Genomic DNA, 57,671 nt, shown 5'->3' on the forward strand with positions numbered 1-57,671 from the left:
TCACCCAGCAGATTTCCGAGATTGTGGGCGGCGCTGACGCGCTGTCCTAGAGCAAGTACGAAGAGAGAGAAACATGACCGATCAGGCCACCACGAAGGTCGCCGGGCGCATCGCTCGAGTTACCGGCCCCGTCGTCGACATTGAGTTTCCGCACGACGCGATTCCCGGTGTTTACAACGCGCTCGAGACGACCGTAAACATGGGTGAGGGCTCAGAACCCTTCACCCTCGTGCTCGAGGTTGCACAGCACCTCGGCGACAACCTTGTTCGCGCCATCGCACTGAAGCCAACTGACGGCCTCGTGCGTGGCCAGGAAGTTATCGACACCGGTGACTCAATCACCGTTCCCGTCGGTGACGTCACCAAGGGCAAGGTATTCGACGTTACCGGTAACGTCCTCAACCTCCCAGAAGGCGAAACCCTCGAGGTTTCAGAGCGTTGGAGCATCCACCGCGAGCCACCAGCATTCGACCAGCTCGAGTCGAAGACTCAGCTCTTCGAGACCGGCATCAAGTCGATCGACCTCCTCACGCCGTACGTGCAGGGTGGAAAGATTGGCCTCTTCGGTGGTGCTGGAGTTGGTAAGACCGTCCTCATCCAGGAAATGATTCAGCGTGTTGCGCAGGACCACGGTGGTGTGTCTGTGTTCGCTGGTGTCGGCGAGCGTACCCGTGAGGGTAACGATCTCATCCACGAAATGGACGAGGCTGGCGTCTTCGACAAGACCGCACTCGTGTTCGGCCAGATGGATGAGCCACCCGGGACCCGTCTCCGCGTTGCACTGTCGGCACTCACCATGGCTGAGTACTTCCGTGACGTGCAGAAGCAAGACGTGCTGCTCTTCATCGACAACATCTTCCGCTTTACCCAGGCAGGTTCTGAGGTCTCGACGCTGCTCGGCCGCATGCCTTCAGCTGTGGGCTACCAGCCGAACCTTGCCGACGAGATGGGCATCCTTCAGGAGCGCATTACCTCGACTCGCGGTCACTCGATTACGTCGCTTCAGGCAATTTACGTTCCTGCTGACGACTACACCGACCCGGCTCCGGCAACCACGTTCGCTCACCTCGATGCAACGACCGAGCTTTCGCGTGAGATCGCTTCGCAGGGTCTGTACCCAGCAATTGATCCGCTCACCTCGTCTTCGCGCATCATGGATCCACGCTACTTGGGCGCTGACCACTACCGCGTCGCAACCACGGTGAAGCAGATTCTCCAGAAGAACAAGGAACTCCAGGAGATCATCGCGATCCTCGGTGTTGACGAGCTCTCTGAAGAAGACAAGATCACCGTATCGCGCGCACGTCGCATCCAGCAGTTCCTCTCGCAGAACACCTACATGGCGAAGAAGTTCACCGGTGTCGAGGGTTCGACGGTTCCGCTCAAGGAGACCATCGAGTCGTTCGACGCAATTGCACGCGGCGACTTCGACCACGTCGCAGAGCAGGCATTCTTCAACGTCGGTGGAATCTCTGATGTTGAAGAGAAGTGGGCTCAGATGCAGAAGGATATGGCCTAAATCATGGCGCTCAACGTCAAGGTTGTTTCGGCAACGAGCGAGATCTGGTCTGGCGAAGCCACCCAGGTCATCGCGAACACGCTCGAGGGACAGATCGGTATTCTCGCCGGTCACCAGCCAGTACTCGCGATCCTCGCCCAGGGCGAGGTTCGCGTGACCACTGCGAACGGCGAGAAGGTCACCGTTAACGCGGAAGACGGATTCCTCTCCGTCGACCACGATGCGGTCACGATTGTCGCTGGCGAAGCGGTTCTCGTTTCCTAACCCGACACTGTTCTGAACCGCGCAATGCTCGTTCTGCTGCCGCCCTCTGAAACCAAACGTTTCGGAGGGCGGCAGCTTTTTTCGTTATCGAACCTTTCGTATGCAACCAGGCTTGAGGCCACCCGTGAGCGTGTGCGAGATGCGCTCATAGCAGTCAGTAGAGACGAGCAATCGGCAGTTAAAGCGCTGAAGCTCGGAGTGAAGAATCGAGACCTGCGCGAGCACAACCTGCAACTCGAAACGAGTGGGGCTTCTGCCGCCATCGAACGCTACACAGGTGTGTTGTATGACGCGCTCGATGTGGAGAGTCTCACTGACTTGGAACGCGAATGGGTACATCAGCACGTCGCGATACAGTCTGCTCTTTTCGGGCTGTGCAGTGCGAGTGATGAGATTCCGGCATATCGACTTTCAGCATCATCGCGACTGCCAGAAATCGGATCAGCACTTGCAAAGTTGTGGGCGCCAGCTCACGCAGGTCTGCTCGACGGCCGCCCGTATGTACTCGACCTCAGGTCAAAGGACTATGCTGCGCTTGCGCCAGTTAAAGATCTCGGCGCAAGCTCAAACGACTTTCTCGAGGTTGTTACTCGAGATGGGAGTGGTGCTGTGAGGGCACTGAACCATTTCAACAAAGCCGCCAAGGGGGACCTTGTGCGCAGGCTTGCACTGTCTTCCCCGTCTATCGGTAACCGCGAGCAACTACTCGATTGGGCGCTCGAGCATGATCTCGAACTCACGATTGGCGATGATCCACACACCCTTCGGCTGACCACGACGCAGGGCGCACCTGCCGTAAGCCGATAGGATATGTGGGTGCAGGAGACGAAAAGGTGACCGTTCACGGCGAGAATGCCTCGCGTCGGCGCTTGGCGTTTGCTGAAGGTGGCGAGCCCGAGATCGAGTTGTCTTGGTACGGCATCACTGTTGTCGGCAATCGTCGCGACGCGAACCAAGACAGCTTTCTCACCGTGCCCCCAGTTTTTGCAGTGGCAGACGGAATGGGCGGGCACTCAGCCGGCGAGGTCGCATCTGCTGCTGTCGTGCGTCGCTTGAACGAATTGGCGGGCGACCTGAAGGTCACCGACGACGATATTCTCGAGCTTCTCACCCAGGCTGTCGACGACATCGAGATCGATGCGGGCGACACAGAACTGGGCGCCGGAACGACAGTGACCGGTGTCGTTATTAGCGCAGAAGACGACGCGCCTGTATGGAAGGTTTTCAATATTGGTGACTCTCGGGTATATCAGTATTTCAAGGGCGCACTGAGTCAGATCACAGTGGATCACTCGGTCGTGCAGCACCTCATCGATACCGGTGCGATCACCGAAGAAGAAGCCGAAGTGCACCCGCACGCGAACGTAATTACGCGTGCCGTTGGGCTGGGGGAGACCCCGGTCCCAGATCACACGACACTTGCGTTGATTCCCGGCCAGCGTCTGCTCATTTGCTCAGACGGCCTCACCAAAGAACTCACAGACATCGGGATCCAGTATTTTCTTTCGACGCAACCGACCGCTGAGCGCGCAGCGCGAACACTCGTGGAGCAAGCACTCGGCAATGCGGGGCGCGATAATGTCACGGTGATTGTGATCGACGTACACGCTGTGGGCGACGTGATCGATACTGGCAGCCTTGTGCAATCAGGCATCGCGCTCGATCTCGCGGAAGCGGGTGACGCCGCAGAGGAAGAAGAAGAAGATATTTCGGTGGTCTCAGTGCCCAGCGAGTCTCCGGCCACTGAGGCGTCCGCCACTTCGGATCCCGGCGTGACGCCGGAACCCGAAGCAACTTCAAACTAGGCCGTCGCCGCAAACGCCTCGCGAAGCACGCTGAGCACGTCTTCAATGAGCGCGTCTGTCATCTTGAGTGACGGCAAGAAGCGGATCACCTGATTGTAGAGACCCGCCGCCAGCAGAATCACGCCGTTCTTGCCCGCGTAGTCGATGATTGCCTGCACTCGATCCGCATCTGGCTCGAGCGTACCGGGCTTCGTGATCTCGATCGCGAGCATCGCACCCTTGCCGCGAACCTCGGCGATCGCATCGAACTCAGACTGCAGTTGGCACAGCCCGTCACCGAACACACGCTCGATGCGCTTTGCTTCGTCGAGCAGGTTCAGCGAGTCGATCTGTTCGAACACGGCGATTGCAGCGGCGCACGAGACCGGGTTACCACTGAAGGTGCCGCCGAGCCCGCCCGGGAGTGACTTGTCCATGATCTCGGCGCGGCCGGTGACACCGGATAGCGGGAATCCGCCAGCGATGCCCTTCGCGCTCAGCACCAAGTCTGGCTTTACACCGAACTGTTCGATCGAGAACATGGTTCCGGTGCGAGCCATACCGGCCTGAACCTCGTCTGCAATGAAAACAATGCCGTTCTCCTTGCACCAGGTGTAAAGCGCGGGTAAGTAACCCTCGGCGGGAACGACGAAGCCGCCCTCGCCCTGGATCGGTTCGACAATGAGGCAAGCGAGGTCGCCCGCGCCCGCCGTCTTCTCGAGGCGGGCAATCGTGCGCTTCGCCGCTTCTTCGCCCGAGAGCCCGTCGTGCAGTGGGTACGAGTTAGGGGCGCGGTAGATATCTCCGGCGCGCGGGCCGTAGCCGTAGGCGTATGGGGCGCCCTTGTGGTTCATGCTGCTCGTGAGCATTGTGCGACCGTGGTAGGCGCACTCGAGCACGGCGACGCCTGGGCGGCCAGTGTACTTGCGCGCGATCTTCACGCCATTCTCAACCGCTTCAGCGCCCGAGTTCATGAGGAGAGTCTTGTATGTCTCGTCGCTCGGCACTGCCTCTGCGAGTAGTTCGGCCACGCGCACGTACGGCTCGTAGGCGTTCATGGTGAACAGCGTGTGGGTTACTTTGCCCATCTGTTCGCGCGCAGCATCGAGTACGGCCTCATCAGTGTGGCCGATCGTCATGACTCCGATGCCACCGCACACGTCGATGAGCTGGTTGCCGTCGACATCGACGACGATAGAGTCGTGCGCCCGATCCACATAGATGGGAAATACTGTGCCGACACCTGGGGGAATGACCGCCTTGCGTCGCTCGTGGATCTCCCGTGACTTCGGGCCAGGGATCTCCGTGACGACCTTACGTTCCTGCGTAATAACTGCTTCCAGCGTGTCTGCACTCATACGCCCAGCCTACTCCTGTGGGGCGCAAGCATAGACTGCAGGTATGAAAGACGAGCACGAATACCGGGTCGAGGTCGAGTGGGTCGGAAACCGGGGCACCGGCACGAGCGGGTACCGGGAGTACGGGCGCGAGTTGCTCATTCGGGCCGAAGGAAAGGCAGAGCTTGAGGGGTCCGCAGATCCAACATTTCATGGTGATCGCGACCGATGGAACCCCGAAGAATTGCTCGTAACCGCGCTCGCTCAGTGCCACATGCTGTCGTACCTGCACATGGCGGTGAAGGCGGGTGTCGTCGTGACCGCTTATCGTGACGAAGCGACCGGCACGATGAAACAGGAGGGACTCGGTGGGGCATTCACCGAGGTGACGCTGCACCCGGTGGTCACGGTGCAAGACGCAAGTATGGTCGATGCCGCGATGGCCGCGCACGCCGAGGCCTACAAGGTGTGCTTTATCGCGAGATCGGTGAATTTTCCGGTGCATCACGAGCCCGTGATTGAGGTCGCTGGGTAACACGACAGATTGGCGGTCGTGCGGGCAATAGAATGGGAGCCATGGCACAGCCCTCTTCGTTCTTTATTACCACGCCGATTTTCTATGTGAATGACGCGCCCCATATTGGCCACGCATACACCGAGGTAGCCGCCGACGTGCTCGCGCGCTGGCATCGCCAGTCAGGCGACGACACCTGGTTCCTCACCGGCACCGATGAGCACGGCCAGAAGATTTTGCGCACGGCGACCGCGAACGGCGTCGCGCCCAAGGAGTGGGCGGATCGGCTGGTGGAGACGGCATGGAAGCCGTTGCTGAACACGATCAACATTTCGAACGACGACTTTATTCGCACGACTGACCAGCGCCACGAAGAGGGCGTCGCAAAGTTCTTGCAGAAGCTCTACGACGACGGCCACGTGTACGCCGGCGAGTTCGAGGCGCTTTACTGCGTCGGGTGCGAAGAGTTTAAGCCGAAGAGCGAGATCGTCGACGGCACTGGCGCGTTCGAGGGTGAAAAGGTTTGTGCGATCCACTCGAAGCCGCTCGAGCTACTGCAAGAGAAGAATTACTTCTTCCGTATGAGCGCGTTCCAGGAGCGACTGCTGAAGCTTTACGAAGAGCGACCCGACTTTGTGCAGCCCGCAAGCGCGCGCAACGAGGTCGTCGCGTTTGTGCAGCAGGGACTCGAAGACCTGTCGATTTCGCGCACCTCGTTTGACTGGGGCATTCCCATTCCGTGGGATTCGTCGCATGTCACGTACGTGTGGTTTGACGCGCTGCTCAACTATGTCACCGCGACCGGCTACGGCGCCGACGAGGCCGAGTTCGAGCGTCGCTGGCCCGGCGTGCACATTGTCGGCAAAGACATTCTGCGCTTTCACGCGGTTATCTGGCCTGCAATGCTCATGGCCGCTGGCCTTGATGTGCCAGAGAGCGTGTATGCGCACGGCTGGCTGCTTGTTGGTGGCGAGAAGATGTCGAAGTCGAAGCTCACGGGTATCGCTCCCAACGAGATCACCGATACCTTTGGTGCAGATGCGTTCCGCTACTACTTCATGCGTGCCATCTCATTCGGTCACGACGGTTCGTTCAGCTGGGAAGACCTCGCGGCTAGGTACCAGGCTGAACTCGCAAACGGCTTTGGTAACCTCGCAAGCCGCGTGCTCGCGATGAACGCGAAGTACTTCGAGGGCAAGGTGCCTAAGTCAGGCACAGAAGAACCCGCTGACGCAGAGATCCGTGAACTCGCGGCGCGGGCGGCCGCGACCGCTGACAAGAAGATGAGTGCGTTCGCGATCCACGACGCCATCGCGGCGGTGTGGGAACTGGTCGACGAGCTGAACGGCTACATCACCGATCAGGAGCCCTGGGTGCTTGCGAAGGACGAGGCGAAGCGTGCGCGTTTGGGAACCGTGCTCTACACGGCGACTGAGGGGCTGCGTGCGCTCGCAGAGCTGCTGCATCCGATCATTCCCGAGGCAACCGCGAAGCTGTGGACTGCGCTTGGCGCCGAAGAGACGCTCGGTGCGCTTGCGGAGCAACCGCTGCGCGAGGCTGGCACCTGGGGCAGGCTCGCAGCTGGCACCGAGCTGCAGCCGCTCGCCGTTCTGTTTCCACGCATCGAAAATGAGGGCGATACGAAGTGAGTGCAGCGCCCGCGGGCGGTCTACGCAAACGCAGTACGGTCGACGGGACTCCCGCCGAGAAGAAGCGCGACCTTACGAGGCCGCAGGCCCCCGATCCACTGCCAATTGCGGTGTACGACAACCACACGCACCTCGAGTTCGAAGACGGGGTGGATCAGCTAGACCCTGACGAGTCTCTCGACCGTGCAGAGGCGGTCGGCGTGCGCGGGGTCGTGCAGGTGGGCACAGACCTTGAAACGAGCAGGTGGGGAGCGCAGCTTGCAGCACACGACTCGCGCGTGCTCGCCGCGGTTGCTTTGCACCCGAACGAGGCCCCCAAGCTGTTTGCCGAGGGAAAGCTGAGCGCGCACCTGTCGGAGATTTCGCGACTCGCGGCAGAGCCACGGGTTCGCGCGGTGGGGGAGACGGGCCTCGACTTTTTCCGCACTGGCGAAGATGGTCGCGACGCGCAGATCGAATCCTTCGAGACGCACATCGAGATCGCCAAGGCGAACAACATCGCCCTGCAGATTCACGACCGCGACGCGCATGACGAGGTTGTTGCGACGCTGCTTCGTGTTGGCGCCCCAGCGCGCACGGTGTTCCACTGCTTCTCCGGAGACGCGGGTCTCGCGCGCATCTGCAACGAGCGCGGCTGGTATATGTCGTTTTCTGGCACGATGACGTTCAAGAATGCGCCGGCGTTGCGCGAGGCGCTCGCCGTCGCGCGACCCGAGCTTGTGCTTGTGGAGACCGACGCACCCTTCCTCACTCCAGAACCACTTCGCGGGCGCCCGAACGCCCCGTACCTCATGCCGCACACGGTGCGCAGAATCGCAGAGACGCTCGACGAGTCACTTGAAGACACGTGCGCGCGGCTTGCTGCCAACACCGAGCGCGTATACGGCAGTTGGGCTGATGCCGAAGAGGCCGCAGCGTGACCGAGGCGCTGCTCGGGCCGGTCGAGGTTCGTGAGCTTGCAGAGCGTCTCGGAGTCTCGCCGACGAAGAAGCTGGGTCAAAACTTCGTCATTGACCCAAACACTGTGCGCAAGATCGTGAGGCTTGCAGGGGTTGAGCAGGGTGACAGCGTCATCGAGATCGGTCCGGGGCTCGGGTCCCTCACCCTTGGAATCACCGAAGTCGGCGCTGATGTCACCGCGATCGAGATTGACGCGCGCCTCGCGGCAGAGCTTCCGAACACGGTGCGAGCAATGCAGCCGAACGCCAGCGACCGCTTTCGGGTGATCCACACCGATGCGCTCGACCTCGCAGACCACCATCTCGCGACGCTCGACGCGAACCCGACAGCGCTTGTCGCGAATTTGCCATACAACGTGTCGGTGCCGATTCTCATGCACTTGCTTGAGCTCATTCCTGAGCTCGAACGCGGGCTCGTGATGGTGCAGGCCGAAGTTGGCTACCGAATTGCTGCGGGCCCAGGCTCGAAGGAGTACGGCTCGCCGAGCGCAAAGGCAGCTTGGTACGGCGACTGGTCGATCGCTGGCAACGTGAGCAGGCGGATTTTCTGGCCGGTTCCCGGGGTGGACTCGGTGCTGGTGAAGTTCGCGAAGCGATCCACCCCGCTCGGCTCTGAGACTGAGCGCGCACGCACATTCGAGCTGGTCAACGCGGCGTTTGCGCAGCGTCGCAAGATGCTTCGGCAGGCGCTGCTGCCGGTGCTCGGGCAAGCGCGCACCGTAGAAACCATCGAGTCTGCGGGCGTTGCGCCGACCGCGCGAGCGGAGCAATTGTCGATTGATGATTTCCTTGCAATCGCTCGGTGTGAGAAGTAATGCGCAATTGCGCTAGCGTTGAGTCATGAATAGGGGTCAGCGGAGATCGGTGACGGTGCGTGCACCGGGCAAGATCAACGTGTATTTTCGCGTCGGTGCGCTGCAGCACGACGGGTACCACGACGTGGCTTCGCTCTACCAAGCGGTTTCGCTGTATGAAGAGGTCACGGCTACTGCGTCAGACGAGTTCAGCGTTCGTTTTGGCGGCCCCATCGACACTAGCGGGCTCGCCACCGATGATTCCAACCTCGCTATACGCGCTGCGAAACTGCTCGCCAAGCACACTGGGTACGGCGGCGGCGTCGATCTCACGGTGCTGAAGCGCGTACCTATCGCGGGTGGCATGGGCGGTGGATCGGCGGATGCCGCGGCGACTCTCGTCGCCTGCGATGAACTCTGGGGTACAGATGTGGGCCGAACGAAGCTTTCTGAGCTCGCCGCCGAGCTCGGGGCCGACGTACCCTTCGCACTCGAAGGTGGCACTGCTGTCGGAACCGGCCGTGGAGACGAGCTGAGCCCCGCACTCGCGAAGGGCTCATTTCACTGGGTGCTCGCACTCTCGAACGCGGGCCTAAGCACGCCTGAGGTGTACAGCATGCTCGATCAGCATCGCGACGATCACCTGAATGAGCTCGGTGAACAACCCGAGTACGTGAAGGTCGAGACCGCGGTGCTGCAGGCGGTGCGTACTGGCGATGCCGAGTCGCTCGCAGATTCCATGCACAATGACTTGCAGGCGGCGGCACTGAGGCTCGCCCCCGAACTCACTGAGCTACTTGAACTCGGAGAATCTCGTGGCGCGCTCGCGGGAATTGTGTCTGGCTCGGGGCCCACTGTCGCCTTTCTCGTGAGCAACCCGCAGGAGGCCTCGGAACTCAAATCGCTGCTCACTCGCTCAGGGGTGAGTGCTCTCGTGGTGACCGGGCCGGTGCATGGAGCAAGGGTCATTGAAGGGTAATAGCCGAGGGCTATTACCCCGAGCCTTGCTCCCGGCGCCACTGCGCCGGAGGGTCATTGAAGGGTAATAGCCGAGGGCTATTACCCCGAGCCTTGCTCCCGGCGCCACTGCGCCGGAGGGCCATTGAGGGGTAAGGCACCTTGCCCGGAATAAACGGGCGGGCGTGGGCGTTGTAACCCACATGGTCGAGTCGGCTACACAAGAACCGGCGATCAACATTAGCGTCTGGTTCGACGTACGTTGCCCGTGGTGCTACCTCGGGAAGCGAAGACTTGAGCGCGCAATTGAACAGTTCGAGCAGCGGATTCCCGGTGTTCCTGTCAATGTGCAGCACCACAGTTTCGAACTCGCTCCCGGCATTGCCGAGCGTTTTGAGGGTGGCGAGGCCGAGTATCTATTGCAGTACGAGGGAGTTCCGCTCGAGCAGTCGGCACGCACGCTCCCAGCGCTAGAGCAACTTGCCGCAGTCGAAGACGTTGACATTCGCTTCGATACTGTGAAGAACGGGAACACCCGCAAGGCCCACCGCGTATATCAGTACGCGCAAAATCAGGGTCTCGGCGAGGAATTTCTTGAGCGCATGTTCGCGGCGTATTTCAGTGAGTCGGCGGATCTCTCGTTGACGAATGTGCTTGGTACGCTGGCGGCTGACGTGGGGCTCGATGGCGAGGCCGCAGAGGCCGCTGCGGAGTCCGAGGAGTGGGATCCACTCGTCAAAAAGGATCACGTGCGTGCGCAAATGCTTGGCTCAGGTGGCGTGCCCTTCGCGCTCGTGAATGCGAAGTACTCAATTTCTGGCGCGCAGGAGGCAGAGATCGTTGCTGCGGCGCTCGTGACTGTGGCAGAGCGCGACCTCGGGATCACCGCCAAGGGGCAGAGTGAGGAACACTCCGGCGAATAGTCGGAATACATTCCCGCCGTCTGCGGTTGGGGGGAGTGTGAATGAAACGATCCGCATAGATATTTGGTCTGATATTGCTTGCCCCTGGTGCTACATCGGCACGAAGCGCTTTCAAGCAGGGGTACGAGAATTTCAGAAGAAATTTCCGGACGTCGAGTTTGAAATTGAGGGCCACAGCTACGAGCTCGCCCCCGATACACCGACCCATTTCGAGGGCAGCGAGATCGACTTTCTCACGAAGCACAAAGGGATGCCACGCGAGCAGGTCGAGCAAATGCTTGAGCAGATGACGGGCATGGCGAAGGCCGAGGGGATCACCTTCGACTTTGACAAGCTCAAGCACTCAAATACCGCGGCGGCACACCGTGTGCTGCACCTCGCAAAGCAGCAGGGCGCGTACCCCGAGGTGCTCGATCGCCTGTTCCGCGCCTACTTCGAAGAGGGCGTGAACATGAGTGACCCTGACGCGATCGCTGAGGTCCTCGATGAGGTCGGTCTCGACCCCGAAGAAGTGCGTGACGCATTCGAAGACGAGGACCTGGGTGAAGCCGTAGAGCAAGATATCACCCGCGCACGCATGCTCGGCGTGCAAGGAGTTCCGTTCTACCTCATTAACGAGAAGTACGGGGTCTCGGGCGCTCAGCAGCCCGAGATGTTTGCGAGCGCGTTCGAGCAGGTGCTCACGCTTGAGGCCGAAGGGCAACCCGAAGACTGAGTTGCTCGCATCGGAGCGGCGTAGAATTCGTACACGAGGAGAGGATCCACAATGACTGACACCACCCAAAAGGCAGCCGAGGCCACCGAGGCGACCGAGCAGGTCGCCGAACTCAACCCGCTTGCTGGCATCGCAAGCTTCGCTGGTGCTGAGAGCGCCGAGATTCTCAACTTGCTCGGCGACCAGGAATCGGGCGGCAGCTGCTGCGGCGGAAGCTGCTGCTCCTAGTCAGCAGTTCGGGGTCGGGGCATCGCCGGACCAGCGCGCGAGTGTCCAGTCGATGAGTTCGGGCGTGAGCGGAGAGTCTTTCGAGACGACGCTCACGTGGTCGAACCCGGCGTAGGTGCGATAGTCGATCGCCTCTTCTTCCGCACAACGCGCTTCGACCCATCGATCTTGCAATTGTGGTTTTACGAGTGGATCGTCTAGGCCCTGTGCGACGAGCACCGGTGCCGGGAATGGGCCCACGGGTGTTTGTGCCTTGAGCATGTCGCCGAACTCGCCAGCGAGGGTGCTGTCTGGAAAAACCTGGTTCGTGACTTGAGTACCGCGAATGATTGCGGCAAGCACGTCTTTGCCGTTGAAGCACAGTTGCGAGATGCGCTCGACACCGACTGCTGAACCGGCGGTGAGGTGCTCGTCGAGATCGAGTTCTGGGTACAGGTCGTTCCAGGTTGCCGCAATATACGCTGACACAGTCTTGCCAGCAGCGTCGTTCTTATCTGCATCGGCAAGACCATACAGGTCTGCTGCAGGAGCGAAGGCGGCGATGCCTTCAATCGTGATCTCCGGAGCGTATGCGTCGGCGATCTGCCCGGTCCAGAGTGCTCCTTGGCCGCCCTGCGAGTGACCCCACACGACAGTGCGGTCGGCGAGAGTTACGTCAGCGAGTTCGTGTGCAGCGCGGGTAGCGTCAAGCACGTTTCTCGCTTCGGCATCTCCTACGAGATATGGGTGGGGGCCTTCTGTGCCGAGGCCGATGTAGTCAGAGGTCACGGCCGCCCACCCGTGCTCGACCACCATTTGTTCAAGCGCAGCAGCGGCCCCGTCAGAAAATGGGGTGGCGCTCAATGAGGGCGCACATTTTGGGTCGACCCCGGTTGTGCCGTGCGCGACCGAGATGAGCGGCAGTGGATCGGTGCCGCGACGCGCCGGTAGCAGCACTGTGCCGCTTGAGATCGCAGGTGAGCCATCGGCATGTGTCGTGGTGTAGAGAATTCGGTAGCCTTCCGCCTCTGCTGGGACACCGGAATCTAGCGGTTCAACGCGAATGAGCGTGCCCGGCGTGTCAGACACGTCGGCGGGAGGGGTATAGAACGCTCCCGGCGCTGCGAGCGGAGCGCCACCGAAAATCCAAGCGCTTCCCAATGCAAATCCGCACGCGAGAACGAGCGCAAGTGAGGCTGCGGCCGTGCGGATCCACCCACGAGTGGGCGGGCGACGACGCGTTGACCTGCGCGCGAAGATCAGTTGGAGCAAGGCTTGGGCGCCAATAAATACCAGCCAACCACCGAACCCGACGCGGAAGACCGACAGGGTGAGCACCGGCCACGAGAACGCAACCACGCCGATGAGAATCGCCGCGAATGCCGAGATGAGTGAAGCGACGCTCTGGTCAGTCCGTTGGCGAATGGCCCGGGTCGCTGTGTGAATGCCGAACACGATGATGGCAACGGCTACTAGGAGCGCGAGCCACGGGGCGCCAGCATCTGGCCAGAGCGCAACGACGGCGCCGAGCACCATGCACATCACCCCGGCCACAAGCGGGAGAACTGATCGTGTGGTTTGGTTCTGTGTGCTCGGAGCGACGATGAGCAAGATGCCGCTGCACGCGATTCCGATGCCGACGGCGACTGCGACGCCCTGTGGCGAGAGCGGGGTCATGATGACGATGAGCCCAAGACCAATGGCCGCAGCGGCCAAAACGACGCGCGCTGGACCTCTGAACTTCTGCTGCTCCGTCTGCATATGTTCCTCCCAGCCCAGCTTACGGGCAGGCCCCGACAGGGCGGGTGAACTACGATTGCAGACGATGGCACATTTACTTGGAGCTGAAGCTCTGCACCTCAAAGTGCCCACGAAAACAGTGTTTGACTCGGTGACGCTCGGCGTCGATGAGGGTGATCGCATTGGAATCGTTGGGCGAAACGGCGACGGCAAGTCGTCGCTGCTTATGATGCTCGCGAAACGGCGCGAACCCGACTCTGGGCGTGTCACCTACCGCGGCGGCACCACCGTCGGTGTGCTCGATCAAGAAGATCGGTTCGATGTCGGCGAGACCGTGGGCCACGCGGTGGTCGGTGATCTGGCAGAGCACGAGTGGGCGGGCGAGGTGCGGATCCGCGATGTCATTGCCGGTCTCGTCGCCGATCTCGACTGGGATGCTCCGATCGAGTCGCTGTCGGGTGGTCAGCGCCGCAGAGTGGCTCTCGCGCGGTTGCTTGTCGGCGAATGGGACGTGCTGTTTCTCGACGAGCCGACGAACCACCTCGATGTCGAAGCGATCGCCTGGCTTGCGGATCACCTGAAGCGGCGCTGGCCCGCGAATCAGGGTGCACTCCTAGTAGTGACGCACGACCGATGGTTCCTCGATGAGGTGTGTACCGCAACTTGGGAGGTGCACGACCGCATTGTCGAACCGTTTGAGGGCGGTTACGCCGCGTACATTTTGCAGCGCGTCGAGCGCGATCGTCAGGCTGCCGTCGTCGAGCAGAAGCGGCAGAACCTCGCACGCAAGGAGCTCGCCTGGCTGAGACGCGGCGCCCCGGCGCGTACCTCCAAACCCCGATTCCGCATTGATGCCGCGAACGAACTTATCGCTGATGTGCCCGAGATCCGCGACAATGTGTCGCTGCAAGCGATGGCGGTGGCTCGTCTCGGCAAAGAGGTCGTGAATATTCTCGAAGCAGGTGTGGCCTTTCGTGATGCAGCGAGTGGCGAAGACCGAGAGGTGCTTCGGGACATTGAATGGCGTCTGGCGCCCGGAGAGCGCACCGGCATACTCGGGGTCAACGGGGCAGGAAAGTCAACGCTTCTCGGCCTGATCTCTGGTGCCGTCGAGCCAACGAGTGGGCGGGTGAAGCACGGGAAAACCGTGAAGATCGCGCAGCTCACGCAGCAGCTCTCTGAGCTCGAGGAGCACTGGAACGAGCCTGTACGCGTCGTCATCGGGCAGCTTCGCACGAGCTTTACTGTCGGCTCAGGTTCGAAGGCGCAGGAACTCACTCCGGGCCAGCTTCTTGAGCGCATGGGGTTCACTAGCGCGCAACTTTCCACTCCCGTCAAGGATCTTTCGGGCGGCCAGAAGCGTCGTTTGCAACTTTTGCTTATCTTGCTGGACCAACCGAACGTACTCATCCTTGACGAGCCGACCAACGACCTTGACACTGACATGCTCGCGGCGATGGAGGATCTGCTCGATTCGTGGCCGGGTACTCTGATCGTCGTGTCGCACGACCGGTACTTCCTTGAGCGCGTGACCGACCAACAGTACGCGATTTTCGGAGGTGGGCTTAGGCACCTTCCGAGAGGCGTTGACGAGTACCTTGAGCTGCGAAAAGCTGAGGAGCGAAACAAGGCGTCTCAGGGGTCAGCGCAAGCCTCAGTGGCCCCGCAAGCGAGCGCGAGTACGCTTTCGGGTGCCGAGCTGCGTGCCGCAGAGAAAGAACTCTCGTCGGTTGAGCGCAAGATGGATCGCCTCCAGAAAGACATCGTGAAGGCGCGCGACGGCCTCGCCTTGCTTGATCAGTCCGATTACACGCTGCTGAACTCAGAGATGGCAAAGATTACCGCTATGGAAGCCGAGGTGGCCTCGCTCGAGGACCAGTGGCTCGAACTCTCGGAGCGACTCGGCTAGATTCTGTACGGACGCTCAGTCTTTGGGGTTACTTTCGGAACACGATGGTTTCCCAGAGAGGCGGATCGAATGTGCCGATGGCTTGCCTATCTCGGTTCATCGATTGCGCTCGAAGACGTACTCGTCCGCCCCAATCACTCACTGATTGACCAGAGCCTTCGAGCACGGCAGCTATTTCTGCCGGGTGATCCACTCGCTTCGGTATTTCTGAATAGTGCGTTCCCCACGAATGGAGACGGTTTTGGTATTGCTTGGTCTGGGCGTGGGGGAGCACTCGGCCAATATCGTCAGATAGGACCCGCGTGGGACAGTCTGAACCTCAGGCACATCGCCGCTCAGATTGAATCAGGGTGCTTCCTCTCACACGTACGTGCTGCTCCCGGTCGCACCATTTCTGAACAGAACTGTCACCCATTCGTGCATGACGAGTGGATGTTTCAGCACAACGGTGAAATTCCGAGGTTTCCCGAGGTTAAACGGGAACTCACGATGGATGTTGATCCACAGCTTTACCCCTCAATACTCGGTAACGCCGATACCGAGGTCTGCTTCTACCTCGCAATGACGTATGGACTCCCGGAGGATCCTGTTGCGGGCATGACGAGAATGGTTGAGCGCGTAGAGCGTGCCCGACAAAAGCACCAGATCGATGCGCCATTTCGGGCAACCATTTGTGCGTCAGATGGCAATCAACTCGTCGTGCTTCGATGGGTCAGCCCCGACGCTGCTGGAGCGTCGGCCCCTTCGCTCTACCACTCAGCAGGCGCGACCATATTGCACACTGTGGACGGCGACACGGAGAGCCTGCCTGATGACGCGCAGCTCGTTGTTTCGGAACCGCTCGAGCTTGAGTGCAGCAGTCAGATCTGGGCCGAGGTTCCTCATGCCTCAATCGGGATTTTTCAGAGAGGATCCGCACCAGAATTCGCGCCGCTTAGCGTGAACTTCGAGTGAGCAGCTAACGGAAAGGAACTGACAATGACGTCGAAGAAACGGATAGCCCGTGGATCTATCGGGACCGCAGTAGGAGTGGTTGCGCTGGGCGCGGTCGCGACATACGACCTCGTGCAGAAGAAGAAAGCTGTACTTCGGAATTATCCCGTCATTGGTCACGCCAGGTACCTGCTTAACAAGATCCGCCCACAGATTCAGCAGTACTTTATTGAACGCGACTGGGACGGGAGACCGTTTAGTCGCACAACTCGCGACGTGATTTACGCTCGCTCGAAGGGTGAGAAAGGTGAGGAAGCCTTTGGCACGCTCACCAATGTGAGCCGTGAAGGCGGTGAATGGCTCATGCATTCGATGGTTCCGCTCGAACCTCCCGTCGAACCTCCTCGTGTCACTGTTGGAGGCCCAGACTGTACACAACCGTACGATATGGCGATGCTGAGTGTTTCGGCGATGAGCTTTGGCTCACTGTCGGGCAGCGCGATTCGTGCGCTGAATTCGGGGGCAGCGAAGGGTGGCTTCGCGCACGACACAGGAGAAGGTGGGCTCACCGACTATCACCGCGGGGGCGGCGGTGATCTCATTTGGGAAATCGGAACCGGGTATTTCGGAACCCGCACGGCTTACGGAGATTTTGATCCGGATCAGTTCGCTGGCAAGGCCAGCGATCCGCAAATCAAATGCGTTTCGCTGAAGCTCAGCCAGGGCGCAAAGCCGGGACTTGGTGGAGTGCTTCCGGGGCCAAAGGTTACCGAGGAGATCGCGCAAATCCGCGGCGTTCCTGATGCTCCGTCGAAATCTGGGCGAAGATCGTAGCGGATCGTATGCCCAGATTTATCGGTGGCTTCAGCCGGGTGAATTGCTTTCTGATCCACCCGAGGAGTGGGCTCACGACTGGGAGCACTCGAGCGCGGATCGTTTCGGCCTACTCGCGCCGCGCGCAACCTGACCCGTAGAGATTGTGGAGCAGGACCTATTCGGCGAGCGAAGATCGCAAGGACCCGGTGGAGATAACACACAAATCTGTTGACTTATCTTTGTGGGATCCGGCATTCTCAGAGTATGTCCGAGAAGTCAGCGCCACAACCCGTTGGCACCGTTGAACCCGAGTACGAGCTGTGGGAACCGATTGACGTTGATGTCGCGGGAGTTTTCAAGAATCTCCCGGCTGACGATGTCGCTTACCGCGATCGTGCGCGCGAGTTCGTGCAAACCGAAGTTCGCCCGGTTATCAACGATTTTTGGGAGCGCGCCGACTATCCGCTCGACCTCGCGAAACGACTTGGCAACCTCGATTTACTCCGTGACGGCATCGACGTTCCCGGCTTCCCGAAGCAAAGTCTGCTCGCCGCCTGCCTCACCACAATGGAGCTTGCGCGAGGCGACGGCTCAGTCGCAACCATCGTTGCGGTGCAGGGGGCGCTCGCACTGCGATCCATTGCAATGTGCGGATCGGAAGCGCAGAAAGACCGCTGGCTCGAACCCCTCGCCCGCGGCACCGAGCTCGGCGCATTCGCACTCACTGAACCCACTCACGGTTCCGACTCGGTGAGCCTCGAAACCCGCGCAGAATCTGACGGCGACGAGTTTGTGATCAACGGCCACAAGAAGTGGATCGGGTCTGGCAATGTCGGCGCGATCTCGGTCGTGTGGGCACGTGGCGACGACGGGCAGGTGCAAGGATTCCTCGTACCGCAAGATGCCCCGGGATACCGTGCGAGCACAATCGAAGGCAAGGGTGCGATGCGCGCCATCTGGCAGGCACACATCGAACTCGACGGTGTGCGGGTCGGACAGGACGCGCGCATGCCGCTCGCGCGAAGTTTCAAAGATACCTCGCGTGTGCTTCAGGCCACACGACTCGGAGTCGCATGGGCCGCGCTCGGCCACGCACACGCTGTGTACGAGAGCGCCGTGCACTACGCAAAGCAGCGCTTGCAGTTCGGTCGCCCACTCGCGGCATCGCAGATCGTGCAGAACCGCCTTGCCGAGATGCTCAGCGAACTCACCTCTCTCCAGGCCCTGCTCATGAGCCTCACGCAGGCTGAGGAGCGAGGCGAACTCACGGGGCCAGGTGCCTCGCTCGGTAAGTACACCGCGACACGAACCGCACGCGACCTTGCTCGCAATGCCCGCGATCTTCTCGGAGGCAATGGAATCCTCATTGAGAACCGAGTGTTTAGGCACTTCACCGACGTGGAGGCGATCCACACATACGAGGGCACCGAAACCGTGCAGGCGCTCATTATTGGCCGCGAGATCACCGGCATTGGTGCCTTCGCTTAACCTCAGAACTCGAGTACATTGAACAGCACACCAAGCGCACTCAAGCGAAGGGAATAACCGCCATGCAACGCAATATTTACGAAGACATTCACGACGACTTCCGCGAAATGGTGAAGGAATTCATCAAGCGGTACGCAACCGCTGAGAAGGCTCGTGAGTGGGAAGAAGCTGGCGAGGTGGATCGCGACACAATGAAGGCCGCGGCAGAACACGGCATCATTGGCCTCTCGATTCCCGAAGAGTTCGGCGGCGCTGGCATGCTGCAGGATTACCGGTTCCGGGCGATCGTCAATGAAGAGGTGATCGGTGCCGGCCTCGGGTCGCTCGCGGGCGCGTTCGGCATTCAAGATGATCTCGCGGCACCGTACCTCGTGCACATGGGTACCCAGGAACAGAAAGAGAAGTGGTTGCCGCGGATGGCGACCGGCGAGATTCTTGGCGCGCTCGGCATGACCGACCCCGGCGCGGGCAGTGATCTGCGCGGCGTCACCACTAACGCGAAGAAGGTCGACGGCGGCTACATTCTCAATGGTGCGAAGACCTTTATTTCGTCCGGTAAGACTGCCGATATCGTGGTGACCTTCGTGAAGACCGGCGAAGGCAATCGCCCTGACGCGTTCAGCCTGCTGATCGTAGAAGACGGCATGGATGGGTTCGAGCACAGCAAAACACTCAACAAGATGGGGTTCCACGGATGGGACACCGCAGAGATGTCATTCTCTGATGTCTTTGTTCCCGAGGAGAACCTCATCGGTGGCGTCGAAGGGCAGGGCTTCCTTCAGCTGATGATGAACCTGCCACTCGAGCGGCTTTCAATCGGTGTTGCTGCTGCGGCGGCTGCCGAGGCTGCCCTGAACTGGACACTCGAATACACGAAGAGCCGCGAGGCATTTGGGCAGCCAATCGCTGATTTCCAGAACACTCGCTTCCGCCTTGCCGACATGGCGACAACGGTTGACGTGCTGTGGGCCTATGTGGATCGAGCAATGGATCTTTACAGTCAGGGCAAGCTCAGCGCTGACGAGGCAGCCAAGGTGAAATTCTGGTGCACCGAGCGCGAGTGGGAAGTGCTCGATCAGGGCGTGCAGTTGCACGGTGGATACGGATACATCACCGAGTACCCGATCGCGAAGGCGTTCCTCGACGCACGTGTGCACCGCATCTACGGCGGCACCAACGAGATCATGCGTGAGATCGTCGCGCGGGCTGTTACAGGCCGCAAGTAGCGCTCCCTGTGCCCGAGAGCGAGAGGTGTTAAGGCTGCTCGCTCTCGGTTGCGGGTATCTCTGAGACGGGCTCAAAGCGATCCACACTGAGTGAGAGCTTGCGCAAAAGCGTCGCGAGGCGCTCACGCTCGGCGCGGGTCACGGCCCCGAGCATGCGCTCTTCTGCGTCGGTGAGCCTCGTCATCGCCGCGTCGACGAGAGTCTGACCCTGCTCAGTCATCTCGACGAGCACACCCCGGCCGTCGTTTGGGTCTGTGAGCCTACGCACTAGGCCTCGCTCGACGAGTCGATCGATGCGGTTCGTCATTGTGCCGCTCGACACCATGGTCTGGCGTACCAAAAACTTCGGGCTCTGTCGATACGGGCTTTCGGAACGCCGAAGCACGGCAAGCACGTCAAATTCCCAATATGCGAGCCCCGAGCGCTCAAACGCGTGTGCGCGCGCACGATCGAGGTGTTTTGCGATGCGAGAGAGCCTCGAAAAGACAGCGAGTGGCCCGAGATCAAGGTCAGGTCGCGCGGTTCCCCAAGCGGCAATTATGGAATCAACCTCGTCAGTGGACCCCGATTTATGAATCTCCATATGCGTCATTATTCCCGGTAGGCGGTGAAATTGTGAACAGTCTGGCCGAACGTGTCCACAAGAGGCTCCGGAGTCTGGCAGACTATATCCGTGCCGTTTTCGGCGCGGTCCGCCTTGGTGTAATGGCAGCACGACAGCCTTTGGAGCTGTTAAGTCTAGGTTCGAATCCTAGGGGCGGAGCGAGCAACGGCGAAGCATTGCTTCGTCGACTCGCTCCGAATGCGGTGCCCACGGCGCCGAAAATTGGCAGGCGAAAGCCTCTCCATGTGTTGGGAGCGAGCAACGGCGGCCGGGGAAGGAATCACGCACATGGCAGATCGCTCACTCGCGGTAGTTATCTTGGCCGCTGGCCAGGGCACGCGAATGAAGTCGGCACTTCCGAAGGTGCTGCATCGAATCGGTGGGCGCTCGTTGATTGCGCACGTGCTCGACACTGCTGCTGGGCTGAACCCTGAATATGTGATTGCAGTAGTGCGACACGAGCGTGAACAGGTTTCGGCTGCAATTCTTGACCACGCTCCAGATACGACAATCGTCGACCAAGACGACGTTCCGGGAACCGGGCGTGCGGTCGAGCAAGCGCTGTCGGCACTTCCTCGCGATTTTGATGGATCGGTAGTGGTGCTCTCTGGCGACGTGCCGCTCATTGACGCGCCAACTATTGATGGCTTGCTCACGACCCATCTCGAGCAGCGCCGCGCGATGACGATTCTGTCCACGAAACTCACGAACCCGACTGGACTGGGCCGAATCCTGCGCGACGCAAGCGGTGCGATGACGGGCATCGTTGAAGAAAAAGACGCAGACGACGCGCAGCGTCAGATCACTGAGATTAACGGTGGCGTGTACGTATTTGGGTTCGAGCCTCTCGTGCGCGCGCTCGCCGACATTGACACGAACAACGCCCAGGGCGAGAAATACCTCACCGATGCTGCGACAAGAATTCTCGCAAGCGGTGGCGGCGTCGAAGCGGTAGCTACCGATGATCCCTGGGTGATTGCAGGCGTGAACGACCGTGCGCAACTGGCCGAGGCGGGCCGCGAGCTCAACGCGCGAATCGTGCGAGAGCACCAGCGCAACGGTGTGACGATTCAAGATCCGACCACCACTTGGATTGATGCCGATGTGTCGATCGAGGCAGACGTCGAGGTACGCCCGGGCACCTATTTGCACGGTGCAACCTCGATTGCGACGGGCGCAATTATTGGTCCAGACACGACGCTCATCGACTGCGAGGTCGGAGAGGGCGCGCACATCCGTCGCTCAGAAGCCACACTTGCGGCATTCCAGGCCGGCGCCGACGTGGGGCCGTTCTCCTTCATTCGCCCAGGCACAGAGTTGGGCGCGAACGGCAAGATCGGCGCATTTGTTGAAGCGAAGAACGCGAAGATTGGCGATGGATCGAAGGTGCCTCACCTGAGCTACGTCGGTGATGTCACGATTGGCAAAGAGTCGAATATCGGTGCAGGCACGATCGTCGCCAACTATGACGGTGTGCAGAAGCACCAAACCGTCGTTGGCGATGCGGTGCGCATCGGATCGAAGAATGTGCTTATTGCTCCGGTTACCATTGAAGATGGAACGTACACTGCGGCGGGAACAATTGTCCGAAAGAATGTTCCGGCTGGATCGCTCTCGATGACCGTTGCGCCACAGCGCAACATCGAGGGGTGGGTTGCCGAGCACCGACCCGGCACCAACAGCGCAGAGGCTGCGCAACAGGCCCAGGCTAACAAGCCAAAGTCTGCACCAGACAATTAAATCACTCACCACAGGCAGTTTTGGCGAAGGGCAAACAGGGAAACTACTGATGAGCAAGATCGAAATGACGGGCCAAAAGAAGCTCGTTTTGATTTCTGGGCGGGCCTACCCTGAGCTCGCCGAGCAGGTCGCCGAAGAACTGGGGGCAGAACTCGTTCCCACCGACGCGCGTACCTTTGCCAACGGCGAACTGTACGCACGCTTCGACGAGAGCGTTCGTGGTTCAGACGCATTCGTCATTCAGTCGCACACCAACCCGATCAATGAGTGGGTGATGGAGCAGCTCATCATGGTTGACGCGCTCAAGCGCGCGTCGGCGAAGCGCATTACCGTGGTTGCCCCGTTCTACCCTTACTCACGACAGGACAAGAAGGGCCGCGGTCGCGAGCCAATCTCGGCGCGACTCATCGCAGACCTTTTCAAGACTGCGGGTGCCGACCGCATCATGTCGGTAGATCTTCACGCACCACAGATTCAGGGCTTCTTTGATGGGCCCCTCGATCACCTGTTCGCTATGCCTGTGTTGATCGATCACTTTGAGAAGCACCTCAACCGAGATGACCTCACCGTTGTGTCTCCCGACATGGGGCGTGTCCGTGTCGCCGACGTGTGGAGTGACCGGCTCGGTGCACCACTCGCGATTATTCACAAGCGCCGCGACCCGTCTGTTGCGAACCAGGCATCGGTACACGGCATTGTCGGCGACGTGAAAGACCGCTGGTGCCTCATGGTCGATGACATGATTGACACAGGTGGCACGATTACCAAGGCGGCCGGCGCACTCAAGGCGGCTGGCGCGAAGGGTGTGACCATTGCTGCAACCCACGCCATCTTCTCCGGAAAGGCGCCCGAGTACCTGTCGCAGGAATTCATCGACCAGGTTGTCGTAACCGACACACTGCCGGTGCCGCCCGAGAAGCGTTTTGAAAAGCTGACCGTGCTGTCGATCGCGCCGCTTATTGCGAAGGCGATCCACGAAGTCTTCGAAGACGGCTCCGTTACGAGCATGTTTGAGGGCGCAGCGTAAAGAAACGCATCGCGTTTCTTTACGCTGCGGTGCTGCTACAGCGGCAGACCGACGGAGCGAAGCGCGCGGTGGCTGCCTAGCACGAAACGCATCGCGTTTCGGGGTTGGCAGCGGTGCCGCTACTGCGGCAGCCCAGGGAGAACGGAGTGAAGCGACGTTCCGGGTGGCTGCGAAATTGGTGTAAAGTAGGTAGCTGTACTTCGGCGAGGGGCGCGAGAGCGCCCGTTATCGACGCGGAACGAACTGCCTCTGGGCATCGCTGCGTCGCACGTACAGGTGCGAGAAACCATTCTGACGGCTTCGGCCGCGAGACACGGGGCGAGAGCCCATAAGGAGACAATATGAGCGAGAACAACAAGCTCCAGGCAGTCGTTCGCGAGAACTTTGGTAAGGGTGCAGCCCGCAAGCTTCGCGCTGTCGGCCAGACCCCCGCAGTTATTTACGGTCACGGCACCGATCCCAAGCACATTGCGGTCGAGACTCACCCGCTGAGCCTCATCATTCGTCACGCAAACGCACTTATCGAGCTTGACCTTGACGGCAAGAAGGAGCTCGTGCTGGTGAAGGACGTGCAGAAGGATCCGGTACGCCAGATCATCGAGCACGTTGACCTCATCATCATCAAGAAGGGCGAGACCGTTGAGGTTGAGGTTCCCATCGTGATCGTTGGCGAGCCATTCTCTGGCACGAACGCGCTTCAGGAGCTCAACACCCTGCGTCTCAGTGTTCCTGCGACGAACATTCCTGAGCACATTGAGGTCAGCGTTGAGGGCCTCGAGGCAGGCACCCACATCCTCGCTGGCGACCTCAAGCTTGCAAGCGACGAGACGCTGCTTGACACTCCTGATCACCTCGTCGTGCAGGTCGTACTGCCGCGCGGCGCTGACGAAGCTGAAGAGGGCGAAGAAGCAGCAGAGGCTGCAGAGCCCGCAGCCGAGTAATACTTACTCTTACGGGACCCGTCGGGAGGTGTTGATCACCCGACGGGTTTCGTGTTTCCTTCAGTCCTGACGAATAGGCTGGAGGTGTGTTTTGGCGAAGAGCAAAGAAAGACGAAGGCAACGTGGCGAGTGACAGCTGGTTGATTGTCGGACTCGGAAACCCGGGACCGAAATATGAGACAACCAGGCACAATGTCGGTCAGATGGCGCTCGACGTGCTTGCTGACAGGATGAGTGCCAAGTTCTCTCTGCACAAAACAAACTCTCGTGTGGCAGAAGGGCGTATCATGCCTGGCGGGCCAAAGCTCATTCTTGCGAAGTCAAATGGTTACATGAACACCTCCGGCGGGCCAGTGTCAGCACTCGCGAAATACTTTGGCGTCAGCCCAGATCGCATCATCGTGCTGCATGATGAGCTTGATCTTCCGTTTGACTCTTTGAAGCTAAAGGTTGGGGGAGGCCACGGTGGGCACAACGGTCTGAGAGATATCGCGAAGGCGCTCGCGACGCCAGATTTTTTCAGAGTGCGGATCGGGATTGGCCGCCCACCGGGTCAACAGGATGCGGCAGATTACGTATTGAGGCCATTCGCCTCAAACGAACGCGAAGCCCTTGCCGTTTTGCTTGAAGACGCCGCAGACGCGAGCGAGTTGCTCGTCACCGACGGACTTCTCGCTGCACAGCAACGATTCCACGGAGCATCCCGATGAGCCTCAGCGGGCTGGAGCACCTGCTCGAGCAGGCTCCGTCGTTTGCGCGCGCACTTGACGCAGCTGCTGAGGATGCGGAATTCTCCGTTGCGGATGGCCTGCGTGCCCCGCTCATCGCTGGCCTCATACGCAAGCGCCGAGCAGCGGGTGATCGAGGCGCAACACTCATCATCGCGGCGACGAGTCGCGAAGCTGATGCGATCCGCCAATCAATCGCATCGATTTTGCCCGACGCAATCACGACAGAATTCCCGGCATGGGAAACGCTGCCGCACGAACGCCTGAGCCCGAGCGCCGAAACAGTGGGTCGTCGCGCGCAGGCGCTGCGAGCGCTTCGCGACTACGGAGCAGACGAAGCTGTAGCCAAGGAGCACCCGTTTGTGATGGTCGCGTCGGTGCGAGCGGCATTGCAGCCGGTGTCACCGCACGCGGCGCATGCCACTCCCGTGATCTTGCAAACTGGCAAGAATGTCGTGCTCGACTCGGGTGAGCTCGGGCTCGAAGCGCTGTCGCGCACACTCGTCGAATTCGCGTACACCCGAGTTGACATGGTGACTCGACGCGGCGAGTTCGCCGTTCGCGGCGGCATTCTTGACGTGTTTCCTCCGACCGCAGAGCAGGCCGTGCGCGTTGATTTCTTTGGCGATGAGGTAGATCTCATCAAGCGGTTCGCGGTATCAGACCAGCGAAGCGCGGGAGATCCACTCGACTCACTCGAGCTGTGGCCCGCGCGAGAGCTTCTGCTCACAGCAGAGGTGCGGGAGAAGGCTGCGGAGCTGCTGCCGAGGTTCCCCGCGTTGTCGAGCATGCTTGAACGCATGAGTGCCGGCATTGCAGTCGAGGGGATGGAGAGTCTGCTTCCGCAGCTCGTGCCGGGCCTTTCTCCGCTGACGGAACTGTTGACCGACGGGGGAGCAGTGCTCGTCGTCTCGCCCGAGCGTGTGGCGGGGCGAGCTGTGAGCCTCGCCGAAACCAACCGTGAGTTCCGCGAAGCTGCCTGGTACGCGGCGACCGCGGGCGCAGATTCGCCAGTTCCCACAGATAACAGCGGAATGCTCACGATGAATGAGCTGCGTCGCGCGGCGGTGGGTAGGCCCTGGTGGAGCGTCACCGGGTTCGTGCGTGACGCGGAGGACGACGAGGCAGCGGGCATCGATGACCTCGGCGATTCGACGATCACAGTTCTCGGTGGTGCTGCTCGGCGCGCCCAGAGTGGTGCAGAGCCGACGACCCAGGCGATCCAGCATCTGAGTCAGCGGCTGAGCGAGGGCTGGCACGCAATCGTCGCGGCGCAGGGAGTCGGGCTTGTTGAACGCGCCCGTGATCTGCTGGCCGAAGCGGGTGCCGCAGCTCGCATGGTCGACGAACTGCCGACTGAACTTGAGACCGGGGTGATTTACCTCGTCACCGGAACCGCGTGGCAGGGCTTCGAAAGCGAAGAGGCAAAGCTGCTGCTTGAGACCGAGGTCGAGTTCTTCGGGCGTGCGGTCACTTCCCAGGTCGCGAGCGGGCAGAAGCTCGCAAGGCGGCGTGGCAAGAATGTTGTGGATCCGCTGAAGCTCGTCGCTGGTGACTACGTGGTGCACGAGACGCACGGAATCGGAAGGTTTGTCGAGCTCACTCAGCGCATGGTGCCGACCGGCGCTGGACTGCGTGCAGAGAAGGCGCTGCGCGAGTACCTGGTGCTCGAATACGCGTCAACGAAGCGCGGCATGCCGCGCGACAAGCTCTATGTACCGACTGATCAGCTTGATCAGCTCTCACGATATGTGGGCGGTGAGGCGCCCGCGCTATCGAAGATGGGTGGTAGCGACTGGGAAGGTGCGAAGAAGAAAGCGCGCAAGGCCGTGCGCGATATCGCGGTCGAACTGGTGAAGCTCTATTCCGAGCGCATGGCTTCTCCTGGGCACGCGTTCACCGAGGATACGCCGTGGCAGCGAGAGCTCGAAGAGGCTTTCCCATACGCGGAGACGCTCGATCAGCTCACCACGATCGACGAGGTGAAGCGCGACATGGAGCGACCCGTACCGATGGATCGGCTGCTCGCGGGCGACGTCGGCTTCGGTAAGACGGAGGTTGCGATCCGTGCAGCGTTTAAGGCGGTGCAAGACGGAAAACAGGTCGCGATGCTCGTACCGACTACCTTGCTCGTGAACCAGCACATTGAGACATTCCAGAACAGGTTTGCTGGGTTCCCGGTGCAGTTGCGCCCGCTGAGCCGGTTCCAAACTGAGAAGGAGTCGAAAGAGACGATCGAGGGGCTCGCCGCGGGTACGGTCGATGTCGTCATCGGCACCCATCGACTGCTCTCCGAAAGCGTGATCTACAAGGATCTCGGATTGCTGATCATTGACGAGGAGCAGCGGTTCGGCGTCGAGCACAAAGACGCACTCAAGAAACTCAAGGCAGGCGTCGACATCCTTGCGATGAGCGCGACGCCGATCCCACGAACACTCGAAATGGCGGTCACCGGCATTCGTGAGATGTCGACGCTCGCGACACCGCCCGAAGATCGGCACCCAATTCTCACGTTTGTCGGCCCACGCAGCGATAAGCAGATGACCGCCGCGATCCGCCGCGAATTACTGCGCGAGGGGCAGGTGTTCTTCGTACACAATCGCGTGAGTTCGATTCAGCGGATCGCGTCGCACATTTCTGAACTCGTTCCCGAGGCGCGCGTCGCGGTTGCACACGGCCGGCTGTCTGAATCGCAGCTTGAAAAGGTGGTGCAGGACTTCTGGGAGCGGAAGTACGACGTGCTCGTCTCGACAACGATCATTGAGACGGGTCTCGATATTGCGAACGCGAACACCATCATTATTGACCAGGCCGATAAGTACGGTCTGAGTCAGTTGCACCAGCTTCGCGGCCGCGTCGGGCGCAGTCGCGAGCGCGCGTATGCGTACTTCTTGTATGACCCCGAAAAGCCGCTCACTGAACACGCGAACGAGCGCCTCGAAACGCTCGCCGCAAATAACGAGCTCGGTGCAGGTATGCAGGTCGCGCTCAAGGATCTCGAGTTGCGTGGAGCCGGCAATTTGCTTGGTGGCGAGCAGTCGGGGCATATTGCTGGTGTCGGCTTTGACCTGTACCTGCGCATGATCGGTGAGGCAGTGAACACGTTTAAGGGTGTCGAGTCGGCAGTTAATACAGAACTGATTCTTGAGCTGCCGGTCGACGCGCGTATTCCTGAGGAATACGTCGAAAGCGAGCGGCTGCGCCTTGAGGCGTATCAGAAGTTCTCGGCCGCCTCGCATCCGCAGGCACCGGAGGAGAACGTATCGCTCGTGCTCGAGGAGCTCACCGATCGCTACGGCAAGCCGCCGGAGGAAGTTGAGCGACTCGCGGCGGTCTCGTCGCTCAGGCGCAGAGCCGCGAAGCTCGGCCTCTCGAAGCTCATTGCTGCAGGGCCAATGTTGCGGATCGAGCCGGTGCAACTGCTCGATTCACGGCGCATGCGCATGAACCGCATGTACCCGGGCGCGAAGTACCAGGAATCGACGAAGGTGCTGCAGGTGCCGCTACCCGGCGGCACAGTGACCGCCCGGAGTCCGCTCGCGGGTGTCGGCCAGCGATCCACTGCGGAAGACGGAGACGTTGTCGCGTGGGCCACGAAGGTTGTCGCGAACCTGCTCGAACCCGAGGCTCCGCCCGCGGCGGCTGGAGAAGTGCCGCAAAACGGATAAACGCACGGTGAATTCTGGTCGGTACCGAGCGTGATCTAACTTGCGTTCAGGAGCCTGGCGTAGGCTAATCGTATGGATGCCGGTGCTGACAGACCTAGCCAGACTTTGCTCAGCGACCCCCTGCGGGCCGCCTTCGACACCGTGCGACGCATGGTGAACGAGGGAGGATGCGCCTGGCACGCGGTGCAGACGCACGAAAGCCTCACCAAATATCTCGTCGAGGAAACATCCGAACTCATTGATGCGATCGAGCGCGAACTACCCGCCGACGAGGTACGCGGTGAACTCGGAGATGTGCTCTACCAGGTGCTCTTTCACGCCGCTATCGCCGAGCGCGATGGGGAGGGTTACGACCTCGATTCCGTGGCCGCTCATCTTAATGAGAAGCTCATCGCGAGGCATCCGCACGTCTTTGGTGACCGCGGGTACATGACCGTCGAAGAGTTGCACGCAGAGTGGGAGCGACTCAAAGAAGACGCCGCGGGGGAGCAGCGTGGATCTCGGGGTCCTCTCGACGGCATTCCCGACGGCATGCCCGCGCTTGCTCGCGCGGCAAAGGTCGTGGAGCGTCTCAAGCGGGCGAAGCTCGTGCATCCGACTGCGGGTGAGCGCACGCCAGAAGATCCACTCGCTGCGGCGATCGGCCCTCGCGAGACTGCGATGGCCGAGGTTGGTATCGGTGATGCGATGATCGCGCTCGTGCTGCGTGCGAACGCAGCGGGTGTGGATCCGGAGCGGGCCCTGCGCCTCGCTACGAATCGGCTCAGCGAGCGCGTGATCGCCAATGAGAACGGCGTCTGAACTGGCTTGCTCTCGAGGTTAAGGGATCAGCCCGAATCCTCGTGCCGCGGCAACTGCCGCGTGACGGGTCGATGCCTCGAGCTTCGCCATTGCCGTCTTAAGATAGCTCTTCACTGTGCTCTCGGTGATTCCGAGCGAGAGCCCGATTTCAGCGTTCGTGGCACCCAGCGCGGCCTGCGAGAGCACGTCGGCCTCGCGAGGAGTGAGCTTGATAACGGTGTTCGGCGGTGCGACATGACCGATATTCGCCAGTCGCTGTTCGAGCGCGACAAGGCGATCGCGCGTCTCTCTATCGGTGGTGTCGGCGGCAATTCGCCGAAGTTCGGCGTGACTGCTGCGAAGTTCTTCGAGCACTGACCCCGGAAGACTCGCGAGCGGCTGTGGCGCGGGTGCCCGGGAGGCGAGGCCACGCTCGTCGAGCAGTTGAATCTCGGATGCGAGTTCTTGCGCGACTCCGGCCGCCGCACGCATGAAGGTCCCGTCCGGGGGTGATTCCCCGCGAGTTCCCCCGTACAGTACTGCTCGCGTCTGACCCTCCACGAGCACGGGTACGGCAACGAGCATGACGATGCCCTCAGCTCCGATTTCTGTGTCGTAGTCGTGGCTGATTTTCTGCGAAGAAATGTAGTCGGGCGTGAACCTAGGGCGGTGCTCAATCATTGCTCGGCCACCGAGGCCGCGAGTGTTCGCCACTCGAAGCTCGTGCAGACTTGAACCATGGTTGCCACTCAACGCGGTAACGGTCGTGATGCCCTCAGATTCATACCCTCCAAATGCGAGCGCAAACTTGGTGGCGCGCGCAAACTCATCGACGGCATCTTCGAGAAGCCGTTGAAGAGCGGGCGTGGGGCGCAGCAACACAGTGAGTACCAACTTTCGGGGGTACTCAATAAATATCACGATTCCTAGGATCTTGAACACACCGCAGTGCTGCGGTTGCAGTGGTCAGGCTGAGGGGATCAGGGCCAGTGCGAAAACACCTGTAAGACACTGAACTGGGCGAGGAGGCCCGAATGTCTTAAGAATCCTGGTCCTCACAAAGGACACATACCCCACCCATCGATTATGAAGCGGTTCAATCGGGCCGTGAGTTCCTCGAACTGAAGCAGCGGTTTCGCCGCTTCGTGTTTCCGCTAACCGCAGCATTCATGCTGTGGTTTCTCGGATTCGTGTTGCTCGGTGCCTACGCGCACGAGTTCATGGCGACACCGTTGATGGGGCTCAATGTCGGAATGTGGCTCGGTCTGCTGCAGTTCGTTTCGACGTTCGCAATCACCATGTGGTACGTGAGCTTTGCAAACAAGCGGCTCGATCCGCTCACTGCAGAACTGCGAGCAGAGCTTGAAGCGCGCGAGCCCGCTCAAGGAGGTGAACAGTGAACTTCAATGCTCAACTACTGGTAGCAATTGACTCGTCGCAGAACAGTCAGAACCCGGTACTCAATATCTCGATCTTCCTTGCGTTCGTCGCGGTCACGATGATCATCGTGATACGCGCGAGTCGAAACAACAGCAGCGCGGCCGATTTCTACGCCGGAGGCCGATCATTCTCGGGTCGCCAGAATGGCATCGCAATTGCTGGGGATTACCTGTCGGCAGCATCGTTTCTCGGTATCTGTGGGGCGATCGCGATCAATGGGTACGATGGCTTTCTCTATTCGATCGGCTTCCTCGTGGCTTGGCTCGTGGCGCTCTTGCTTGTCGCGGAGCTCATGCGTAACACCGCGAAGTTCACGATGGCTGATGTGCTGTCGTTCCGTCTCAAGCAGCGCCCGGTGCGTATGGCGGCGGCGCTCACCACGCTGATGGTGACGTTTTTCTACCTGCTCGCGCAAATGGCTGGCGCGGGCGGATTAGTGTCGCTATTGCTCGGCCTCGATGACAAACTCGGACAATCGCTGGTCATTGCAGTGGTCGGCGTCGTCATGATTCTGTATGTGCTGATAGGCGGAATGAAAGGCACCACCTGGGTACAGATCATCAAAGCCGTGTTGCTCATTGCAGGAGCGGCGATAATGACGTTCTGGGTGCTTGCGCTCAAGGGCTTCAACTTTGGGGCGGTGCTCGAAGCTGCTATTAACCATCCAGAGAATGCTCACGGGGCAGATATCCTCGCTCCCGGTATTAAGTACGGCGCATTGCCGATCGATTTTGTTTCGCTGGCGCTCGCGCTGGTGCTCGGAACCGCTGGGCTGCCTCACGTGCTCATGCGTTTCTACACCGTGCCAACGGCAAAGGAAGCGCGTCGCTCGGTGGTCTGGGCAATTTGGCTCATCGGTATCTTCTACTTGTTCACTCTCGTGCTTGGGTTTGGTGCAGGCGCGCTCGTTGGGCCCGAGACCATTGCGGCTGCACCTGGAGGTGTGAATTCCGCGGCTCCGCTGCTTGCGGCGTTCCTGGGCGGCCCGCTGCTGCTGGGGTGTATTTCGGCGGTTGCGTTTGCCACGATCCTCGCGGTCGTTGCGGGGCTCACGATTACTGCATCTGCCTCCTTTGCGCACGACATATATTCAAGCGTCGTGAAGAAGGGCAATGTAACTGCGAAGCAAGAGGTCAAGGTTGCGCGAATCACAACCGTAGTCATTGGTGCCCTCGCAATTGTCGGTGGCATCGGTGTGCAGGGGCAGAACGTAGCGTTTCTGGTCGCACTCGCATTCGCGGTGGCTGCCTCGGCAAATCTTCCGACGATCCTTTACTCACTGTTCTGGAAGCGCTTCACCACGCGAGGCGTAGTGTGGTCAATGATTGGTGGTCTCATCGCCGCAGTCGGACTCATCGCCTTCTCGCCGGTGGTCTCTGGCAATGAGACGGCGATGCTCGGAGCTGGTATTGATTTTGCAATCTTCCCGCTGAAGAATCCCGGGATTCTCTCGATTCCTATCGGGTTCTTTTTTGGATGGCTCGGCTCCGTAACCGACAAGACGGCCGAGTCGAAGAAGCTGGCAGCTGAGATGGAGGTGCGGGCTCTCACCGGTTACGGTGCAGAACCGCCCGCGCAGCACTGAGTTGCTCCCGGGGTGGATAGCGCCGAATCGCATAGGTTCGCGCGCGTCCACCCCGGGTGGCAAGGGCGAAGCTGTGTGCATGGAAGAATGGAACCCATGGCATCTCCAGTGAATCCGCCTCGTGGCATGCGTGACTTCCTCCCTGCAGACAAGGCTCGACGCGAGCACGCCCTAGGAATCATTCGTGGCGTGTATCGCTCGCATGGGTTCGATGAGATTGAGACTCCGGTTGTCGAAGAGCACGGACGTCTGCACTCAGGACTCGGAGGCGACAACGAGAAACTGAGCTTCTCAATATTGAAGCGTGGGATTAAGCCCGAGGTACTCGACGCCGCGGCAGCTGCGGGTGACCCCGAGCAACTCGCCGATCTTGGCCTTCGGTTCGACCTTACGGTGCCACTCGCGCGCTACTATGCCACGCACCGGGCAGAACTTCCTCCGGTATTTCGCGCCATTCAGATTGCGCCTGTGTGGCGTGCTGAGCGCCCACAGAAAGGCCGATACCGCCAATTCGTGCAGGCCGACATCGACATCATTGGCGAGGCAGGGGTGCTCGCCGAAGTTGAGTTGATTACGGCAACATCGCAAGCTCTCGCAGAACTAGGTTTGTCTGGTTGTGTGATCCGTGTGAACGATCGCCGAATTCTCTTCGGCCTGTTGAGCGAGATTGGTCTCGACGCAGAGCACCACAACCGAGCACTCATCACGATCGATAAGCTCGACAAGATCGGTGTCGACGGAGTCACCGCAGAACTCGCAGAAACTGATCCGGCGGCTGCGGAGAAACTTCGAGGTGTGCTCGAAGGAGTTGGGCCCGCGCTCGCCGCAGGTATCCCCGTTTCGCGCGAATCGATCGAAGCCGTGCTTCCCGCGCTCGCGGAGAACGACGGCATTGAGAACCTCGCGACACTTGGCTCTGCATTGCAGGGCGGTCTGCCAGAGGGTGTCGAGATCCACTTCGACCCAACGCTCGTGCGCGGCATGGGCTATTACACTGGCACAATTTTCGAGATCGCGCACCCGGGCTCGGGCAGTTCAGTGGGTGGCGGCGGCCGCTATGACGGCATGATCGGGCGATTCCTCGGGCGAAATGTGCCGGCGGTTGGGTTCTCGATTGGGTTCGAGCGCGTGGTGGATCTCATTGCGATCGACGATAATGCTGGCCCTGAAGCGGTTGTGCTCGTGACTGATGCAGACACCCCACTAGATGAACTCATGGCAATCAAACGCGACCTCGTGGCGCAGGGCAAACGGGTACGCATTGAAAAGCGTCAAAAGAACATGAAGACACTCCTCGCGCGCGTCGCCGCCGAGGGATTCACGGCGTTCGCGAACGTGAGCACCGGCACCGACTCGGGCTCGCTCAATTGGCGCGAGCTCGCAGACTAGAGTTGCTCACGAACGGCATAGCCGTAACCGGAAGCCCGTAAACTGTAACCTGGCGCGAAACACGCGCCTCACGACTGCAACCACAAGGAGCACACTGTGGCATTTATCGATGCGGTAATCGCACGCGAGATTCTTGATTCGCGCGGCAACCCGACCGTCGAGGTCGAGGTCGGTCTCACCGATGACTCCGTGGGGCGCGCTGCAGTGCCCTCGGGCGCTTCGACTGGCGCGTTTGAGGCATACGAACTACGTGACGGCGATAAGGATCGCTACCTCGGAAAGGGTGTCACCAAGGCTGTCGATGCCGTGTTCGACGAGCTTGCCCCTGCGATCGAAGGACTCGCGGCCGACGATCAGCGGATCATCGACTCCGTGCTCAAAGAGGTCGACGGTACCGATAACAAGCAGCGCGTGGGCGCGAACTCGATCCTCGGTGTGAGCCTCGCGGTTGCGCACGCCGCCGCAGCGTCGGCTGAGCTGCCGCTCTACCGCTATCTCGGTGGACCGAACGCGAGCACGCTCCCTGTGCCGCTCATGAACATCATCAACGGCGGCGCTCACGCAGACACCGGTGTTGACATTCAGGAGTTCATGGCTGTGCCGCTCGGTGCCGAGTCATTCTCTGAGGGGCTGCGTTGGGGCGTTGAGGTTTACCATGCGCTCAAGGCACTGCTCAACGAGCAGGGTCTATCGACTGGCCTTGGCGACGAGGGCGGATTCGCCCCAGACTTGCCACACAACGCAGCGGCACTCGATCTCATCGTCGAAGCGATTAAGCGTGCAGGCTACGAGCCTGGCCGCGATATCGCGGTCGCACTCGATGTCGCATCGTCAGAGTTCTACGAGAACGGTGTCTACAAGTTCGAAGGGCAGGATCGCACTGCTGCTGAGATGAGCGCATACTACGCCGAGCTGCTCGAAAAGTACCCGCTGGTCTCGATTGAAGATCCGCTCGATGAGAGCGACTGGGAGGGCTGGAAGCTGCTCACCGATCAGATCGGTGACCGCGTGCAGCTCGTTGGTGACGACCTGTTCGTAACGAACCCGGAGCGCCTGGGTGAGGGCATCGAAAAGGGCGTTGCGAACTCGATCCTCGTGAAGGTCAACCAAATCGGCACGCTCACCGAGACGTTCGACGCGGTGCAGCTCGCACAGCGTTCGGGCTACACCGCGGTCATGTCGCACCGCTCTGGCGAGACGGAAGACGTAACAATCGCTGACCTCGCTGTTGCGACCGATTGCGGCCAGATCAAGACCGGTGCACCCGCACGTTCAGATCGCGTCGCAAAGTACAACCAGCTTCTCCGTATCGAAGAAGAGCTCGGTTCAGCGGCGCGCTACGCTGGCCGCGCGGCGTTCCCGCGTTTTCAGGCGTAATAACCAGATATAAAACGGAACGATCACGGTGAAGCGCTGGAGAGAAGACCTCGCGGCCTGGGCCCAGAGCCTGCGGTTCAGCGGCTTCACCGTGATCGTTGTCGTTTCTGTTATCGGAGGGGCACTGATCCTCAGCCCCAATATTTCGACCTTCGTGCAGCAGCGACGCGAAATCTCTCAACTGCGCGAAAGCGTGCGACAGCACAGAGAAGCAGTCGAAGCTATTGACGCAGAGCGCGCACAGTGGCGGGACCCGGCGTATGTGCGCGCGCAGGCCCGCGACCGCCTCTCGTATGTGCTGCCCGGTGAAACGCAACTCAGCATTATCGCTGACATCGTGCTTCCGGCAGAGTCCGATGAAGAAACGAGTGCCGACCTGACCCAGGTTGAGCGAAACTGGGCGAAAGATCTCGCAACCTCATTGATAGCTGCGGGAAGTGCTGTGCCCGAAACCCCATCAGAAGACGAAGCCGCAAGGAGCGACGAGTGAGCCGTCCACCATTTACCGAACCATCTGCTGCAGACATCGAGACGGTGAGTGAGCAGCTCGGGCGAGAGGCCCGCGGCGTTGTTGGCATCGCCGCGCGTGACTCGCAGGGTGTGCCTGCTGTGGTGGCAACCTCACCAAGACTCCCTGATGGATCACCGTTCCCCACCTTTTATTACCTGTGCCATCCAGAAGCGGTGGCTGCCGCATCTCGTCTCGAGGCGGCCGGTGTCATGAATGAGTACAACGAGATGCTCGCCGAAGACGAAGAGCTTCGTGACGCGTATGCTCGCGCGCATGCGCAGTACATTGCGGATCGGGACCTGGTCGGAGAAGTGCCTGAGCTCGCAGGGATCAGTGCTGGTGGCATGCCAACACGGGTCAAGTGCCTGCACGCGCTGATCGGTCACGCGCTCGCGGCTGGTCCCGGGGTAAACCCGATAGGGGACCTGGCAATCGAGCGGTCGGGCCTCAAGCTTTAGGTGCAAATTTTCTGCGAGAAAATCGACGAATTTACGAATCTTCGTTGATTTACCCGCCAGGATTCACCGATTATGCTGACACTCTGCCAATTTACAGATAGGGTATACGGGTTGGGTGAATTCTGCCCATCTGGATTCCCGTGTGAGTTCGGGAATGTCTATTAGACATCGCATAGTTATGCGTGCATCGATCATCAAGGAGATCGCTTCGTGGCGAAGAAGATTCTGATTGTCGGCGGGGGATACGCTGGCTTCTACACCGCATGGAAATTGGAGAAGCTCCTTCGTGCGGGTGAGGCTGAGGTCACCATTGTCGATCCACTGCCGTACATGGCATACCTGCCATTTCTGCCTGAGGTCGCTGCGGGGTCGGTTGAGCCTCGCCACGCGGTAGTCGCTCGTCGTCGCCACCTGAAGAGCACCGCGAACGTAGCGGGCAAGGTCACCGGAATCTCGCACGCAACGAAGACTGCAACCATTACCCCCAACGTGGGTGAGGCATACGACTTCGAGTACGACCACATCGTCATCACCACGGGATCGGTATCGCGCACCTTCCCAATCCCAGGTGTCGCAGATCTCGCGATCGGAATGAAGACGATCGAAGAGGCCGTCGCTGTTCGCGACCGTCTGGTTGGAAACTTTGAGCGCGCAGCGCTGCTGCCAAAGGACTCGGCTGAGCGTGCACGTTTGCTTACCGTCACCGTTGTCGGTGGTGGATTCGCGGGAATCGAGACAATCGCCGAACTGCGTTCGTTCGCGACCTCGTTGCTGCGTCGCTACCCAGAGATCACCTTTAACGAGACGAAGTTCCACCTCGTTGAGGCAATGGGGCGCATCATGCCTGAGGTCACCGAAGGTCTCGCTGACTGGGTTGTAAAGGATCAGACCCGTCGTGGTGTTGACATTCACCTCAACACGCAGCTGCAGTCGGCAGTCGGTGGCAACATTGAGCTTTCAACCGGCGAGACCTATGAGTCTGATCTCATCGTGTGGACCGCGGGAGTTATGCCGCGACCATTCCTCCGCGGTACAGACTTGCCGATTGGTCAGCGTGGCCACGTCGTTGGCACTCCGTCACTCCGTGTGGCGACCGAAGAGGGCGAGATCGTCGAGGGCGCATGGACCGCAGGCGATACCTCACAGGTTCCCGACATTTCATCGACGCCTGGCCCGGGCGGCTTCTGCGTGCCAAACGCACAGCACGCGGTTCGTCAGGGGCGTCTGCTCGCGAAGAACATCGTTGCTACGCTCCGCGGTGAAGGCATTGTTGAGTACAACCACAAGAACGCTGGCGCGGTTGCTGGCCTCGGCGTGAACACTGGCGTGTTCCGCTCGGGTAACTTCGCACTGAAGGGCTACTTCGCGTGGCTCGCTCACCGTTTCTACCACGGCCTCGCTATCCCAACGTGGGAGCGCAAGTGGCGCGTATTCGGTGGCTGGGTTGGCCACTTCTTCCTCGGTCGTGACATCGTAAACATTGAGGCGGTTACCGAGCCTCGCGCGATCTTCGAAGAGTTTGCTTCGCGCCCGAAGCCTGCAGCGGAGTAATCTGCGGCACTACAGAGATTGAATACGCGAGAACCGCGGGCGAGCCTCAGGCTGGTCCGCGGTTCTCGCGTTTCTCGGGAGTGAGCGTCAGCGACTCATCGATGGGTCACGTTTACCGGGTTAGGCCTCAGGCGCGTGTTTCGACAGGAACTCATACATTGAGGTGTCTTCGACACCAGGGAAGGTGCCGGTCGGAAGGGGCGAGAGCACGTGTGCGTGCATTCGAGCACTCGGCCATGCCTTGCCCTCCCACCGTTCGCGAAGCACCTGTGGTGGGGTGCGGCAACACGACGGGTCCGGGCAGGTTGAATGCTTGCGCACCTGGGTGTCGCGACCGCGAAACCAGCGCGCGTCGTCGAAGGGTACGCCACAGGAGATCGAGAACGCCTGCTGCTCGGCTTCTCCTGTTTGCACACTTGTCCAGAACGTTCCCGCTGGTGTGTCGGTGTATTGGTAAAACTCGCTCGTGCGGTTGGTTCGGTGGAAGGCTGTGCGGCCGCCCCACTTTGCACACAGTAGTTCGCCTTCGATCGCGCCCGCATCGTCGACCAGGTAGGGGAGCCCATCGTTCTCGTAGCCGCGAACGAGTACTCCATCCCCGTCTGTTCGATAGTGGTGCACCCTGAGATCGAGGTGGCGTGTCGCGAGGTTCGTAAACCGGTGCGCAGCAGCTTCGTGCGTGACACCGAATGCATCTCGAAAGTCCTCGATCGCAAGGTTTCTATTTCGTTTTGCTTGCTGAAGGTACTCAACTGCTTTGGCCTCTGGAAGCAGGCAGGCCGAGGCAAAGTAGTTGATCTGCAGTCGCTGCTCGAGAAATTCGAGGTAACTTTGCGGCTCAGCGTGTCCGAGCACTCGATGCGCCATGGCCTGCAGCGCGAGCGAACGGAGCCCATGGCCGCCTGGGATAGATGTCGGCGGGAGGTAGATTCTGCCATTTTCGAGGTCGGTGATGCTTCGCGTGTTTGGTGGAAGGTCGTCAACGAAGATGAGCGTAAACCCGAGAAGTTCGGCAAGCATCGCGACCTCGCGGTGCGTCACCGCACCGACAGAGTGCCCAATGCGTCGCATGAGGTCAGAGGCGATCACTTCAATGTCAGGCAAATAGTTGTCGCGTTGCTGCATTTGTAGGCGGATCTTGGTGTTACCTCGTCGCGCCTCCTCCGAGGTTGTGGCCGCAGCCCGAGTCCGGCGTGCAATTTCTCGGTGCAGGCCGACGAGTGCCTCGAGGGCCTCGTCGCTCAGTGAGCGAGGGGCCCGAATTCGAGGGAGTCCGATTTGGTCATACCATGGGGTGCTCTGCGCGCGTTCGAGCTCGATTTCAAGTTCACTCCGCTCGTCTGGGGCTTCGGGTGTGAGAAGTTCTGCCGGATCCACATCGAGCTCGCGTGCGATTGCCTGAATGAGCGTGAGCTTCGGTTCGCGCTTGCCGTTCTCGACGAGAGACAATTGACTTGCGACGACACCCACGCGAGAGCCGAGCTGTTCGAGGGTAAGGCCAGCGGCATTGCGAAAGTGTCGCAGGCGCTTACCAATCACCAAACGGTCGATTGTGGCGGCTGAAATAGACGGTGTGATCTCACGCTCCATAAATTGACTATATGTCAAAAATCTTAAAAATTGACAACCAGTTTGGTAAACGGGGTGTGAATTCGGGGGTCAGAATGGTAATACCGGCCTAGTTCTTACAGCCCACAAGGAGAATCGAACGCCAATGAGCAACGCAACTCTCGACTCAGTTACCGATCTCGTTAACGAGACCGCAAACACTACGAATCCAGAAGTTTTGCAGTGGGTGACAGAAGTCGCGGCACTCACCAAACCAGACGCAGTGCTCTGGTGTGACGGATCGCAGGATGAATGGAACCGAATCACCAGTGAGATGGTCGAAGCGGGGACACTGATCCAGCTCGATAAGAACCTGCGCCCCGGAAGCTTCCTTGCGCGCTCGAACCCATCTGACGTGGCGCGTGTCGAAGACCGCACCTTCATCTGCTCGGCGACAAAGGAGCAGGCTGGCCCCACGAACAACTGGGTAGACCCGGCCGAGATGAAGCAGACTCTGAACCCGCTGTTTGACGGGTCGATGCGCGGACGCACAATGTACGTCGTTCCGTTCTCGATGGGCCCCGTCGGCGGCGCCATTACTCAGCTCGGCATCGAAATTACCGATTCACCTTACGCGGTGCTGAACATGCGCATCATGACTCGCATGGGGCAGCAAGCACTCGACGGTATCACCCCCGGTAGCGAGTGGGTGCGCACTGTGCACTCGGTTGGTGCGCCACTTGAGCCGGGTGAAGCCGACGTTGAATGGCCATGCAACGACCTGAAGTACATCACGCACTTCCCAGAGACCCTCGAGGTCTGGTCATACGGCTCGGGCTACGGCGGCAACGCGCTGCTTTCGAAGAAGTGCTTCGCACTCCGTATCGCTTCGGTCATGGGCCGCAACGAGGGGTGGCTCGCAGAGCACATGTTGCTCCTCAAGCTGACCAACACCAATACAGACAAGACGTACCACATCTCTGCGGCATTCCCTTCGGCCTGTGGCAAGACCAACCTTGCAATGCTCCAGCCAACAATTCCTGGTTGGAAGGTTGAGACCATCGGTGACGACATCGCATGGCTTCGCCCAGGTCAAGATGGCCGCCTCTACGCAATCAACCCAGAGGCAGGCTTCTTCGGTGTCGCCCCTGGTACCGGCGAGTCGACGAACCCGGTTGCAATGGACACAATGTGGGGCAACACGATCTTCACGAACGTCGCGCTCACCGACGACGGCGATGTGTGGTGGGAAGGGAAGACCGACGAGGTTCCCGATCACCTGATCGACTGGCAGGGTAACGACTGGACCCCAGACTCTGGTCGTAACGCTGCGCACCCGAACTCTCGCTTCACTGTGCCGATTCAGCAGACCCCGACGCTCGCTCAAGATTGGTACGAGCAAGACGGCGTGCCGCTTGACGCCATTCTCTTCGGTGGCCGTCGCGCAACGAACATTCCACTCGTGGCACAGTCGCGCTCATGGGAGCACGGCGTCTTCATGGGGGCGACTATCTCTTCAGAGCGGACCGCTGCTGCAGAGGGCACAGTTGGCGAACTTCGCCGCGATCCTTTCGCAATGCTCCCGTTCTGTGGCTACAACATGGCTGACTACTGGGGTCACTGGCTTGAGACGGGTAAGCGTCTTGGCGAGAACGCACCGAAGCTGTTCCAGGTGAACTGGTTCCGCAAGGGCGCAGATGGTCGCTTCCTCTGGCCTGGGTTTGGCGACAACTCCCGCGTGATTGACTGGATCATTCGCCGAGTTGAGGGCGAAGTTTCTGGCCGCGAGTCTGCAGTTGGCACACTACCTGCCGATGGCGAACTCAACCTCACCGGTATCGAAGAGGTTGAAGCTGAACTCGACGAGATCTTTGCGATCGATGCGGAGTCATGGCTGAAGGAGACTGATCTCACCGAGGAGTACTTCGCACAGTTCGGTGATCGTCTTCCTGAGGCGCTCCGCGAGGAACTCGAGGGTCTGCGTAGCCGCTTGAAGAGCTAAGTTCTCTGAGAATTTTTCACATTGGTGCCCCGGTCAATTCGGCCGGGGCACCGTTGTGTCAATAAGCTAGGAAATGACGCGTTAGCCCCCCATAGCCCAACTGGCAGAGGCAGTCGACTTAAAATCGATACAGTCAGGGTTCGAATCCCTGTGGGGGGACGGAAAATGACGAAGCATCGCTTCGGCGTCCGGCCCCGTGGCGCCCACGGCGCCAGCCCACGGAGCGTAGCGAGGGGTAGGGACGGAAAGCTTCGCATTAAGCTGACATCATGGCGTTCGCAAAAGCACTGTTGATCATCCTCTTGTTGCTTGCGGCCGCGGTTGGCATTTACATGCGTGTGCGCGCGTGGGTGAGAAAACGCAGAGGCGGTGGCCGAAGGTGACACTCGACATTGCAGATGTGGGACTTGTTGCGGCTGCAACAAGAAAGCCGTGGCTGAGTCCTGAGTCATATTGGCCTTCCACGACGGTCGCGACGGCGCATCACTCGGCGCCCGTCATTGCGCTTGGCATGGAGGCGCTGTGCGCAAACGCCCATGACTTGCTGCGGCGGGCGGGTGGGCTTCCGATTCGAGTTGCGTCGAAGTCGATTCGCGTGCGTGCTGTGCTCGACGCGGTGCTCGCGCTTCCTGGCTTCAGCGGGGTGCTCGCATATTCGCTCGCTGAGGCGGTGTGGTTGAGCGACACGATTGACGACATCGTGGTTGCGTACCCGTCGGTGGATCGCGCGGCGATCGCGGCACTCGCGACCGATGAACGGGTTGCCGAGCGGGTCACGATCATGGTCGACAGTGTGGATCAGCTCGACGTCATCGATTCCGTCCTTCCTCCGACGAAGCGAGCATCGATTCGGGTGTGCTTGGATTTTGATGCGTCATGGCAGAGCGGCGTGCTCGGCCATATTGGGGTGCTGAGGAGTCCGATCCACAACCCGAGAGACCTGCGGGAACTCGCCGAGTGCGTCTCGCAACGCCCCGGTTTCACTGTGGTTGGTGTGATGTCGTATGAGGCCCAGATTGCCGGGGTGGGGGATAAGCCGGTTGGAAAACCTGCGACCGGGCTGCTCATGCGGGCGATTCAGCGCATGAGCGGTGCAGAACTGCGGGAACGCCGAGCGGAGGCAATCGCTTCGGTCCGCGAGGTGGCAGAACTCGAGTTCGTCAATGGCGGGGGCACCGGCTCGATTGAGAGCACCGTTGCAGAGGGCGCCGTGACCGAGGTTGCTGCCGGCAGCGGACTCTACGGCCCGCATCTCTTCGACAATTACCGGCAGTTCACGCCGGCGCCAGCGGTAGCTTTTGCACTCGACGTCGTACGCAAACCCAGCGCGAACGCAGCAACACTGCTCGGCGGCGGGTGGATCGCGTCTGGCCCAGCAGGGGAAGACCGGCTGCCGCAGCTCACGTGGCCGACCGGGCTCTCCTATGCGCCCCGTGAGGCCGCTGGCGAAGTGCAGACACCGGTGACTGGTGATGCTGCGAGGGATCTTCGTGTGGGAGATCGAGTGTGGCTGCGCCACACGAAGTCGGGCGAACCGATGGAGCACGCTGATTCAGTGGTGCCGGTAATCGGGGGAGTTGCAGACGATCCAGTTCCGACCTATCGCGGAGAAGGGAAGCACTTCTTATGACCCAACGCTGGCACAACTGGGCCCGATCCGCCGAATCGCACCCCGCGATTGAGGTGCAGCCGCGCACTATCGACCAGGTGATTGCGTCGGTACAGCGCGCGAGAGAGACCGGCCACACAGCGAAGCCCATCGGAGCCTCGCACAGTTTCTCAGCGATCGGCGCAACCGACGGGGTGCGGATCGACCTCAGTAGGCTCCGGGGTCTCGTTTCGGCTGACACACAGCGCGGGCAGGTGACGCTTTGGGGTGGTACGCACCTCTGGGAGATTCCCAGCATTCTTGAGCCTCTCGGGCTCGCGCTTGAGAATATGGGCGACATTGATCGCCAAACCATCACCGGCGCGACACAAACCGGAACACACGGCACCGGTCTCGGGTTTGGAGGCATCTCGACACAAATCGTTGGTGCCACGATTGTGACGGGTACGGGGGAGCTGCTGACGGTCTCTGAGACGGAGCACCGAGAATTGCTTCCGGCTGTCGCACTCGGACTCGGCGCGCTCGGGGTGCTCGTCACGGTGACGCTGCAGTGCGTGCCTCGGTTCTTGCTCGATGTCGTTGAGGCGCCAGCGAAGTTTGATGAAGTTCGAGAGAGCTTCGTCGAGCGCAGCAAGGCGGTGGATCATTTCGAGTTCTACTGGTTTCCACACACCGAAGGTGTGCGCACGAAAACGAACACTCGAGTCCCATACGATGGGCCCGGACAGGATAGTGAGGCGCAACCGCTCAGCCCGGTCTCCCGCTTTGTTGATGAAGAGCTTGCAAACAATGTCACGCTCGGCACGCTCCTGTTTCTTCAGCGGTTCGCACCGGGATCCACCCCTTCGATTAACCGCATGATCGAGGGTGTTTCGAGCAGACGCACCTACACAGATGTGTCGCACCGCGTATTTGTTACACATCGTCGGGTGCGCTTTCGCGAAATGGAGTACTCGGTACCGCTTGAGGCGGTGCCTGAGGCACTCAGTGAGATCCGCGCGGTGATCGACCGTAGGGGACTGAAGATCTCGTTTCCACTTGAAGTGCGTTCGGCGGCTGCTGACGACCTAATGATGTCGACCGCGCACGGGAGAGCGAGCGGGTACATTGCGGTGCACAGGTACTGGCGCGACGACCACACGGAGTACTTCAGGGAGGCCGAGGCGATCCTCGCCGCGCACGACGGGCGACCCCACTGGGGCAAGATGCACACGCAGACAGCGGATGCGCTTCGCGTGCGCTATCCACGATTCGAAGACTTCATCGCAATACGCGACCGCCTCGACCCCGACCGGGTGTTCGCAAACCCATATCTTGATCGAGTGCTGGGAACCTCATCAGACTCCGCGAACCCTCAGCAGCTTTGATCGAGGCCGCGCTAGGATAGCCACATGTCAACCGGACTCATCATTGCGATTGCCGCTATTGCTCTCATCGTTATTATTGCGGGTTACCTCTGGGCTACCTACAACTCGCTCGTCACGCTTCGCGTGCGAGTAGACGAGGCATGGAGCGACATTACGGTGCAACTCAAGCGCCGCGCCGACCTGATTCCTGCGCTCATCGAAACGGTGAAGGGGTACGCGGCGCATGAGAGCAAAGTGTTTGACGAGGTGACGAAGGCACGCGCTGAAACGATTTCAGCGCAGGGGCCAGCTGAGGCGTCTCGCGCCGAGAACCATATGCAAGAAGCGCTGAAGAGCATCTTCGCTGTAGCTGAGGCGTACCCGCAGCTGCAGGCGAGCCAGAACTTCCTACAGCTGCAGGGCGAGCTGGTCGACACCGAGAACAAGATTCAGGCATCGCGCCGGTTCTACAACGGCGGGGTACGCGAGTACAACACGAAGATTCAGGTGTTCCCGAACAACCTCATCGCAGGCCCATTCGGTTTCACCTCACGCGAGTTCTTCGAGGTCGAAGACGCCGCGGCTATCTCAGAACCGCCGCGCATTCAGTTCTAATCGGCTGAGCGAGACAGGCCGCCAGCGTGTACAGCGCAATTCGACGCAATAAGATCAACAGTGTCCTCATCATCCTGTCGTTCTTGATCATCGTTGGGGGCCTCGGTTGGCTTGCCTCGGCGATTTATCAATCGCCAGGAATCGTGATTGCGGTTGTCGTCATATCTATCGGGTACGCGATTTTTCAGTACTTCGCCGCGGGACGCCAAGCGGTCTCGTTGAGCGGTGGCGTGAAGATCGGTCCGACCGACAATCCACGGTTATACCGAATCGTAGAGAACCTCTCGATTACCACTGGCACGCCGATGCCCGAGGTCTACATCGTGAATGATCCAGCGCCGAACGCGTTTGCAACTGGCCGCGACCCCGAGCACGCAATCGTTGCTGCAACCACCGGGTTGCTCGACATCATGACCGACGCTGAACTCGAGGGGGTGATGGCTCACGAGCTTGGGCACGTGCGCAACTACGATATTCGCGTATCGATGATCGTGTATGGCCTCACCGTGGCCGTCGGAATGATTGCCGATCTCATGCTGCGCATGGCGTTCTTCGGGCGCAACAACAACGGCAACCCTGTCGTGCTCATCTTCGGTCTTGTTGCGATGCTCGTGGCGCCCCTTGTGGCCGGACTCGTGCAGCTCGCGGTATCGCGCCAGCGTGAGTATCTCGCCGATGCCACGGGCGCACTCACCACGCGCCACCCAGACGCGCTCGCCAGCGCACTACACAAGCTCTCCGAGTACGGCAGGCCACTGCAGCGCCAGCACTCGAGCACCGCTCATTTGTGGATCGCGAATCCACTCAAAGCCGGCACGTTCAAGCGACTCTTCTCGACTCACCCGCCAACCGACGAGCGCATCCGCCGGTTACTCGACATGGGCGGAAAGATGTAAGGTCCCCTGCGGGGCAGTGCCTACCGCCCATTCACTGACCTGTCGGTCAGCGGCATCGGCGCGAAACGCGGTGCGTTTCTTTGAGCGCCTGGCCGGGGCGGAAAGATGTAAGGTCCCCTGCGGGGCAGTGCCTACCGCCCATTCACTGACCTGTCGGTCAGCGGCATCGGCGCGAAACGCGGTGCGTTTCTTTGAGCGCCTGGCCGGGGCGGAAAGATGTAAGGTCCCCTGCGGGGCAAACCATAACTGATCCGCAATCAGGCGTAAGGTAGGTGGATAAGCCTTGAGGAGGTTGTCCACCCAGTGTCAGGAACCTTCCGCTCCCTATCGGTCAGAAACTACCGACTCTGGTTCTTTGGGGCGTTCATTTCGAACGTCGGGGCGTGGATGCAGTCGACTACGCAGAACTGGGTCGTGCTTACCGAGCTCACCGACAACAATGCGTCAGCCGTCGGTATCACGATGGCACTGCAGTTCGGGCCGCAGCTGCTGCTCGTGCCGTTCAGCGGGGCGGTCGCAGACCGTTTCGACCGCCGCAAAGTGTTGCTCATCACGCAAACACTCTTGATGCTGCTGGCCGCAGGTCTTGGCACCCTGCTCATAGCTGGTCACGCCGAACTCTGGCACCTGTATGCGTTTGCCCTAGGCCTTGGCCTTGTCAACGCATTTGACGCCACCTCACGGCAGGCGTTCGTCTCAAATCTCGTCGGCAATGACGACCTGTCGAACGCGGTCGCGTTGAACTCGGCCTCATTTAACTCGGCCAGGCTCATTGGGCCCGCTGTCGCGGGTGTGCTTATCGCGGCGATCGGCTCCGGATGGGTGTTCATCATCAACGCGGCATCATTCGTCGCGATGCTCGGTGCGCTTCTGCTGATCAACACCATTTACGAGCGCAATGAGTCAGGCAGGCGTGAATCACAGTTGCGCCAGCTCTCTGCCGGGGTGAGGTACGTCAGCGGGCGCCGGGACTTACTCGTGATATTTGTCATGGTGTTTCTCGTGGGCGCCTTCAGCATGAACTTTCCGGTGATGTCGTCGACGATGGCGGTCGAGTTTGGCCGCGGGGCCGAAGACTATGGGTTGCTCTCATCGATACTTGCGGTGGGGTCGCTCGCGGGTGCCTTACTTGCTGCGCGGAGGCAGCAGGCACGTATGCGAGTCGTCATCATCGCCGTGGGAGGCCTCGGAGTTGTGAGCATTATCGGTGCGATCATGCCGACGTTCTGGACTTTCGCGGCGACGCTCGTGTTCTTCGGACTCGCCACCTCGACCATGTTGACCACGGCGAATGGCTTCGTGCAAACGACTTCATCTCCGGCCGTCCGAGGCCGGGTGCTCGCTCTGTATATGGCGATTCTCATGGGAGGCACGCCAATCGGCGCACCGCTTGTCGGGGCGGCGGCGGATGCGCTCGGCGCGCGATCCACATTTGTAATTAGTGGAATCGCAGCGCTCGTCGCCTTCGCGATCGGCTTCACCTGGCTGCTCGTTGCGCGCCAGCTCAGATTGCGCTGGAGAAGTGGCCTTCGAGTGACGCACATTGGCCGCCCAAACCTCGATGACGACCCCGCAAAACAGGTCGAAGCGCTGACCGCACCGCTCGATGTACTCGGCAGAACTGGGTCCGAAGAAACGGTCACCAGAATCGCAGATTCTGCACCGCAAGAGGGCGGTGCAGGCACGGGAATCATCGAACTCGACCCGGATGCGTTCGGCGACGATCGAGAGCCACCGAAATCCACCGCCTAAAGAGGGTATCTGTCGTGGCCGGGGAGTAAGGTTGATGGAGAGCTGCGGGCGCTTCCCGCGATCCACTGAACACCAGGAGCGAGATACTCGTGAACGATTTCATGTCTGCCCAAACCCGTACCGAAACGGATTCAATTGGGAGCTTGGAAATACCGGCATCTGCATACTGGGGCGTGCACACTGCACGTGCCCACGAGAACTTTCCGATCGCGCGACGACCGGTCTCAGTGTATCCCGATTTCATTCGTGCGTTTGCGTGCGTGAAACAGGCAGCTGCCCGCGCAAACCTTGAGATCGGCGCACTCGACGAGCAGCGCGCGACTCTTATTGATCGGGCGTGTGAAGAGATTAAAACCGGCATGCTCCACGACCAGTTTGTGGTGGGAGTTGTGCAGGGTGGCGCGGGCACCTCGACGAACATGAACGCGAACGAGGTCATCACCAACCGTGCGCTCGAGCTTGCCGGTCACGACAAGGGCGACTACTCGTTTATCAACCCGAACGACCACACCAACCGTAGCCAGTCGACGAACGACACCTATCCGACCGCGATCAAGGTTGCTCTCGCGTTCTCCCTTACGACGCTTCTCGAAGAACTCGAACTGCTCGCGGCTTCGTTTGAGCGCAAGGGGCGCGAGTTCTCACACATTCTGAAGGTGGGGCGTACCCAGCTTCAAGACGCGGTTCCCATGACGCTCGGTCAAGAGTTCAACGCGTTTGCGGTGACGCTGCGCGAAGATGTGGATCGGCTGCGCGAAGCGGTAACGCTCCTTGGCGAAGTCAACATGGGTGCGACCGCGATTGGTACCGGCATTAATGCGCCAAAGGGGTACAAGGAAGCGGTGATCCGCCACCTGCGTGAAATTACCGATTTGAACCTCGTCACCAGCAGCGACCTCGTCGAGTCAACGATGGACACAGGCGTGTTCATTACGTTCTCGGGTGCGCTCAAGCGTTCTGCTATGAAGCTGTCGAAGATCTCTAACGACCTTCGCCTGCTCTCCTCAGGCCCCCAGGCGGGCATCGGTGAGATCAACCTCCCCGCACGCCAGGCTGGTTCCTCGATCATGCCGGGCAAGGTAAACCCGGTGATCCCAGAAGCAGTATCGCAGGTCGCGTACTCAGTTGCGGGTGCCGATGTCACTGTTTCGATGGCGGTAGAAGCTGGTCAGCTGCAGCTCAACGCGTTTGAGCCGATCATTGCACACTCGCTGTTCCAGTCAATTCTTTGGTTGGAGCGCGCCTGCCAGACGCTGCGCGTGAACTGTGTCGACGGCATCACCGCGAATGAAGAGCGACTCGAAGAGATGGTCTCGCGTTCAGTGACGGTTATCACCGCGCTCGCTCCGGTCATTGGGTATTCCGCGGCTGCGAAGCTCGCAAAGGAAGCACTCGCGACGAACGCGAAGGTCGCCGACCTCGTCACGTCTCAGGGGTTGCTTGACCGCGACGAGCTTGAGCGAATTCTGCAGCCGTCGAAGCTCGCGGGTCTCGCACCTGAAACCGACGCGATTCCTATTATTGAGGGCGACGCGGAGTACGAGGGCCATCCCGCAGTAGAAGCGTAAGTCAGTCTACAAACGGAGTGTGTCGCAACGTGCGGCGCACTCCGTTTTGCTTTCTAGCTACGAAACGCAGTGCGACTTGAGTGCACCGATCTTCTCGATGGTGACCGTGACCTCGGTGCCGTTCTGTAGGTACAGTGGCGGTTTGCGTGACCGGCCAGCTCCACCCGGCGAACCGGTGGAGATGAGGGTGCCGGGGAGCAGGGTGAGTGATTGCGACAGCGACGAGATGAGTTGCGCCACGGTGCGGATCATGAACCCGGTCGTTGAGTCCTGTACTCGAAGACCGTCAACATCGGTCGTAATGCTCAGTGCCTGCGGATCAGGGATTTCATCGGAGGTCACCACAACTGGGCCCACGGGAGTAAAGCCGTCGAACGACTTGCATCGCGACCACTGTGGCTCTTGGAACTGAATGTTGCGCGCGGTGATGTCGTTCACGGCCGTGTAGCCAAAGACGTAGTCAAGCGCTTCTTCCGGGGTGACATTCTTGGCAGCGCGCCCGATGACAACCCCGAGCTCACCCTCGTAGTCCACCTCTTCGCTAATGGAGGTCGGCAACTCCACTGTTCCACCGTGCCCATTGAGTGAATTTGGAAAGAGTGAAAACAGCACTGGGCCCGAGTCATTGTCGAGCGCGAGTTCACTCGCGTGTTCGTCGTAGTTCAGACCGACTGCGAGCACGATCGGGGGATTCAGGATTGCCGAGGCAAATTGCGCTTCGGTTGCAGCGATTCCTGTTTCACCGGGCAGTGCGTCGAGCGCAGACGAAATTCGCGCGATCGTGTCAGGGCCCGAGGCGATGAGTTCTTGCAGCGTCGCAAAATTCTCGCCGAGCTCGCGGATCGCGACGAAACGCTCGCCGTTCTGGGCGAACAATTCTGGAATGTCGGTGCTGTCAGAAACAAGATGCGCAAATCTCACGATTCAAGGGTATCGAAAAATGCCAGGTAATCCCTTGTTTATAGGGTCCATGCGCGGAATGGTTGCCTTGGAGGAGTTCCCCTCTCAGCGAACCCTCTGTCTCAGCGGCATCGAATCAGCCAGAATGGGCGCATGACTGAAACACCGCTTACGAAGCCAGAAATTGATGCTCCCGAAGGTCCGGCACCCGCAGATCTTCAGATCGTAGACCTTGTTGTCGGTGAAGGTGCAGAGGCCGTCGCATCGTCCACAGTCGATGTGCACTACCTCGGTGTTGACCATGATTCGGGCGAAGAGTTCGACTCGTCGTGGAGCCGTGGTGAATCAGTGAACTTCCCACTTCGTGCGCTCATTCCTGGCTGGCAGGTCGGTATCCCGGGCATGAAGGTCGGCGGGCGTCGCAAGCTCATCGTCCCTCCAGCGCAGGCCTACGGCACAGCAGGCGGCCACCCACTCTCCGGAAAGAGCCTCATCTTCGTCATTGATCTGCTCGGCGTGAGCTGATCCACACAGGGTCGCGCGCGCGCCGCACAACCCGCGCAATGACGCGCGCGTGCGGCGCGTGAACCCGAAGTGGTAGCGTTCTTCTGTTCAGTAGGTTCAGGGCGACAGGAGCGTTGTGGCGGAGACCCAGCAGCAGGTAGAACAGAGTCGAGGCGTTCTCGACCGATACTTTGAGATCAGCAAACGCGGTTCGACCGTAGGCGCTGAGGTTCGTGGCGGTCTCGTCACGTTCGTCACGATGGCTTACATCGTGATTCTCAACCCGATCATCCTCTCGGGTAAAGAGGATGTCGTCGGGAACATGCTCGACTTCGGCCAGGTGAGCGCCGCAACCGCGCTTGCTGCGGGAGTGATGACGATTCTGTTTGGAATCGTCTCGAAGTTGCCGTTTGCGTTCGCGGCTGGCCTCGGCATTAACGCGTTCCTCGCATTCTCTGTGGTGCAAGAGGTGACCTGGCCAGAGGCAATGGCGATCGTGATTATCAACGGTGCCCTCATCGTGATTCTCTCGGCCACTGGGCTCCGGCGCATGATCTTCGATGCCGTTCCGGTTCAGCTCAAACTGGCAATCACCGTTGGTATCGGTTTCTTCATTGCGTTTATCGGCTTTGTTAACTCGGGCTTTGTCGACGCGACAGGGCAATCCTCGCCACCGGTCGGCCTTGGCCCCGCAGGCGTCGGCTTCATTGCTACCGTTCCCACGCTCATTTTCGTCATCACCCTAGTGCTCACCGGCATCCTCGTTGCGCGCAAGGTGAAGGGTGGAATCCTTATCGGGCTCGTGACCGGCACGATTATCGCCGTGATCGTTGAGGCAATTTGGAAGATCGGCCCGAAATTCGGTGCCGATGGATCGGTGAACGCCGGAGGCTGGAGCCTCACCGAGCCTGTGCTCGAAGGCAATCCGTTCGCACTACCCGACTTGGGTCTCATCGGTCAGGTGAGTTTCGACTTCGGCAAGGTCAGTGTCGTCACGCTTGTCATGCTCGTGTTCACGCTGCTGTTCACCAACTTCTTCGACGCCATGGGCACTATGACGGGGCTTTCTCGCGAGGCCGGTCTTGCAGATTCGAAGGGCAACTTCCCTCGCATCAAGTCGGCGCTCGTCGTCGAGGGTGTCGGCGCGATCGTTGGTGGAGCCACGTCCTCCTCATCAAGCACGGTCTTCATTGAGTCAGGTGCCGGTATCGGTGAGGGTGCTCGCACGGGTCTCGCAAATATCGTGACTGGATTCGTCTTCTTGCTTGCGATGTTCTTTACGCCGCTCACGCAGATTGTTCCCACCGAGGTTGCAGCCGCAGCGCTCGTCGTAGTTGGTGCGATGATGATGTCTCAGATCGCCCACATCGATCTCGGTGATTTCCGCGTACTTCTGCCCGTCTTCCTCACCGCTGCAGTGATGCCGCTGAGCTACTCGATCGCGAACGGAATCGGTGCGGGCTTTGTGTCGTGGGTGCTCGTGAATGCATTTACTGGGCGCGCAAAGCAGGTGCACTGGCTGCTCTGGATCGTGTCACTCGGGTTCGTGATCTTCTTTGCTCGCGGGCCAATCGAGGCGCTGTTCGCCTAACGAGCTACCACTACTCGCCGAGCGAGCTGTACGCCTGAGAAATCTGCGCGTGCAGCTCGCTCGCTGTATTTGGGGCAGCCGCGATGAGCATTGATGTTCCCGGGTTCGCACCGTCGAGCCCGCGCACGCTCGCACCCGCCTCCCGCGCAATGAGCGCGGCGGCTGCGTAGTCCCAGGGGTTGAGTCCGCGCTCGTAGTACGCGTCGATCCTGCCCGCAGCGAGCATGCAGAGGTCTGCCGCTGCCGATCCCATTCTGCGAATGTCACGAACCTGGGGGAGGAGCGTCTGCAAAATACGTACCTGCTCGGTGCGCCGTTCGGGGGTGTAGCCAAACCCGGTAGCGAGCAGCGTGGTCTCGAGAGGCTTTTCGCTGGGCCCGTGGATCGGCTCGCCCCCCAGATAGCTTCCGCCGTGTTCCCAGGCGGTGTAGATCTCGTCGAACACCGGGAGATAGACCGCTCCTGCAATCGCGCGGCGTCCGTCTTCCATCGTGCCTTCAGCCCCGTCTGTCACTGTCGCAGCGACGCTCACGCCGTAGAAGGGGAGGTCGTAGAGGTAGTTCACGGTGCCGTCGATGGGATCCACTACCCACGTAATACCGCTCGACCCAACGATATGTGCGCCCTCTTCGCCAAGCAGCCCATCGTCAGGCCGTGCGGTAAGGAGTGCCCGCTGGGCGAGTGACTCGGCTCGCTGATCCGCACGTGTGACGACATCGGCGAGGCTCGTCTTCGTGTCGGCAATCTCAACGCCAGACGCCCGTATGCTGTGAATCTCTGTGCCGACCGATCGAGCAACATCGGCAGCGAGATTCGCGAGCATACGGGCGTCGTGACTGTGTGAATTTGCGGGGGTCATGCCCCGAGCCTACCGGCGAGTTCGGTGGCTCAGCGTGTGCTGCTGAGCACCTTCGCTTCGCTTTCCTCAACCTCGTAGGCGTAGGCGTACTCTCCGTGAGCGGCCTCGTCGATTCCGCTCTCCTCGACCTCGACGGGTACGCGGAGCCCGGTGAGCAGTTTCACACTGAGCGCGATGAGCAGTGAGACCACGAAGCTGTATACGGCGACGGCGACAACCGAGATGGCCTGTACGAAGAGCAGTCCAGCGTCGCCCCCGGTGAAGAGCCCGTCATTGAAGGCGAAGAACCCAAGGTACAGCGAGCCGATGACCCCAGCGACGAGGTGAAGACCAACAACGTCGAGCGAGTCGTCGTAACCGAGGCGGTACTTCCAGTCGATCGCAAAGGCGCAAGCAATGCCGGCGATGAGACCGAGCAGGAGAGCCCAGAGCGGAGAAAGGTTCGCTGCGGAGGGCGTGATCGCGACGAGACCCGCGACAGCTCCCGATGCTGCGCCGATGACGCCCGGCTTCTTACCGCGCAGTGCGTCGACGACGATCCACCCGACAATACCTGCGGCAGGAGCAGCCAGAGTGTTCACGATGATGAGGCCTGCTTCGCCAGCTTCGGTCGCGAGCCCTGAGTTAAACCCGATCCACCCAAACCAAAGCAGTGCGGCGCCGATGGTGACGAGCGGCACACTGTGCGGCTTGTGCGACCCCGGTGCAAACCCGATGCGCTTGCCAGCCACGATCGCGAGGGCGAGCGCTGCCGCGCCAGCATTGATGTGGATCACCGTACCTCCCGCGAGGTCGATGACATCAGGGGTGCCGAGTGTGGTTCCCAAGTTCTGGATCCAGCCACCGCCCCAAACCCATGCGGCAACCGGGAAGTACACGAGCGTCGCCCAGACTCCCGAAAAGAGCACCCAGGAGCCGAGACCGACACGATCAGCGATGGCACCAGAGATAAGTGCGGTGGTGATCATTGCGAAGACCGCGCCGAAGCCGACGCCAATGAAGTCTGCAGGGTCAGTGTTCAGCAGACCGAAATCTTTGAATGGGCTACCTGCGAACCCGCTCTCGCCGTCTGCGAAGTAGTTCATGCTGTAGCCAAAGAGGATCCACAACACTCCGACGACGCCCATCGCGCTCACGCTAAACAGCATCATATTTACGACCGACTTCACCCTGACGAGTCCACCGTAGAACAGTGCTAGGCCAGGGGTCATGATGAGCACGAGCGCTGTGCTCGCTAACGTCCAGACGTCTGTGGCTTCCATGGGATTTCTCTTTCGCTTTACCTGACCCAATTGATCGGGCCCCGCGTCTCGAGCGTGTGACGCGATGGACCCATCTTGCGCGAACGTCGTTTCTTCCGAGTTTCACCACTGTGGCGACAGCGTCACAATTTTGTTTCCGTGTCGTTTCGTCTTGCTCGGTGACTTCTGAACACCCGAGCGTGTGCCGGTTGCTGAGATCGGTGCTAAGATAGTGAGGTTGCCGTGAGAATCGGCCGCGGATAGAGAGAGCTCCAGCATCCTGCTGACGGCGCCGCGCAACCAGAGAAAAGAGGGACCATCTATGCCACTTTCACAAGAAGTCACCAAGGCGATCGTAGACGAGTACGGAACGAAGCCAGGCGATACCGGTTCCCCTGAGGTTCAGGTTGCACTGCTTTCGCGTCGTATCAAAGATCTGACGGAGCACCTCAAGGAGCACAAGCACGACCACCACTCGCGTCGTGGCCTCCTGCTTCTCGTCGGCCAGCGCCGTCGTCTTCTTGCATACCTGCAGAACGTCGACATCAACCGCTACCGTGCACTCATCGAGAAGCTCGGACTGCGTCGATAGCATTCGAACTGCGTTGGTAGCAGCGTTCGCCTACTGACTCTGAAGTGCCCCTCCTCCTTCGGGAAGAGGGGCACTTTTGTCCGTGCGTGAGTTCGTTGTGCGTGCGCTCGTGATGCGTGAAGGAATGGATCGTGCCGGGTGCTTGAGCCATGTCGCGATGCAGACGTAGAAATGAGGAAGGCCCCCGGCACCGAAGTGCCAGGGGCCCGATCCACATTCGACCGTTAGATCTTCGACGAAGCGTCTTTCAGTACGCTGCGCAGAATGCCACCGATCTCAGCGAACTCAGCCGGACCAATGGTCAGCGGCGGAGCGAGCTGGATGACGGGGTCTCCACGGTCGTCGGCGCGGCAGTAGAGGCCGGCGTCCCAGAGTGCAGGGGAGAGGTAGTCGCGGAGGAGCCTGTCTGACTCTTCCTCGTTGAACGTCTCCTTGGTTGACTTGTCCTTCACGAGCTCGATGCCGAAGAAGTAACCTTCACCGCGCACGTCGCCAACGATATCAATGTCGAGCAGCTTCTCGAGCTCGGCACGGAACAGCGGGCTGTTCTCGCGGACACGACCGTTCAGGTCTTCTTCTTCGAAAATATCGAAGTTGGCGAGTGCCGCAGCTGCTGCCGCAGGGTGACCAGCGAAGGTGAAGCCGTGGTAGAACGTGTTCTCGACTGAGTTGAACGGCTCCGATACCTTGTCAGAAACGACCATCGCACCGAGGGGAACATAGCCCGAGGTGATGCCCTTTGCCGAGGTGATGATGTCAGGCTCGTAACCGAGTGCCTTCGATGCAAAGAACTCGCCAACGCGACCGTAAGCACAGATAACCTCATCAGATACGAGAAGCACATCGTACTGATCGCAGATCTCGCGAACGCGCTTGAAGTATCCGGGGGGAGGTGGGAAGCAGCCTCCCGAGTTCTGTACCGGTTCGAGAAAGACTGCCGCAACAGTGTCTTCGCCCTCGAACAGGATTGCCTCTTCGATGCGGTTCGCAGCCCACTGACCGAATGCCTCAAGGTCGTCAGACGGGGCACCCATCTCTTCAGCGCGGTAGAAGTTCGTGTTTGGAACGCGGTGCCCACCCGGGGTGAGTGGTTCGTAGAACTTCTTCATGTCGGGGATGCCGGTGATAGCCAGGGCGCCCTGCGGGGTGCCGTGGTAAGCGACAGATCGCGAGATGACCTTGTGCTTCATGGGCTTGCCCTGGATCTTCCAGTAGTGCTTCGCCAGCTTGAACGCCGACTCCACAGCTTCGCCACCACCGGTGGTGAAGAAGACTTTGTTCATCTCGCCGGGGGCGTACGAAGAGATACGCTCTGACAGTTCGATCGCAGCGGGGTGAGCATACGACCAGATCGGCATAAAGTCGAGCTGCTTCATTTGCTTAGCCGCGGCGTCGACGATGCGCTGGCGCCCGTGACCTGCGTTGACTACGAAGAGGCCAGCGAGGCCGTCGATGTATTCCTTGCCTGCGGCATCGTAGATGTGATGCCCCTCGGCGCGGGTGATGACGGGGATGCCGTCGTTTAGAACCTTGCGGTTGGTGAAGTGCGGCCACATGTGGCGCTTGGCCGAAGCCTGGAGCGCAGCAGTGTCGACCGCAGCGGTTGGATCATAAGACATGATTATCTCGTTCCCCAGTCGTATTTCTGTTTGTTGAGTTGGAGGTAGACGAACGTCTCTGTACCGGAGACGCCCTCGACGTTCCTGATCTTTTCGTTCAGGAGACCAATGAGCGCATCGTCGTTCTCGCAGACGACCTCGGCGAGGATATCGAAGGAGCCTGCGCTGAGCACAACGTAGCTCACTTCTTCAAACTCGGCGAGACGGTCGGCGACGACCCGGGTGTCGCCTGAAACGCGGATACCGAGCATTGCTTGTCGGTGAAAGCCGAGTCGCATCGGGTCGGTCACAGCAACGATCTGCATGACCCCGGTATCCGTGAGTTTCTGAACGCGCTGCCTGACGGCCGCCTCGCTCAGGCCAACCGCCTTACCGATTTCAGCGTACGAACGGCGGCCATCGAGCTGGAGTTGCTCGATGATTGCCTTCGACGTTGAATCGAGTGATTGAGCATTGCGTTTGGTACTCACGCTTCTGATTCTGGCAGTCAAACCCTAAAAAAGCAAAGGATTCCGTTGTGAATCCTGAGAAATTATTACCATTTGGCCGCTATATAACGATGTATTGTCAATTTCCTCTAATGTAAGTCCCGCTGTTGTTTGCTTGGAATGTAACCGTTTCATGAAGATCTGGCGACGTGGGTGTCGCAATATTGGCATCACGCCTATTCATGTGCCATATTCAAGTGAACCCCGGACGGTGCTGCCAGGCATGCTTCCGGGCCTGTAGGTATCTCGAATCGAAGGAGAGCTCGATGCCACGCCAAATTCCCGAAGACCCGATGGTGCGCAACATCATCCGTTTGTTGAACCAGCAAAAGTTCAGCCGTAGGCAATTGCTGCGCGGCGCCGGAGTTGCCGGAGCGAGTGCGGGGGCCCTGTCTCTTGCGGCTTGTGGAGCCGGTGGCGGCGGTGGCGGCAGCAGTGACGAGATCATCTGGGGTAACTGGACCTATTACCTTGACTTTGATGAGGAGACCGGCACGAATCCTACGCTCGAAGCGTTTAATGAGACCTCAGACTTTCAGGTGCTGTACGTCGAAGACATCGACGACAACAACACGTTCTACGGAAAGATCAAGGACGCGCTGGCGCTCGACCAATTCACTGGGTACGACGTCATTACGATGACTGACTGGATGAATGCGCGCCTCATTGATGCGGGGCAGATCCAAGAGTTCGACTATGCAAACCTGCCAAACGTCGAAAGTAACCTGCTCGAGTCGGAGTGGGAGGCACTCGCAGAGGATCAGGGGCGCAAGTTCACGATTCCGTGGCAGCTTCCGACGACCGGTTGGGCGTGGAACAAAGAGGCGTTCCCGAACGGCCTGCATACGCTCGACGATCTTCTCGATCCCGCGCTCAAGGGCAAGGTGCAGGTGCTCAGCGAGATGCGAGACACTATCGGCCTCATTATGGCTGGTCAGGGTGTAGACCCCGCGGGCGACTGGGGCGACACCGAATTCGACAACGCTATGGCGTGGTTGCAGGACGCGC

The 57,671-nt window shown here is 60.0% G+C and carries 52 protein-coding genes and 2 tRNA genes (2 of these 54 only partly in view); 44 read left to right on the forward strand and 10 right to left on the reverse strand.

Features of this window, described 5'->3' with window-relative positions; translation table 11 throughout:
* The 5 genes in view from H9L06_RS11125 to H9L06_RS11145 are tightly spaced (at most 24 nt apart) and all read left to right on the forward strand, a layout consistent with a single transcriptional unit that may run on beyond the window.
* Positions 1–50, forward strand: the final stretch of a protein-coding gene (locus H9L06_RS11125; protein WP_187555221.1) for a F0F1 ATP synthase subunit gamma. It extends 835 nt beyond the left edge of the window; the window shows 50 of its 885 coding nt (coding positions 836–885); the start codon falls outside the window, past its left edge; it ends in the stop codon at positions 48–50.
* A 23-nt stretch (positions 51–73) separates the two neighbouring features.
* Complete coding sequence (gene atpD, locus H9L06_RS11130) at positions 74–1,519, forward strand: F0F1 ATP synthase subunit beta (RefSeq protein WP_187555222.1); 1,446 nt, start codon at positions 74–76, stop codon at positions 1,517–1,519.
* A gap of 3 nt (positions 1,520–1,522) precedes the next feature.
* Entirely contained in the window at positions 1,523–1,783 is a 261-nt protein-coding gene (locus H9L06_RS11135) for a F0F1 ATP synthase subunit epsilon (protein ID WP_187555223.1), read from the forward strand.
* Between the two features lie 24 nt (positions 1,784–1,807).
* Positions 1,808–2,590, forward strand: a complete 783-nt coding sequence (locus H9L06_RS11140) for a YaaA family protein (RefSeq protein WP_187555224.1) — start codon at positions 1,808–1,810, stop codon at positions 2,588–2,590.
* Between the two features lie 5 nt (positions 2,591–2,595).
* A complete protein-coding gene (locus tag H9L06_RS11145; RefSeq protein ID WP_246454396.1) occupies positions 2,596–3,588 on the forward strand; it encodes a PP2C family protein-serine/threonine phosphatase in 993 nt (330 codons plus the stop codon).
* Here H9L06_RS11145 and H9L06_RS11150 read toward each other — a convergent pair.
* A complete protein-coding gene (locus tag H9L06_RS11150; protein WP_187555225.1) occupies positions 3,585–4,925 on the reverse strand; it encodes an aminotransferase class III-fold pyridoxal phosphate-dependent enzyme in 1,341 nt (446 codons plus the stop codon). The genes H9L06_RS11145 and H9L06_RS11150 overlap by 4 nt on opposite strands.
* Before the next feature lie 43 nt (positions 4,926–4,968).
* On the opposite strand from H9L06_RS11150, the gene H9L06_RS11155 reads away from it, so the two are divergent.
* From H9L06_RS11155 to H9L06_RS11190, 8 genes are all read left to right on the forward strand, one after another.
* A complete protein-coding gene (locus tag H9L06_RS11155; RefSeq protein ID WP_187555226.1) occupies positions 4,969–5,439 on the forward strand; it encodes an OsmC family protein in 471 nt (156 codons plus the stop codon).
* Between the two features lie 41 nt (positions 5,440–5,480).
* Positions 5,481–7,067 carry a methionine--tRNA ligase gene (gene metG / locus H9L06_RS11160; protein ID WP_187555227.1) on the forward strand — a complete coding sequence of 529 codons (1,587 nt, stop codon included), beginning with the start codon at positions 5,481–5,483 and terminating at the stop codon, positions 7,065–7,067.
* On the forward strand, positions 7,064–7,987 hold the full coding sequence (locus H9L06_RS11165) for a TatD family hydrolase (RefSeq protein ID WP_187555228.1): 924 nt from the start codon (positions 7,064–7,066) through the stop codon (positions 7,985–7,987). Before metG ends, H9L06_RS11165 begins: the two co-directional genes overlap by 4 nt.
* A complete protein-coding gene (gene rsmA, locus H9L06_RS11170; protein ID WP_187555229.1) occupies positions 7,984–8,841 on the forward strand; it encodes a 16S rRNA (adenine(1518)-N(6)/adenine(1519)-N(6))-dimethyltransferase RsmA in 858 nt (285 codons plus the stop codon). The genes H9L06_RS11165 and rsmA overlap by 4 nt, the downstream gene beginning before the upstream one ends.
* A 25-nt stretch (positions 8,842–8,866) precedes the next feature.
* Complete coding sequence (locus H9L06_RS11175) at positions 8,867–9,799, forward strand: 4-(cytidine 5'-diphospho)-2-C-methyl-D-erythritol kinase (protein ID WP_187555230.1); 933 nt, start codon at positions 8,867–8,869, stop codon at positions 9,797–9,799.
* A gap of 163 nt (positions 9,800–9,962) precedes the next feature.
* Entirely contained in the window at positions 9,963–10,700 is a 738-nt protein-coding gene (locus H9L06_RS11180) for a DsbA family oxidoreductase (protein ID WP_187555231.1), read from the forward strand.
* A gap of 37 nt (positions 10,701–10,737) precedes the next feature.
* Positions 10,738–11,415, forward strand: a complete 678-nt coding sequence (locus tag H9L06_RS11185; RefSeq protein WP_187555232.1) for a DsbA family oxidoreductase — start codon at positions 10,738–10,740, stop codon at positions 11,413–11,415.
* Positions 11,416–11,466: 51 nt separating this feature from the next.
* Positions 11,467–11,643 carry a hypothetical protein gene (locus tag H9L06_RS11190; RefSeq protein ID WP_187555233.1) on the forward strand — a complete coding sequence of 59 codons (177 nt, stop codon included), beginning with the start codon at positions 11,467–11,469 and terminating at the stop codon, positions 11,641–11,643.
* Here the strand turns inward: H9L06_RS11190 and H9L06_RS11195 are convergent, their stop codons facing one another.
* Positions 11,644–13,383: a lipase family protein gene (locus tag H9L06_RS11195; protein ID WP_187555234.1), complete on the reverse strand. Its 1,740-nt coding sequence runs from the start codon at positions 13,381–13,383 to the stop codon at positions 11,644–11,646.
* Positions 13,384–13,447: 64 nt separating this feature from the next.
* Between H9L06_RS11195 and H9L06_RS11200 the strand changes: the two genes are divergently transcribed.
* The 5 genes from H9L06_RS11200 (at position 13,448) to H9L06_RS11220 (ending at position 19,734) form a co-directional block, all read left to right on the forward strand.
* Positions 13,448–15,271 carry an ABC-F family ATP-binding cassette domain-containing protein gene (locus tag H9L06_RS11200; RefSeq protein ID WP_187555235.1) on the forward strand — a complete coding sequence of 608 codons (1,824 nt, stop codon included), beginning with the start codon at positions 13,448–13,450 and terminating at the stop codon, positions 15,269–15,271.
* A gap of 69 nt (positions 15,272–15,340) precedes the next feature.
* Positions 15,341–16,225 carry a class II glutamine amidotransferase gene (locus H9L06_RS11205; RefSeq protein ID WP_187555236.1) on the forward strand — a complete coding sequence of 295 codons (885 nt, stop codon included), beginning with the start codon at positions 15,341–15,343 and terminating at the stop codon, positions 16,223–16,225.
* A 24-nt stretch (positions 16,226–16,249) separates the two neighbouring features.
* Positions 16,250–17,038, forward strand: a complete 789-nt coding sequence (locus H9L06_RS11210) for a glutamate synthase-related protein (RefSeq protein ID WP_187555237.1) — start codon at positions 16,250–16,252, stop codon at positions 17,036–17,038.
* Positions 17,039–17,284: 246 nt separating this feature from the next.
* A complete protein-coding gene (locus H9L06_RS11215) occupies positions 17,285–18,508 on the forward strand; it encodes an acyl-CoA dehydrogenase family protein (RefSeq protein ID WP_187555238.1) in 1,224 nt (407 codons plus the stop codon).
* A gap of 62 nt (positions 18,509–18,570) precedes the next feature.
* Positions 18,571–19,734: an acyl-CoA dehydrogenase family protein gene (locus tag H9L06_RS11220; protein ID WP_187555239.1), complete on the forward strand. Its 1,164-nt coding sequence runs from the start codon at positions 18,571–18,573 to the stop codon at positions 19,732–19,734.
* 28 nt (positions 19,735–19,762) lie between these two features.
* Here H9L06_RS11220 and H9L06_RS11225 read toward each other — a convergent pair whose 3' ends face one another.
* Complete coding sequence (locus tag H9L06_RS11225; protein WP_187555240.1) at positions 19,763–20,317, reverse strand: MarR family winged helix-turn-helix transcriptional regulator; 555 nt, start codon at positions 20,315–20,317, stop codon at positions 19,763–19,765.
* Between the two features lie 108 nt (positions 20,318–20,425).
* On the opposite strand from H9L06_RS11225, the gene H9L06_RS11230 reads away from it, so the two are divergent.
* From H9L06_RS11230 to H9L06_RS11260, 7 genes are all read left to right on the forward strand, one after another.
* Positions 20,426–20,497: transfer RNA gene (locus H9L06_RS11230), tRNA-Gln, on the forward strand.
* Between the two features lie 129 nt (positions 20,498–20,626).
* Complete coding sequence (glmU, locus tag H9L06_RS11235) at positions 20,627–22,078, forward strand: bifunctional UDP-N-acetylglucosamine diphosphorylase/glucosamine-1-phosphate N-acetyltransferase GlmU (protein WP_187555241.1); 1,452 nt, start codon at positions 20,627–20,629, stop codon at positions 22,076–22,078.
* Positions 22,079–22,127: 49 nt separating this feature from the next.
* Positions 22,128–23,105 (forward strand): ribose-phosphate diphosphokinase, encoded by a 978-nt coding sequence (locus H9L06_RS11240; RefSeq protein ID WP_187555242.1) that lies wholly within the window; start codon positions 22,128–22,130, stop codon positions 23,103–23,105.
* Between the two features lie 341 nt (positions 23,106–23,446).
* On the forward strand, positions 23,447–24,046 hold the full coding sequence (locus tag H9L06_RS11245) for a 50S ribosomal protein L25/general stress protein Ctc (protein WP_187555243.1): 600 nt from the start codon (positions 23,447–23,449) through the stop codon (positions 24,044–24,046).
* A gap of 122 nt (positions 24,047–24,168) precedes the next feature.
* Entirely contained in the window at positions 24,169–24,756 is a 588-nt protein-coding gene (gene pth / locus H9L06_RS11250; RefSeq protein ID WP_187556499.1) for an aminoacyl-tRNA hydrolase, read from the forward strand.
* Positions 24,753–28,442, forward strand: coding sequence for a transcription-repair coupling factor (mfd, locus tag H9L06_RS11255; RefSeq protein WP_187555244.1), 3,690 nt, complete (start codon positions 24,753–24,755; stop codon positions 28,440–28,442). Before pth ends, mfd begins: the two co-directional genes overlap by 4 nt.
* Positions 28,443–28,514: 72 nt before the next feature.
* Positions 28,515–29,243 (forward strand): MazG nucleotide pyrophosphohydrolase domain-containing protein, encoded by a 729-nt coding sequence (locus H9L06_RS11260; RefSeq protein ID WP_187555245.1) that lies wholly within the window; start codon positions 28,515–28,517, stop codon positions 29,241–29,243.
* 18 nt (positions 29,244–29,261) lie between these two features.
* Here H9L06_RS11260 and H9L06_RS11265 read toward each other — a convergent pair whose 3' ends face one another.
* Positions 29,262–30,164: a LuxR C-terminal-related transcriptional regulator gene (locus H9L06_RS11265; protein WP_246454397.1), complete on the reverse strand. Its 903-nt coding sequence runs from the start codon at positions 30,162–30,164 to the stop codon at positions 29,262–29,264.
* A 203-nt stretch (positions 30,165–30,367) separates the two neighbouring features.
* Here H9L06_RS11265 and H9L06_RS11270 point away from each other — a divergent pair, with 203 nt between their 5' ends.
* The 7 genes from H9L06_RS11270 (at position 30,368) to H9L06_RS11300 (ending at position 37,533) form a co-directional block, all read left to right on the forward strand.
* On the forward strand, positions 30,368–30,622 hold the full coding sequence (locus H9L06_RS11270) for a DUF485 domain-containing protein (protein WP_425489989.1): 255 nt from the start codon (positions 30,368–30,370) through the stop codon (positions 30,620–30,622).
* Complete coding sequence (locus H9L06_RS11275; RefSeq protein ID WP_246454398.1) at positions 30,619–32,247, forward strand: solute symporter family protein; 1,629 nt, start codon at positions 30,619–30,621, stop codon at positions 32,245–32,247. Before H9L06_RS11270 ends, H9L06_RS11275 begins: the two co-directional genes overlap by 4 nt.
* A gap of 96 nt (positions 32,248–32,343) precedes the next feature.
* Positions 32,344–33,636 carry a histidine--tRNA ligase gene (gene hisS, locus H9L06_RS11280; RefSeq protein ID WP_187555246.1) on the forward strand — a complete coding sequence of 431 codons (1,293 nt, stop codon included), beginning with the start codon at positions 32,344–32,346 and terminating at the stop codon, positions 33,634–33,636.
* A gap of 96 nt (positions 33,637–33,732) precedes the next feature.
* Positions 33,733–35,013, forward strand: a complete 1,281-nt coding sequence (eno, locus tag H9L06_RS11285; protein WP_187555247.1) for a phosphopyruvate hydratase — start codon at positions 33,733–33,735, stop codon at positions 35,011–35,013.
* 28 nt (positions 35,014–35,041) lie between these two features.
* Positions 35,042–35,503: a septum formation initiator family protein gene (locus H9L06_RS11290; protein ID WP_187555248.1), complete on the forward strand. Its 462-nt coding sequence runs from the start codon at positions 35,042–35,044 to the stop codon at positions 35,501–35,503.
* Positions 35,500–35,982, forward strand: coding sequence for a DUF501 domain-containing protein (locus tag H9L06_RS11295; protein ID WP_187555249.1), 483 nt, complete (start codon positions 35,500–35,502; stop codon positions 35,980–35,982). Before H9L06_RS11290 ends, H9L06_RS11295 begins: the two co-directional genes overlap by 4 nt.
* 210 nt (positions 35,983–36,192) lie before the next feature.
* Positions 36,193–37,533: an NAD(P)/FAD-dependent oxidoreductase gene (locus H9L06_RS11300; RefSeq protein ID WP_187555250.1), complete on the forward strand. Its 1,341-nt coding sequence runs from the start codon at positions 36,193–36,195 to the stop codon at positions 37,531–37,533.
* Positions 37,534–37,653: 120 nt separating this feature from the next.
* On the opposite strand, the gene H9L06_RS11305 is transcribed toward H9L06_RS11300, so the two are convergent.
* A complete protein-coding gene (locus tag H9L06_RS11305; RefSeq protein ID WP_187555251.1) occupies positions 37,654–39,123 on the reverse strand; it encodes a helix-turn-helix domain-containing protein in 1,470 nt (489 codons plus the stop codon).
* A 124-nt stretch (positions 39,124–39,247) separates the two neighbouring features.
* On the opposite strand from H9L06_RS11305, the gene H9L06_RS11310 reads away from it, so the two are divergent.
* The 8 genes from H9L06_RS11310 (at position 39,248) to H9L06_RS11345 (ending at position 48,869) form a co-directional block, all read left to right on the forward strand.
* Positions 39,248–41,083, forward strand: a complete 1,836-nt coding sequence (locus H9L06_RS11310) for a phosphoenolpyruvate carboxykinase (GTP) (RefSeq protein WP_187555252.1) — start codon at positions 39,248–39,250, stop codon at positions 41,081–41,083.
* An 85-nt stretch (positions 41,084–41,168) separates the two neighbouring features.
* Positions 41,169–41,242 (forward strand) — tRNA-Leu (locus tag H9L06_RS11315).
* A gap of 220 nt (positions 41,243–41,462) precedes the next feature.
* Positions 41,463–42,713 carry an amino acid deaminase/aldolase gene (locus tag H9L06_RS11320; protein ID WP_223165199.1) on the forward strand — a complete coding sequence of 417 codons (1,251 nt, stop codon included), beginning with the start codon at positions 41,463–41,465 and terminating at the stop codon, positions 42,711–42,713.
* The gene (locus H9L06_RS11325; protein WP_187555253.1) at positions 42,710–44,059 is read left to right on the forward strand and encodes a D-arabinono-1,4-lactone oxidase; all 1,350 of its coding nucleotides are present in this window, start codon (positions 42,710–42,712) and stop codon (positions 44,057–44,059) included. Before H9L06_RS11320 ends, H9L06_RS11325 begins: the two co-directional genes overlap by 4 nt.
* Positions 44,060–44,083: 24 nt before the next feature.
* Positions 44,084–44,653, forward strand: a complete 570-nt coding sequence (locus tag H9L06_RS11330) for a LemA family protein (RefSeq protein WP_187555254.1) — start codon at positions 44,084–44,086, stop codon at positions 44,651–44,653.
* A gap of 26 nt (positions 44,654–44,679) precedes the next feature.
* A complete protein-coding gene (locus H9L06_RS11335) occupies positions 44,680–45,549 on the forward strand; it encodes a M48 family metallopeptidase (protein WP_187555255.1) in 870 nt (289 codons plus the stop codon).
* 303 nt (positions 45,550–45,852) lie between these two features.
* Complete coding sequence (locus H9L06_RS11340) at positions 45,853–47,301, forward strand: MFS transporter (RefSeq protein WP_187555256.1); 1,449 nt, start codon at positions 45,853–45,855, stop codon at positions 47,299–47,301.
* A gap of 101 nt (positions 47,302–47,402) precedes the next feature.
* Complete coding sequence (locus H9L06_RS11345) at positions 47,403–48,869, forward strand: aspartate ammonia-lyase (protein ID WP_187556504.1); 1,467 nt, start codon at positions 47,403–47,405, stop codon at positions 48,867–48,869.
* A gap of 57 nt (positions 48,870–48,926) precedes the next feature.
* On the opposite strand, the gene H9L06_RS11350 is transcribed toward H9L06_RS11345, so the two are convergent.
* Positions 48,927–49,790 carry a fumarylacetoacetate hydrolase family protein gene (locus H9L06_RS11350; protein ID WP_187555257.1) on the reverse strand — a complete coding sequence of 288 codons (864 nt, stop codon included), beginning with the start codon at positions 49,788–49,790 and terminating at the stop codon, positions 48,927–48,929.
* Positions 49,791–49,922: 132 nt separating this feature from the next.
* Between H9L06_RS11350 and H9L06_RS11355 the strand changes: the two genes are divergently transcribed.
* Positions 49,923–50,294, forward strand: a complete 372-nt coding sequence (locus tag H9L06_RS11355) for an FKBP-type peptidyl-prolyl cis-trans isomerase (RefSeq protein WP_187555258.1) — start codon at positions 49,923–49,925, stop codon at positions 50,292–50,294.
* Positions 50,295–50,409: 115 nt separating this feature from the next.
* On the forward strand, positions 50,410–51,864 hold the full coding sequence (locus H9L06_RS11360) for an NCS2 family permease (protein WP_223165200.1): 1,455 nt from the start codon (positions 50,410–50,412) through the stop codon (positions 51,862–51,864).
* Between the two features lie 10 nt (positions 51,865–51,874).
* On the opposite strand, the gene H9L06_RS11365 is transcribed toward H9L06_RS11360, so the two are convergent.
* Together H9L06_RS11365 and H9L06_RS11370 are read right to left on the reverse strand one after the other, a co-directional pair.
* Positions 51,875–52,723, reverse strand: a complete 849-nt coding sequence (locus tag H9L06_RS11365) for an inositol monophosphatase family protein (RefSeq protein ID WP_187555259.1) — start codon at positions 52,721–52,723, stop codon at positions 51,875–51,877.
* A 29-nt stretch (positions 52,724–52,752) separates the two neighbouring features.
* Complete coding sequence (locus tag H9L06_RS11370; RefSeq protein ID WP_187555260.1) at positions 52,753–53,985, reverse strand: ammonium transporter; 1,233 nt, start codon at positions 53,983–53,985, stop codon at positions 52,753–52,755.
* 301 nt (positions 53,986–54,286) lie between these two features.
* Between H9L06_RS11370 and rpsO the strand changes: the two genes are divergently transcribed.
* A complete protein-coding gene (rpsO, locus tag H9L06_RS11375; protein WP_187555261.1) occupies positions 54,287–54,556 on the forward strand; it encodes a 30S ribosomal protein S15 in 270 nt (89 codons plus the stop codon).
* 224 nt (positions 54,557–54,780) lie between these two features.
* Here the strand turns inward: rpsO and H9L06_RS11380 are convergent, their stop codons facing one another.
* Together H9L06_RS11380 and H9L06_RS11385 are read right to left on the reverse strand one after the other, a co-directional pair.
* A complete protein-coding gene (locus tag H9L06_RS11380; RefSeq protein WP_187555262.1) occupies positions 54,781–56,175 on the reverse strand; it encodes an aspartate aminotransferase family protein in 1,395 nt (464 codons plus the stop codon).
* A gap of 2 nt (positions 56,176–56,177) precedes the next feature.
* On the reverse strand, positions 56,178–56,645 hold the full coding sequence (locus H9L06_RS11385; RefSeq protein WP_187555263.1) for an Lrp/AsnC family transcriptional regulator: 468 nt from the start codon (positions 56,643–56,645) through the stop codon (positions 56,178–56,180).
* A 284-nt stretch (positions 56,646–56,929) separates the two neighbouring features.
* On the opposite strand from H9L06_RS11385, the gene H9L06_RS11390 reads away from it, so the two are divergent.
* On the forward strand, positions 56,930–57,671 hold the 5' portion of the coding sequence (locus H9L06_RS11390; RefSeq protein WP_187555264.1) for an ABC transporter substrate-binding protein. The gene runs 464 nt beyond the window's last position; only the first 742 of its 1,206 coding nucleotides appear in the window; it begins with the start codon at positions 56,930–56,932; its stop codon lies beyond the right edge, outside the window.

The sequence above is a fragment of the Leucobacter denitrificans genome, from assembly GCF_014396385.1.
Classification (GTDB): Bacteria; Actinomycetota; Actinomycetes; order Actinomycetales; family Microbacteriaceae; genus Leucobacter; species Leucobacter denitrificans.

Bases quoted from the DNA above. Each gene is read 5' to 3' on its own strand.
- H9L06_RS11135 (WP_187555223.1), top strand. From the start codon at position 1,523: ATGGCGCTCAACGTCAAGGTTGTTTCGGCAACGAGCGAGATCTGGTCT.
- H9L06_RS11380 (WP_187555262.1), bottom strand. From the start codon at position 56,175: ATGTCTTATGATCCAACCGCTGCGGTCGACACTGCTGCGCTCCAGGCT.
- H9L06_RS11200 (WP_187555235.1), top strand. From the start codon at position 13,448: ATGGCACATTTACTTGGAGCTGAAGCTCTGCACCTCAAAGTGCCCACG.
- H9L06_RS11190 (WP_187555233.1), top strand. From the start codon at position 11,467: ATGACTGACACCACCCAAAAGGCAGCCGAGGCCACCGAGGCGACCGAG.
- H9L06_RS11365 (WP_187555259.1), bottom strand. From the start codon at position 52,723: ATGACCCCCGCAAATTCACACAGTCACGACGCCCGTATGCTCGCGAAT.
- H9L06_RS11310 (WP_187555252.1), top strand. From the start codon at position 39,248: ATGAGCAACGCAACTCTCGACTCAGTTACCGATCTCGTTAACGAGACC.
- H9L06_RS11205 (WP_187555236.1), top strand. From the start codon at position 15,341: ATGTGCCGATGGCTTGCCTATCTCGGTTCATCGATTGCGCTCGAAGAC.
- H9L06_RS11140 (WP_187555224.1), top strand. From the start codon at position 1,808: ATGCTCGTTCTGCTGCCGCCCTCTGAAACCAAACGTTTCGGAGGGCGG.
- mfd (WP_187555244.1), top strand. From the start codon at position 24,753: ATGAGCCTCAGCGGGCTGGAGCACCTGCTCGAGCAGGCTCCGTCGTTT.
- H9L06_RS11260 (WP_187555245.1), top strand. From the start codon at position 28,515: ATGGATGCCGGTGCTGACAGACCTAGCCAGACTTTGCTCAGCGACCCC.
- H9L06_RS11195 (WP_187555234.1), bottom strand. From the start codon at position 13,383: ATGCAGACGGAGCAGCAGAAGTTCAGAGGTCCAGCGCGCGTCGTTTTG.
- H9L06_RS11240 (WP_187555242.1), top strand. From the start codon at position 22,128: ATGAGCAAGATCGAAATGACGGGCCAAAAGAAGCTCGTTTTGATTTCT.
- H9L06_RS11150 (WP_187555225.1), bottom strand. From the start codon at position 4,925: ATGAGTGCAGACACGCTGGAAGCAGTTATTACGCAGGAACGTAAGGTC.
- H9L06_RS11215 (WP_187555238.1), top strand. From the start codon at position 17,285: ATGTCCGAGAAGTCAGCGCCACAACCCGTTGGCACCGTTGAACCCGAG.
- glmU (WP_187555241.1), top strand. From the start codon at position 20,627: ATGGCAGATCGCTCACTCGCGGTAGTTATCTTGGCCGCTGGCCAGGGC.
- metG (WP_187555227.1), top strand. From the start codon at position 5,481: ATGGCACAGCCCTCTTCGTTCTTTATTACCACGCCGATTTTCTATGTG.
- rpsO (WP_187555261.1), top strand. From the start codon at position 54,287: ATGCCACTTTCACAAGAAGTCACCAAGGCGATCGTAGACGAGTACGGA.
- H9L06_RS11245 (WP_187555243.1), top strand. From the start codon at position 23,447: ATGAGCGAGAACAACAAGCTCCAGGCAGTCGTTCGCGAGAACTTTGGT.
- H9L06_RS11355 (WP_187555258.1), top strand. From the start codon at position 49,923: ATGACTGAAACACCGCTTACGAAGCCAGAAATTGATGCTCCCGAAGGT.
- H9L06_RS11175 (WP_187555230.1), top strand. From the start codon at position 8,867: ATGAATAGGGGTCAGCGGAGATCGGTGACGGTGCGTGCACCGGGCAAG.
- H9L06_RS11220 (WP_187555239.1), top strand. From the start codon at position 18,571: ATGCAACGCAATATTTACGAAGACATTCACGACGACTTCCGCGAAATG.
- H9L06_RS11210 (WP_187555237.1), top strand. From the start codon at position 16,250: ATGACGTCGAAGAAACGGATAGCCCGTGGATCTATCGGGACCGCAGTA.
- H9L06_RS11155 (WP_187555226.1), top strand. From the start codon at position 4,969: ATGAAAGACGAGCACGAATACCGGGTCGAGGTCGAGTGGGTCGGAAAC.
- H9L06_RS11225 (WP_187555240.1), bottom strand. From the start codon at position 20,317: ATGGAGATTCATAAATCGGGGTCCACTGACGAGGTTGATTCCATAATT.
- H9L06_RS11325 (WP_187555253.1), top strand. From the start codon at position 42,710: ATGACCCAACGCTGGCACAACTGGGCCCGATCCGCCGAATCGCACCCC.
- H9L06_RS11370 (WP_187555260.1), bottom strand. From the start codon at position 53,985: ATGGAAGCCACAGACGTCTGGACGTTAGCGAGCACAGCGCTCGTGCTC.
- atpD (WP_187555222.1), top strand. From the start codon at position 74: ATGACCGATCAGGCCACCACGAAGGTCGCCGGGCGCATCGCTCGAGTT.
- hisS (WP_187555246.1), top strand. From the start codon at position 32,344: ATGGCATCTCCAGTGAATCCGCCTCGTGGCATGCGTGACTTCCTCCCT.
- H9L06_RS11305 (WP_187555251.1), bottom strand. From the start codon at position 39,123: ATGGAGCGTGAGATCACACCGTCTATTTCAGCCGCCACAATCGACCGT.
- H9L06_RS11345 (WP_187556504.1), top strand. From the start codon at position 47,403: ATGTCTGCCCAAACCCGTACCGAAACGGATTCAATTGGGAGCTTGGAA.
- H9L06_RS11330 (WP_187555254.1), top strand. From the start codon at position 44,084: ATGTCAACCGGACTCATCATTGCGATTGCCGCTATTGCTCTCATCGTT.